Genomic DNA, 56,597 nt, shown 5'->3' with positions numbered 1-56,597 from the left:
GCTGCCCGCGCACGACGCCTCCCGCGACGTCGTCCGCCTCGTCAACCCGCTCTCCGACGAGGAGCCGGCGCTGCGCACCACGCTGCTGCCCGGCCTGCTGGGCGCGCTGCGCCGCAACGACAGCCGCGGCTCGCACGACCTGGCCCTCTTCGAGACCGGCCTGGTCTTCCGGGCCGGCGAGAAGCCGGGCGTCGCCGTGCGGCTGCCCGTCGACCGCCGCCCCTCGGACGAGGAGATCGCCACGCTCGACGCGGCGCTGCCCGCGCAGCCGCGGTACGCCGCGGTCGTGCTGGCCGGGGCGCGCGAGCAGGCCGGCTGGTGGGGCAAGGGCCGCCCGGCCGAGTGGGCGGACGCCGTCCAGGCCGCGCGCCTGCTGGCCGCCGAGGCCGGTACGGACCTCGTCGTGCGGCAGGGCCAGTACGGCCCGTGGCACCCGGGCCGCTGCGCCGAACTCGTCGTCACCATCGACGGGGTCGAGCAGGTCATCGGCCACGCCGGCGAGCTGCACCCGCGGGTCGTCAAGTCCCTCGGCCTGCCCGCCCGCACCAGCGCCATGGAGCTCGACCTCGACCGCCTCGCCGCGGCCGGCGGCACGCCCGTGGAGTCGCCGCGGATCTCCTCCTTCCCCGTCGCCACCCAGGACGTCGCCCTGATCGTCGACGCGTCTGTCCCGGCGGCCGACGTCGAGGCGGCGCTCCGCAAGGGCGCGGGCGAACTGCTCGAATCGCTGCGGCTGTTCGACGTCTTCACCGGCGAGCAGGTCGGCGAGGGCAAGAAGTCGCTGGCGTACGCGCTGCGCTTCCGCGCGGCCGACCGCACGCTGACCGCCGAGGAGTCCACGGCGGCCCGCGACGCCGCGGTCGCGCTGGCGGCCGAGCGGACCGGCGCGGTGCTGCGCGGCGCGTAAGCGGCCGCGGTTCCGCGCCGCCGCCCGGCGCGCGCGTCGAGGGGCGTCTCCACCACGGAGGCGCCCCTCACTCGTTCGGGTGTAAACGCCGGTGACCCGTGTCTTCTCGCGTGACAGCCCGGGACAATCGTTGCGCCAGATGCCCACAACGGGCAGACACAGGAGTCCCCAGGGATGATCACGCGCGGGGAGAGGCCCCAGCCGCGCCGGGCGTGCGTCCCCGCAGGGGGCGGCGCCGCGGCGGTCCGGGAGCTGCCCGGCTCCGGCCGGTGGGCGCACAGCCTCGCCGGCACCGCGGCCTTCCTGCTGCTGGCCGCCGGCTGCGCGCTCCGTGCCCGCCGGGACCTCCTCGCCCGCCTGCGCCGCTCCCAGGAGGTCGCCGAAGCCGCCCAGCGGGCGCTGCTGCGGCCCCTGCCCCCGCGGATCGACGGCCTCACCCTGGCCGGCGCCCAGCTCTCCGCGACCCGCGGCGCCGCGATCGGCGGCGACCTCTACGGGGCCGTACCCACCGCGCACGGCGTCCGCGTGGCCATCGGCGACGTACGGGGCCACGGGCTGCCCTCGGCGGCCGCGGCCGCCGCCGTGCTCGGGGCGTTCCGGGAGGCCGCGTACGACGAGCCCTCGCTGGCCGGGGTGCTGCACCGGATGGAACGCGCCCTGGGCCGGCACATCCGCGACCGCGCCGCCGCCGAGCCGCACACCGCCGGGGCCGGGGTGCAGGGGTCCGCCGCCGAGGAGTTCGTGACCGTGCTCCTCCTCCAGATTGCCGAGGACGGCACGCTGACCGCCCTCAACTGCGGGCACCCCTGGCCCTATCTGCTCCGTTCGCGGGAGGCCCCCCGGACATGCGGCGCACTGCCGCGCCCGGCGGCCGCCCGCCCCGCCGCCGACGCGGCCCCGCCGCCCCCGCTCCCGGTGCCCGCGCCCGCCAGGCCCTGGCCTGACGTACGGCCCCTCGACGGCGGCGACCCCCTGCCCCCGCTCGGGGTGGCGCCCGTACCGGACGGGCTGGAGGCAGGGGACTGCGGCCGACTGGGGCCCGGGGACGTGCTGTTCCTGCACACCGACGGCGCCGAGGACGCCCGCGACGCGGCCGGCCGGTTCTTCCCGCTGCCCCGCGTCCTCGCCGGCATCGCCGCCCGGCAGCCGGCGGCCACCCCCGCACGGCTGGTCGCCGGCGTGCACGCGGCCCTGCTGCGCCACAGCGGCGGACATCCCGCGGACGACGCCGCCCTGCTGGCGGTCCGCAGCGACCGCTGCGCCTGACACCCGACCCGGGCCGGGAACCGCACACCGGGCCCCGGTGGGAGGGCCCGGTGTGCGTTCCGCCGGCTCCCGACCGGGGCCCGGTGGGTGACCAGCCGGGCGTCGGCCGGAGCCGGGGTGCGCCGCCCGCCTGCCGTGGAGTGCCGGGCAGACAGCGGACGGGCGGCGCGGGTGGCGGGTCGTCGCACTGTACGAGGGGGAGCCGACGACCCGTGCGGCCTCTTGGCGAGGCGCTTCAGTGAACCGCTCCCGGGGGTCCCCGCGGCAGGGTACGGATCGCATTTATGCGCGTACTCGGTTCACACCCCGTGTGGATGCCGCACCCACTAGCCTGGTCCCGACGAGCCCTTGGAGGGGCCCATGCAGCCCAACGCCCTGCTCGACGCCCTCCTCGCCGAGGCGGGCATGTCCCATGCAGGACTCGCCGCGCACGTGAACCAGGCGGGCCGCTCCCGCGGACTCGCCCTGCGCTACGAACACACCGCCGTCAACCGGTGGTTGAAGGGCCAGCGCCCCCGCGGCCAGGTCCCCGACCTGATCTGCGAGGTGCTCGGGGGCCGGCTGCGGCGCACGGTCTCCCTCGACGACGTCGGCTTCGGCGGCCCCGGCCGGCCGGCCGGCCCGCACGCCTCCCCGCTCAGCGGCTTCGTCGACCGGGCCGCCGCCCTGTGGCGCTCCGACGAGCAGGGCCGCTTCCCGCTGCACGAGGCGCCCGCCCTCACCGGCACGCCCGCCGTCATCCCCGTCTGGGAGTGGGAGAACCCGCCCGAGGACGCCGACGTCTCCCGCGACGGCCCCCTGCGCGTCGGCCCCGAGCACATCGAGGTCCTCCGCGCCGCACGCTCCCACTACGAGCTGATGTACCGGCGGGCCGGCGGCATCGCCACCCGCGCCCGCATCGTGCGCTTCCTCGGCAGCGAGACCGCGCCCCTGCTGCGCGGCAGCTACCCCGACGACCTCGGGCGCCGCCTGCACCGGGCCGCCGGCTCCCTCGTCGCCGTCGCCGGGATCTGCGCGTACGACTCCGACGCCCACGGCCTGGCCCAGCGCTACTTCCACCAGGCGCTGCGGCTCGCCAAGGCCAGCGGCGACCGCGGACTCGGCGCCTACGTCATCGCCCTGCTCGTCAACCAGTCCCTCCACCTGCGCGACCACCGCCAGGCCGTCGCCTTCGCCGAGACCGCGCTGCGCACCGCCGGCCGGCACACCACCGCCGCCCTCGCCGCCGACCTGTACGCCATGCAGGCCAAGGCGTACGCCCGACTCGGCGACACCGCCGCGGCGCTGACGTGCATCCGGCACGCGGAGACGGCCGCCGAGCGGATCCGCCCCGGCGCCGAACCCGACGAGACCGGCTACGTCCAACCCGGCCTGGTCAACGTCCAGGTGGCGGAGGCCCTGCTCAGCCTCGGGGAGCTGGACGCCGCCCACGAGCAGGCCGCGGCCGCCGTCGGCACCCCGGCACACGAACGCGGCCGGGTCCACCGGCTCGCGATGCTCTGCGAGATCCAGCTGCGCCAGGGCGAGGCGGACCGCGCCGCCGCGGCGGCCGCCGAAATGGCCGAACGGGCCAGGGGGATGGAGTCGCAGCGGCTCCGCGACCGGCTGCGCGCGGTCCGCGAACAGCTGCTGTCCAGCGGGTGTTCGGGCGCGGAGGAGACGGCCCGGCTCATCGACGGGGCGCTCAGCGTCCCGCTGTGACGGGCCGTGACCCGCCCCGGCCGCCGCCGGGGCGGCCGGGCTGCTCCCGGTGCGCGCCGAGGGTCAGTTGTACGGGTAGAAGCCCGAGCCGGTCTTGCGGCCGAGGCGGCCGGCGTCGACCATCCGCTGGAGCAGCGGGGGAGCGGCGTACAGCGGCTCCTTGAACTCGGCGTACATCGAGTCGGCCCGTGACCCGCCCCGGCCGCCGCCGGGGCGGCCGGGCTGTTCCCGGTGCGCGCCGAGGGTCAGTTGTACGGGTAGAAGCCCGAGCCGGTCTTGCGGCCGAGGCGGCCGGCGTCGACCATCCGCTGGAGCAGCGGGGGAGCGGCGTACAGCGGCTCCTTGAACTCGGCGTACATCGAGTCGGCGATCGAGGCCACGGTGTCCAGGCCGATCAGGTCGGACAGCTTCAGCGGGCCCATCGGGTGGGCGCAGCCGAACTCCATGCCGTTGTCGATGTCCTCGCGGCTGGCGATGCCCGACTCGAACATCCGGATCGCGGAGAGCAGGTACGGGACGAGGAGGGCGTTGACGACGAAGCCCGACCGGTCCTGCGCGCGGATCGCGTGCTTGTCGAGCACGTTCTGCACCAGCGCCTCGGCGCGCTTGATGGTCTCCTCGCTCGTGGTGAGGGCGGGGATCAGCTCGACGAGCTTCTGCACGGGCGCCGGGTTGAAGAAGTGGATGCCGATGACCTGGTCGGGGCGGGAGGTCGCGACGGCCAGCTTGACCAGCGGGATCGACGAGGTGTTCGAGGCGAGGATGGCCCCCGGGCGGGTGACCTGGTCGAGGATCTGGAAGATCTCCGTCTTGACCTGCTCGTTCTCGACGACCGCCTCGATGACCAGGTCGCGGTCGGCGAACTCGCCGAGGTCGGTGGTGAAGGAGAGGCGGGCCAGGGTGGCGTCCCGCTCCTCCTCGCTGATCTTCCCGCGGGCGGCGGCCTTCGACAGGGAGTTCTGCAGCCGGGTCCGGCCGATCTCCAGGGCCTCACCGGTGGTCTCGGCGACCTTGACGTCCAGTCCGCTGCGGGCGCAGACCTCGGCGATACCAGCGCCCATCTGGCCGCAGCCCACTACGCCGACTCGGGTGATGTCGGAAGGGAGGTCAGTCACTTCGTGCCTTTCGCTGGTCATCGGAGGGCGGGTCCCCCGTTCGTGCAGTGGTGACTGCTTCCGGCGCCCGCCACGCCCCCCGACGTTACCCCCGACCCTGCCCTTGGCAGAGGGCCGGGGCGGGCATGCTGACCCCACGCAGGAGATGTCACGCAGAGGAGCGGAGCGATCGCATGACGTACATGGCACGACGGGGGCTGCTGGCCGGAGCCGCGGGCGCACTGGCATCGGCCGCGGCGGGTCCGGCGCAGGCGGCGTCGCGGGAGGACGGGCCCCGGGCGGCGGCCGGGCGGGGCCGGGCGGCGGACGCGGCGTCCGGCCCGGCCGGGGAGCGGGAGCGGGCGGGCCGGGGGCGGGGCGGCGCCGCCGAGTTCCGCGGGATGTGGATCGCCTCGGTGCAGAACGTCGACTGGCCCTCGCGGACCGGACTGTCGGCGGCGCGGCAGCGGGCCGAGCTGACCGCCCTCTACGACACCGCGGTCGAGCGCCGACTGAACGCGGTGGTGCTCCAGGTCCGGCCCACGGCCGACGCGATGTGGCCCGGGGCCCGGGAGCCCTGGTCGCAGTGGCTGACCGGCGTGCAGGGCGGCGACCCGGGCTGGGACCCGCTGGGCACGGCCGTCGCCGAAGCGCACGCCCGGGGGCTTGAGTTCCACGCCTGGTTCAACCCGTACCGGGTGGCCAACACCCACGCCGACCCAGCCCGCCTCGCGGCCTCGCACCCGGCGCGCCGCAACCCCGGCTGGACGGTGGCGTACGGCGGCAAGCTGTACTACAACCCGGGGCTGCCCGAGGTGAGGGCCTTCGTGCAGGAGGCCATGCTCGACGCGGTGTCCCGCTACGCGGTGGACGGGGTGCACTGGGACGACTACTTCTACCCCTACCCGGTCGCCGGCGAGGCCTTCGACGACGACGACGCGTACGCCCGCCACGGCGGCGGCTTCCCCTCCCGGGCCGACTGGCGGCGCCACAACACCGACGCCCTGGTCCGCGAGATGTCGGAGCGCGTCCGCACGGTCCGCCCCTCGGCCCGCTTCGGCATCAGCCCGTTCGCGGTGTGGCGCAACCGGGACAGGGACCCCCTCGGCTCGGACACGCAGACGCTGGGCACGTACGACGACCTGTACGCGGACACCCGCAAGTGGGTGCGGGAGGGCTGGGTCGACTACGTCGTCCCGCAGGCGTACTGGCACATCGGGCACCCGACCGCCGACTACGCGAAGATCGTCCCCTGGTGGGCGCAGACCGTCGCCGGCACCGGCGTCGACCTCTACGTCGGGGAGGGGCTCTACCGCTGCGACCCGCAGAGCACGACCGCGGCGTGGCGCGATCCGGAGGAGCTGACCCGGCACGTCGCGCTCGCCAAGCGGTACGGCGAGGTCCGCGGCCACTGCTACTTCTCCGCGAAGCAGGTGGTCACGGACCCCACGGGTGCGTTGGCGCGGGTCGTCGCGGACCACTACCCGACGGCGGTGCCGCCGCGCTGAGCCGCCCTGGTCAGTGTCCGGGTTCCGCTGGGTGCTTCACCACGCAGTCGGGGCCCGGGGACATGACGGCCTCGTGGCCGTCGGAGAAACGGACCCGGTAAGGCGGGTTGCCGTTCTCGCCCAGTACCTGAGTGATCTCGCCGACCTTGTCGTGCTGCCCCACGATCCTGCCGTGTTGCACGAGCTGGTCGCCCTCGGTCGCGCGCATGCTGACCTCCTCCGAGGCGGTCTGGATCCGGTGACAGCAGTTTACGGCGATTCATCCCGATTGAGCCCGCTGGGTCACGGCGATGCAGACCAGCACCGCGCAGGCCGCCGCGGGGGCCGCAGGGGAGAGCTGCTCGCCCAGCAGCGCCACCGACCACACGAGGGTCAGCAGCGGCTGGGCGAGCTGGAGCTGGCTCGCACGCGGGGCGCCGATCTCCGCCATCCCGCGGTACCACACGTACAGGCCGAGGAAGGTGGAGCCGGCCGCCGCCCACAGCAGGCCCGCCACACCGTGGACGCCGAGGTGCACGGGCTCGTACGCGAGGCCGGCCGCGGCTCCCGCCAGGTTGAGCGGCAGGCAGGCCACCAGGGCCCAGCCGATGACCTGCCAGCCGGGCAGGTAGCGGGCCAGCCGCCCGCCCTCGGTGTAGCCGGCCGCGCAGGCGAGCAGCGCGGCGAAGAGGTAGCCGTCGCCGGCGGACAGGGAGCCGCCGCTCTGCGCCAGGGTGAACGCGAGGACGACGGCGGCGCCGGCGACGGCCGCGGCCCAGAAGCGGCGCGAGGGCCGTACGCCGGTCCGCAGTGCCGACAGCGCCGCCGTGGTCAGCGGCAGCAGTCCGACGACGACCGCGGCGTGGGAGGTGGTCGCGGTGGTCAGCGCCAGCGTGGTGAGCAGCGGGTACCCGACGACGACGCCCCCGGCGACGACGGCGAGGCCCGGCCAGTGCCGCCGCGCGGGCAGCGGGGCGCGGGCGGCGAGCAGGAACGCGCCGGCGATCGCGGCGGCGAGCACGCTGCGGACGGCGACGAAGGACCAGGGGCCGAAGCTCTCCAGGCCCCAGGCGGTGGCGGGGAAGGTCAGCGAGAAGGCGACGACGCCGAGGCAGGCGAGCACGGTGCCGCTGCGGGCGCTGCGGGCGCTGCGGGCGTTGCGGCGGGCGGCGGAGGCGGCGGGGGCAGTAGGGGCGGCGGAGGCGGAGGCCGCAGGGGTCGCCGCCGTGCGGGAGCGGGCCGCGGAGGCGGGGGCGGCGACCGCTATCGGCGTGGACCGGGTAGCGCTATTCTGTGCTCTCATGTACGAGCGTAGCAGTGTGGCGGAGTTGGCGTCTTCCCTGCGTTCCGAGCTGGACCGCTACTCGGTCGGTGGAAAGCTGCCGTCGAGCCGCGCCCTGGTCGAGCGGTACCGCGTCAGCCCCGTCACCGTCTCCCGGGCCCTCGCCCTCCTCGCCGCGGAGGGCCTGGTCGTCACCCGCCCCGGCGCCGGCGCCTACCGCGCCCGCCCCCGTACGGCCGAACCCGCGCCCGGCGACACCTCCTGGCAGGAGGTCGCCCTGAGTGCCGAGGGCGCCGGCGACATCGTGCCGCGCTCCGTCGACGCCTCCGGCGTGCTCCACTCGCTGTCCGCCCCGCCCGCCGGGGTCATCGAGCTGAGCGGCGGCTACCTGCACCCCTCGCTCCAGCCCGAGCGGGCCATGGCGGCCGCCCTCGCCCGGGCCGGGCGGCGCCCCGGCGCCTGGGGCCGCCCGCCCGTCGAGGGGCTGCCCGAACTGCGGGACTGGTTCGCCCGGGAGATCGGCGGGTCCGCCACCGCCGCCGACGTCCTCGTCACCGCCGGCGGGCAGAGCGCCCTCACCACCGCCCTGCGGGCCCTCGCCCCGCCCGGCGCGCCCGTCCTCGTCGAGTCCCCGACCTACCCCGGCCTGCTGTCCATCGCCCGCGCCTCAGGGTGCCGGCCCGCGCCCGTCCCCGTCGACGCCGACGGCGTCCGGCCGGAGCTGCTGGCCGCCGCCTTCGAAGCGACCGGCGCGCGGGTCTTCGTATGCCAGCCGCTGTTCCAGAACCCCACCGGCGCCGTCCTCGCCGCCGAGCGGCGCGCCGAGGTGCTGCGGACCGCCCGCGCCGCCGGCGCGTTCGTCGTCGAGGACGACTACGCCCGCCACCTCGCCCACGAGGACGCCGGCCCGCTGCCCGCCCCGCTGGCCGCCGAGGACCGCGACGGCGTCGTCGTCCACGTGCGCTCGCTGACCAAGGCCACCTCGCCCAGCCTGCGCGTCGGCGCCCTCGCCGCCCGCGGCCCCGTCATGGACCGGCTGCGCGCCATCCAGGTCGTCGACAGCTTCTTCGTACCCCGCCCCCTCCAGGAGACCGCCCTCGAACTCGTCGGCGCCCCCTCCTGGCCCCGCCACCTGCGCACCGTCGCCGCCGAACTGCGCCACCGCCGCGACGTCCTCGCCGGCGCCCTGCGGCGCTCGCTGCCCGGCCTGCACCTGGCCCACCTGCCCGCCGGCGGCTACCAGCTGTGGGCCCGCCCCGACACCGGGGACGACGCCGCGTTCGCCGCGGCGGCCCTGCGCGCCGGCGTCGCCGTCGCGCCAGGACGCCCGTACTTCTGCGCGGAGCCCCCCGGCCCGTACGTCCGCCTCGGCTTCGCCGGGGTCTCCGGCGCGGCCGAACTCGGCGAAGCCGTCCGCCGGCTGCGCACCGCCCTCGGCGCCGGGGCGGCGGACCCGCTCCCGCACGACGCTTGACCCCCGGCGGCGGGCGCACCACCATCTCCGCATGAACGTTCGGGTCACGCTCGTCGCCGCAGCCCGCGGCTCCTCGCTGCTCGCCGAGCGCTTCGACGACGACCGCCCCCCGGACGGCGAGGGCTGGCGGGCCCTCGAATCCGCCGCCCACGAGCTCGTCCCGCTCGCCGCCGCCGAACTGCGGTACTGCTCGCCCGGCCCCCGCAGCCGCGCCACCGGCCAGGCCCTCGGCTACGCGCCGCTCGCCCAGGTCGCCCTGCGCGACTGGGACATGGGGCGGTGGCGGGGCCTGACCCTCGCCGAGGTCGCCGCCCGCGAACCGGGAGCGGTCGAACGCTGGCTCGCCGACCCGCACGCCGCCCCGCACGGCGGCGAATCCCTCCTCGCCTTCATCGCCCGCATCGGCGGCTGGCTCGACTCCCGGCCCGCCGAGGACGGCGCCGCCATCGTCGCCGTCGCCGAGCCGCCTGCCGTCCGCGCCGCCCTCGTCTACGCACTGCGGGCCGCCCCCCAGACGTACTGGAGCGTGGACGTCCGCCCGCTGTCCACCGTCACCCTCACCGGCAGCGCCGGCCACTGGCACCTCTCGCTCCAGGCCCGCGCCTGAGCGGCCGTACGAAAACCGAGTGGATCCCGGCCCCGGGCCGCCCCTACCCTGCGCACATGACCGGGATCAAGATCACCACCCTTGCGGAGCGCCCCGAACTCGCCGGGCGGCTGTGGGACATGCAGGACTCGTGGCCCGCCTTCGCCGAGCACGACCCGCTCGCCTGGCTGCTCTACCCGCGCATGGTGGCCGAATTCCCCGAATACATCCTGGTCGCCACCGACGGCGACGACATCGCGGCGCGCGGCTTCAGCGTCCCCTTCGCCCAGCACGCCCCCGGGCGTGACGGCGCCCTGCCCGCCCGGGGCTGGGACCAGCTCCTCATGTGGGCCTTCTCCGACCGGCGTCGCGGCACCGCCCCCGACACCGTCGGCGCCGTGGAGATCAGCGTCGACACCGCCCGGCAGGGCCGCGGCCTGTCGGGAGCCCTCCTGGCCGCGATGCGCGACAACGCGCGCGCCCGCGGCTTCGCCGAGGTCGTGGCACCGGTCCGGCCCAGCGCCAAGGCCGCCGAGCCCGACACCCCGATGGAGGAGTACGCGTACCGCACCCGCGACGACGGCCTCCCCTTCGACCCCTGGCTCCGCGTCCACGTCCGCGCGGGCGCCGCCATCGACTCCGTGGCCCCCCTCTCGCAGACCATCAGCGCGCCGACCGCCGACTGGCGGAAGTGGACCGGCCTCCCCTTCGACACCCCCGGCCCGGTCCGCGTCCCCGGAGCCCTGGCCCCCGTCCACTGCCACCCGCAGGAGGGCTACGCGGTCCTCGTCGAGGCCAACGTGTGGGTCCGCCACTCCCTGACCTGAGACACCGCCCAGCGGGCGGCCACCGGCCGCGCGCGCCCGCCGCGCCGGACCTCCGCGGTCCGGTGTCCGGGGCCTGCGCGCCGGGCGCACGCGGCTCCGTAACCCGGGCGCACGCGGCTCCGTACGCCGGGCGGCGCGGGACGGGTGCCGGGGCTGCGCGCCCGCGCCCGCGCGCGGGGGCGCCGCTTGCGCGCCCGGCGCCGCCGTCCCATAGTCCGAGGTATGGACGCGCGCGAGGCCGCGCTCCGGCGGGCCCACGACCATGCCGTCCGCTGGCTGGCGAGCCTGCCCGACCGCCGGGTGCCCGCCCGCGCCACGGTCGAGGACGTGGTGCGCGCGCTCGGCCCCGACCTGCCCGACGGCCCCACCGCGCCCGCCGACGTCCTCGACCTGCTCGCCGGCGCCTGCGAGCCCGGCCTGACCGCCTTCCCCGGCGGCCGCTTCTTCGGATTCGTCGTCGGCGGCACCGAACCGGCCGCGCTCGCCGCCGACTGGCTCGTCAGCGCCTGGGACCAGAACTGCGTGATGCGCACCGTCTCGCCCGCCCACACGGCCGTCGAGGACATCGCCGCCGCCTGGCTCCTCGACCTGCTGGGCCTGCCCGCCGACAGCGCCGTCGGCTTCACCACCGGCGCCACCATGGCGAACTTCACCTGCCTCGCCGCCGCCCGCGACGCCGTCCTCGCCCGGGCCGGCCGCAACCCCGCCCGCGACGGCCTGGCCGGCGGCCCCCCGGTGCACGTCCTCGCCGGGGAGGACCGCCACATGGCCGTCGACCTCGCCCTGCGCTACCTCGGCCTCGGCACGCCCGCCCTCGTCGAGGCCGACGGCCAGGGCCGCATCCGGCCCGAGGCACTGCACCGCGCCCTGGAGGCCGCCAGGCCGGGCCCGACCGTCGTCGTCCTCCAGGCCGGCGACATCCACACCGGCGCCTTCGACCCGTTCGAGGAGGCCGTCCGCGCCGCGCACCGGGCCGGCGCCTGGGTGCACGTCGACGGCGCGTTCGGGCTGTGGGCCGCGGCCTCCCCGGCCCTCGCCCGCCTGACCGCCGGCTGCGCCGGAGCGGACTCCTGGGCGACCGATGCGCACAAGACCCTGAACGTGCCCTACGACTGCGGCCTCGCCATCGTCCGCGACCCGCCCGCCCTGCGCGCCGCCATGGGCCTGCACGGCGCGTACCTCATCCAGGACGAGCAGGGCGACCCCGTCGACAAGGTCCCGGAACTCTCCCGGCGCGGCCGCGCGTTCACCGTGTGGGCCGCCCTGCGCTCCCTCGGCCGGACCGGCGTCGCCGACCTCGTCGACCGCCTGTGCCGGCACGCCCGCACGTTCGCCGAGGGCATCGCCGCGATCGACGGCGCGACCGTCCTGAACGACGTGGTGTTCACCCAGGTCTGCGCCTCCTTCGGCAGCGACGCCCGCACCGACCGCGTCCTCGCCCGCCTCCTGGACGAGGGCACGGCCTGGATCAGCGGCTCCACCTGGCGCGGCCGCCGCGTCATGCGCATCTCGGTGAGCAACTGGTCAACCACCGCCGAGGACGTCACCCACACCCTGGACGCCATCCACCGTGCCGCCGCGGCCTCCTGACGCCCGCCGGCCGATCCGGCGGGCCCGGGGCCGGCGGCTCCCCGGGGGCTCGCAGGCTCGCCGTGCCCCGCAGGGGGAGGGGAGGGCGGAGCCGATCCCGTTCCGGGCGATGTCCGGCCCGGAACGGTGAGTTCTCTGGTCCTGGCCGTGCTCTGCGCCCCTTTGATGTGACCGGGCGTCGGAGCCGGCCCGTACGGCCAAGTCCAGCGCCCGGTTCTCGCACTGTCCCGGGTGGACCAGCGGCGGCAGGAGGTCCCGCTTGTCCGTCGGGTCGGTGATCCTTTGAGCATGCGTGCTGCCCGTCTGATCCGTATGGCTCTCCTGATCCAGTCCAACCCCGGCCTGACCGCGGCGGCCCTCGCTCGTGAGCTGGAGATCTCCGAGCGGACCGTGATCCGCGACGCCCAGGCGTTGCAGGACGCCGGCGTCCCCGTCCGGTCGGAGCGGGGCCGGGTGGGCGGGTATTACCTTGCCGCCGGATACCGGACCCGGCTCACGACGCTCCATGCGAGCGAGGCGGAGACCCTCTTCCTGTCCGGTCTGCCCTCGGCGTTGCGGGACCTGGGGCTGTCGGACGCGGCGGAAACCGCCCGACTGAAGCTGACCGCGACCCTGCTCCCGTCGGTACGCCAGGCCGCCGAGTCCTCGGCGCGCCGCTTCCACCTCGACGCCCCCGCCTGGTTCCGCGAGCCCATCACCCCGGAACTGCTGCCGGAGCTGGCCCGCGCGGTGTGGGCGGACCGGGCCGTCCGACTGTCGTACGGGCGGCCCGGCCGGGACGGGGCGCCGCCCGCCGCCGTGGCCCGGGTGGTGGAGCCGTACGGGCTCGTACTGAAGGCCGGCACCTGGTACGTCGTGGCCCGCGTCCCGGGCGAGGACCAGGACGACGGCTGGCGCACCTACCGGGTCGACCGGATCACCGCGCTGGGCCCCGCGCCCGACGTACCGGCACCGTTCGTGCGCGACTCGTCCTTCGACCTGGCCGCGCACTGGGAGGCTCGCTCGGGTGCCTTCGCCCGCACCCTGCTGCGCACCACCGTCACGGTCCGGCTCACCTGCCCGGGGCTGGACCGGCTGCCCGCCGTGGTGGACGGGGCCGCCGTCGCGGACGCGCTCGCCTCGGCGAGCGCCCCGGACTCCGCCGGCCGGGTCACCGTCGACCTGCCGGCGGAGTCCGAGGACGTCGCCTTCGACCAGTTGGCCCGGCTCGGCGCGGACGCCGAGGTGCTGGCCCCGGCCCGGCTGCGCACCCGCTTCCGTGTGCACGCGGCGGCGCTGGCCGCGCTCTACCAGGCCGCCCCCGGGACGGCGTCGCCCGAGGAGGACGAGGATCAGCGGTAGTCGTCGGCGGAAGCGTCCTTGCCGCCGTGGGCCACGTCCTCGAAGTACGCCCAGGCGTCCGGGCGGCTGCCGTCCACGTCCGTCACCCCGTACGCCCTGGCGAGTTCCCCGCTGGAGGTGGACTTGCCGTTCCACCGCTTCGCGCGGTCCTGGTCGGCGGCCAGTGCCGCGACTCCACGGGCCAGGTAGCGCGGGGACTCCGCGATCGCGAACTCCGGCTCCCGGGCGATCGCGTCACGCCAGTTCTCCTCACTCACACCGAAGTGGGAGAGCATCTGCTCCGAGCGCAGGAAGCCGGGCGAGACTGCGACCGCCGTGCCCCCGTACGGGGCGAGTTCCTGCCCCAGCCCGAACGCGAGGCGGATCGGGGCGTTCTTCGCCAGGTCGTAGTAGATGTTCTCCCGGTAGCGGCGGTTGAAGTGCGCGGTGCCGTCGGTTACCTCCACATGCAGCGGCGCGTCGGAGCGGATCAGCAGCGGAAGCAGCAGCACCGCCGTGATCACGTGCGAGCGGGCGCCGAGCTCCAGGATCCGCAGGCCGTCGGCAAGCGGTGTCTCCCAGCTCTTCTTCCCGAACACCGAGGTGACCAGAAGGTGCTCGCCGCCCCACAGGTCGTTGACGAGGATGTCGAGCCGCCCGTACTCCCGGTCGATCCGGTTGACGAGGGCGCGTACCTGGGCTTCGTCGAGATGGTCGGTGGGCACCGCGATCCCGGTGCCGCCCGCTGCGGTGACGAGTTCGGCGGTCTCCTCGATGGTCTCGGTGGTCCGGCCGACCTCGCTGACCCGGGCCCGGGTGGTGCGGCCGGTGACATACACCGTCGCACCGGCCCGGCCCAGCTCCACAGCCTGAGCCCGTCCCGCCCCGCGGGTGGCACCCGCCACGAGTGCGACCCGCCCCGCCAGCGGGCCCGCCGGGCCGGCCTGCACGGTGTTCCGAGTGTTCCGGATGGTGCTGTTCTCGTTCGCCATGGCATCCATCGTTCATGCCAAAACTGACAGAACCCGTCACCTTTTACCCGGAGGTCCCGCCTCACCCCCACCGCAGCGCGAACACCGCAGGCGGATGCGGGCGCCGCCTACCTGGGGGCCGACTGGTGACGGAGCGGTGGGTGCCGCGTTTGAGCTTCTTCTACGTGAGTTCGGCGTACCACCGCTCGACCAGGTTCGGCCAGGACGCGCTGGTCGGCGTGACGTGCATGCAACCGCGTCCATCTGCGCAAACGCCGCATCAAGGCGGTCATCACGGAGAAGAAGGCCCAGGCGGCCAACCGGAAGAAGAAGGGCCGCCAGGGCGGCCGGCCGGTCAGCCAGGACGCCGAGCTCTACGAGGAGCGCAACACCGTCGAGCGGCTGATCAACAAGCCGAAGGCCTGACGAGGCATCGCCGCCCGGCACGACAACACACCTGCAAGCTGACTCGCCGGCCTCTGCCTCCGCGCCTCGATGATCTGGCTCAAGGACCTCACCGTCATGAGGCAGCCCCCTCAGGCGAAGACGCCGTGCCGCAGGATTCCCTGGATGAACTCCGGCGCCTGCCGCGCCCCCATGTGCCCCTCCAGGGTCAGCTCCCAGGCTGTCTCGGCGATGCTGCAGAACGTGGACGCGAGCCACGGAGCAGGCATGTCCGTCCGCATGAGGCCGGCTTTCTGTGCCCGTTCGACGAAGGAGACCGTTCGGCGGAAGACGACCGATGCGCGATCGCCGGCCTGGTCGGCACCGAGTACCTCCGGCTCGACGTAGACCAGGTTCCACAGCTGGGCGAAGGGCCTGTAGTCGCCGATCAGCTCATCGAGCGTGCGGGACGTCGGCGCCGCCTCGCCTTCCGATCGGGAGAGAGCTTGTTCGCAGTCGTCAAGGATCTTGTTCGCCACGGCTTGAAGGAGGTCCTGGCGGGTGGGGAAGAGCCTCACCAGGGTGGCGCGGCTGATCCCTGCTCGCGTGGCGACGGTCTGCATGGACGCTGCGCGGTCTTTCGACAAGAGCGCAATGGTCGACTCCAGGACCTCCGCCGCATCCGTACGCATATCCGGCTGAAACCTCCACGCCTCTATTGACACACTGGTGTTTCAAATTATGCTCTGCAGTGTCACCGTCATTGTACTGAACAGAGGGGGTGCCACCCATGCCTCCATGCTGTATCGCCAGAGGTCACGCAGGTCGCCCGCTCGGTTCAGTGCAACGCTCGCCCCCCGCTGCCGTGCCATGTCCAGGCCTGGCGATGTCCACGAGCGGACGCATGGCAGCCCTTGCTCAGAGGCGTAGGCCCTATTCCGCGTCCCGCCCTCGCGACCGCACCCGGACTACGCCTCCACCTCCTGATCCGCCATGCCCGCATCCAGAACGCAGATCGGCACAAACATGACCATTCATCGTCGACGGTTCCTCGCGAGTGTCGGTCTCGGCCTGCCCGCCGCGGGCCTGCTCGCCGCCTGCCAAGCCGACGGGCTCGAAGCCGCCGCCACTTCCTCCTCTTCGGCGCCAGGAGTGATCGTCATCGGCGCAGGCATCAGCGGCCTGGCTGCAGCCCGCCACCTCGTCGACGAAGGCGAGAACGTCCTCGTACTGGAGGCCCGCAACCGTATCGGTGGCCGTATTTGGACGAGCGGCAACTGGCACGGTGCACCGGTCGACCTCGGCGCGTCCTGGATCCACGGCATCGAACAGAACCCCCTCACCGACCTGGCCGCGAAAGCCAAGGCCAAGACAGTCGTGACCGACCTCGGGAGCGCCACCGAGTATCTCTCCGACGGTCATGAAGCCGAAGGGGCTCAGGCCCAAGCCCTGACCCGCTGGCGGGACCGGACCGCCGACGCGCTCGCCCGCTACCAGGACGAACAGGACCGCGACGCAGCCATGCGCAGCGTTGTCGAACGCGCACTGCGCTTCTCCGCGCTGCCCGACGGCGACAAAGCCATGGTCAACAACGCGCTCAACGACTACGAGCACGAATACTCGGGCAGCGTCTCGCAGATGTCCGCCCCCTACTTCGACAGCGACTCCACCCTCAAGGGCGACGATGTCCTCTTCCCCAAGGGATACGGGCAGATCACCGACTACTTGGCCCGCGGCCTCGCCGTCCGCCTCGGCCACCAGGTCGAGAACATCGACTGGAACTCCAGAGGTGTCACCGTCCGCACGAACAAGGGGACCTTCCACGCCGACCAGGTCGTCATCACCCTCCCCCTCGGCGTCCTGCAGAGCGGCACCGTCACCTTCGCCCCCGGCCTTCCCGCAGCCAAGCGCACCGCCATCGACAGCCTCGGCATGGGCGTCCTGAACAAGTGCTACCTGAAGTTCCCGAAACAGTTCTGGCCCGACACCGACTGGCTGAACTACGTGCCCCCCGTCGACAAGTACGGCCAGTGGGCCCAGTGGATCAACGTCACCCGCGCCAACGGCGAGCCGATCCTGCTCGGCTTCAACGCCGCGGACTTCGGCCGCACCATCGAGAGCTGGGACGACGCAAAGATCATCGCCAGCGCCATGCAGACCCTGAAGACCATCTTCGGATCGGGCATCCCCGAACCGGTCGGCCACCAAATCACCCGCTGGGCCTCCGACCCCTACGCCCGAGGCTCCTACTCCTACTACAAAGTCGGCTCCAACCCCGCGATGCGCGACCAGCTCGCCTCCCGTATCGCCGACCGCGTCTACTTCGCAGGCGAGGCGACCAGCCGCAACTCCTCGGCCACCGTTCACGGCGCCTACCTCTCGGGCATCAGGGCCGCCAAGGATGCCCTCAGCTGACAAGACGCCAGGCCGCCGTCCCCGCGGCGGGCCCCGGCGGGGACGGCAGCCAGACCCCCACCATCCGTTCGGCAACAAGACGCGAGGCATCGGGCCTCTCGTGTACCAGCCGTTCCACCACGCCCCCCAGGCCCCTACCCTGCACGATCCAGCCCGGCTTCCCTCCAAGACAACGACCCTTCACCGCAGAGCCTGCTTTGACGCACGGAGCCACCATGAACACCCAGCTGCCCACCGCCCCGCCCCAGGCCTTCCAGCCCCTGGCCCAAGGCGACCCCCGCCAGATCGGCAGCTACCGGCTCTCGGCCCGCCTTGGCGCCGGCGGCATGGGCTTCGTCTATCTGGCACACACCCCAGGCGGACGCCCCGTCGCGCTCAAGGTGATCCGTCCCGAACTGGCCACCGATCCCGGATTCCGCCACCGCTTCGCCCAAGAAGTCGCCAGCGCCCGACGGATCCACGGCCTCTACACAGCACAGGTCATCGACGCCGGCCCCCACGACTCCACACCGTGGCTCGCCACCACCTTCGTATCCGGTCCCTCCCTCCACCAGGTCACCCGCCAACACGGCCCTCTGCCCGAACGCACCGTTCTGCTGCTCCTGGTCGGCATCGCCGAAGCACTCCAAGCCATCCACACCGCCGGCGTGGTCCACCGCGACCTCAAACCCGCCAACGTCCTCATCGCGCCCGACGGCCCCAAAGTCATCGACTTCGGCATAGCCCGAGCAGCCGACGCGATCGCGCTGACTGGTACCGGCCTGCGCATCGGATCACCCGGTTTCATGGCCCCCGAGCAGATCCTCGGCCGACCCGCCACACCCGCCACCGACGTATTCGCCCTCGGCGCCCTCATCGCCCACACGGCCACCGGCAGGGTCCCCTTCGGCGACGGACCCGAACACGCCGCCCTCTATCGAGCTGTTCACGAGCAGCCCGACCTCACCGGCGTATCCAGTGCCCTGCACCACCTGGTCAGCCAGTGCTTGGCCAAAGATCCCGCCGAACGCCCCAGCACCGACTGGCTCATCGAAACAGCACGCAACCAGGCCGCCGCTGACGGCAGACGTCTGAGCTTCACCGACGGCTGGCTTCCCGCACACATCAGCGTCGACATCAGCCGCCACACCGCCCCCACAGACCGGCCTGCGATTGAACTCGGCCTGGCGGGCGCCCTTGCCGGCGCCCCCACTCCACTTCCCGCACCGCCCCAGCCGCCCGCCCCCATCAGGCGCAAACCCCCTGCCCGCCAGGCCAACACCCGTCGCACGGCTTTCCTCGTGGCACTGGCTCTTCTCGGAGGCGGCCTTCTCCTCCATGCCTTCCCCGGAATGTCCGACAGCGCCGAAGACGGGCCCGATGCCACCCTCCCCGCCACCGTGCAGCCCTCCACCGCGAGTGCTCCGATCACACCCTCCACGGGCAGCCCTCACCCCAAATCGAACGACTACACCGCCCAGTACACCGACCGAGAGCTGACCTCGCCGGACTCCGACTACGAAATCGACCTGAGCAGCGGACGGGTCACGCGTGAAACCCCCGACTGGTACCTGGGACGCGAAGCAGGCGAGTTCTACGTCCCCAACGACAGCATCACCTACATCTCGCCCACTGGGGTCCTCACCCTCGCCGACTGCCTCACCGGCCTCGACACCCAGCCCGCATCATCCCTCCCTTTCACCACCCTGCGGACCGACAGCATCTTCTGCATCCGCGCCTACGGCTACCGCGACATCGCCATCGTCCGAATCCTCAACAATGCCTCCGACGACGGACCCATCAAGGTCGCGATCACCCGCTACCGGCGCACCGCATAGACGCAATCGGGGACGGCCGCAACCGGTCCTGCTGACCGGCGATGATGGGCGCGTGTGGGCCGGGCAGGCCGGCTGGAGGCTTCTCCGGGGTGGGGCAGTGATCGAGGTGGGACGGCAGGGCGCGTTCAGTGTGAACAGTGTCGGCGTGGAGCGCCGGCCCTTCCCCTTGAGCTTCAGTGTCCGCGAGGCCGAGGGGCTGTGGCGGGTTTCCGCCGGTGCGGCCCAGGCAGGCGAGTTGGTCGACCTGCTCGTGGCCGTGGCGAACGATGCGGTCGCAGTGGTGTCGCTGGAGCCAACTCCTATCTGGATGAGGACCGGCCCAGGACGTGGCCTCGCCACGGCTCCGGGTGATCATCGCCGGGTCGCAAGGGGACGTCCGGGCGGCGAGGCACACGCCGGGCCGGGCCGAGAGAACGCACCGCCTGCGCCGCGGACGCGTCGAACGCGTGACGGGCGGGATCCACCTCCTCCCAGCCCAGGGAGCGAGAAATCAACTCAACGATCACCGCGCGAGCCTGCCACGCCCACCCGGCGCCCGCTCAAGCGGATTTCCGAACGCCCCAAGTCGATCACCCCCTTTGCATAAAACTGCATAGTTACGTATAGTCATGCCATCGAGGAGGAGGTTCCGATGGTGGTACGTGCAGCAGTGGCCGGGGCGAGCGGGTATGCGGGCGGTGAGGTCCTGCGGCTGCTTCTCGCGCACCCCGAGGTCGAGATCGGGGCCCTCACCGGGAACTCCAACGCCGGGCAGGCCTTCGGCGGCCTGCAGCCGCACCTCAGCCCGCTCGCCGGGCGGACGCTGGAGGCGACCACGCCCGAGGTGCTCGCCGGCCACGACGTCGTCTTCCTCGCGCTGCCCCACGGACAGTCGGCCGCCGTCGCCGCCGAGCTGGGGCCCGATGTCCTCGTCGTCGACATGGGCGCCGACCACCGGCTGAAGGACTCCGCCGACTGGGACGCCTTCTACGGCGCCCCCCACGCCGGCACCTGGCCCTACGGGCTCCCCGAGCTGCCCGGCGGCCGCGCCGCGCTGGAGGGGTCCAAGCGCGTCGCGGTCCCCGGGTGCTTCCCCACCGCCGTCTCCCTCGCGCTGTTCCCCGCCTACGCCGCCCAGCTCGCCGAGCCCGAAGCCGTGATCGTCGCCGCCACCGGCACCTCCGGCGCCGGCAAGGCCCTCAAGACGCACCTCCTCGGCTCCGAGGTCATGGGCTCCGCCAGCCCCTACGGCGTCGGCGGCGGCCACCGCCACACCCCCGAGATGGTGCAGAACCTCAGCCCCGTCGCCGGGCAGCGCGTCTCCGTCTCCTTCACGCCCGTCCTCGCCCCCATGTCCCGCGGCATCCTCGCCACCTGCTCCGCCAAGGCCCTCCCCGGCACCACCGCCGAGACGCTGCGCGCCGCGTACGGGAAGGCGTACGCCGACGAGCCGTTCGTGCAGCTGCTCCCCGAGGGCCAGTGGCCGGCGACCGCCTCCGTCCTCGGCTCCAACACCGTCCAGGTGCAGGTCGCCCTCGACACCGCCGCCGGGCGGATCGTCGCGGTCAGCGCCGTCGACAACCTCACCAAGGGCACCGCCGGCGCCGCTGTCCAGAGCATGAACATCGCCCTCGGCCTCCCCGAGACGCTGGGCCTGCCCCTCACCGGGATCGCCCCCTGAGCCCCCGGCCCCCGGCCCCCTGACCCCCGTACGCCCCGAAGACCGCGCCGGCCCGCCGCGCGCGGACGACGAACCGAAGGAGAGGACGCAGTGAGCGTCACGGCAGCACAGGGATTCACCGCGGCGGGCATCGCCGCGGGAATCAAGGACAACGGAAACCCGGACCTGGCCCTCGTGGTCAACAACGGGCCCCGACTGGCCGCGGCCGGCGTCTTCACCTCCAACCGCGTCAAGGCCGCCCCCGTGCAGTGGTCCGAGCAGGTCCTGCGGGGCGGTGCCGTCAGCGCCGTCGTCCTGAACTCCGGCGGGGCCAACGCCTGCACCGGCCCCAAGGGCTTCCAGGACACCCATGCCACCGCCGAGAAGGCCGCCGAGGCCCTCGGCGGCGAGCACAACGCCGGCGAGGTCGCCGTCGCCTCCACCGGCCTCATCGGCGTCCTGCTCCCCATGGACAAGCTCCTGCCCGGCATCGACACCGCCGTCGCCGCCCTCTCCGCCGACGGCGGCGAGGCCGCCGCCGTCGCCATCAAGACCACCGACACCGTCCACAAGACCGCATCCGTCACCCAGGACGGCTGGACGGTCGGCGGCATGGCCAAGGGCGCCGGCATGCTCGCCCCCGGCCTCGCCACCATGCTCGTCGTCCTCACCACCGACGCCGACCTCGACAGCGCCACCCTCGACCGGGCGCTGCGCGCCGCCACCCGCACCACCTTCGACCGCGTCGACTCCGACGGCTGCATGTCCACCAACGACACCGTGCTGCTGCTCGCCTCCGGAGCCTCCGGCGAGACCCCCGCCTACGAGTCCTTCGCCGAAGCCGTCCGCACCGTCTGCGACGACCTCGCCCGCCAGCTCATCGGCGACGCCGAAGGCGCCTCCAAGGACATCCGCATCGAGGTCGTCGGCGCGGCCGACGAGGACGACGCCGTCGAGGTCGGCCGGTCCATCGCCCGCAACAACCTCCTCAAGTGCGCCATCCACGGCGAGGACCCCAACTGGGGCCGGGTGCTCTCCGCCATCGGCACCACCTCCGCCGCCTTCGACCCGGACCGGCTGAACGTCGCCATCAACGGCGTGTGGGTCTGCAAGAACGGCTCCGTCGGCGAGGACCGCGACCTCGTCTCCATGAAGGACCGCGAAGTCCGCATCACCGCCGACCTCGCCACCGGCGGCGCCTCGGCCGTCATCTGGACCAACGACCTCACCGCCGAGTACGTCCACGAGAACAGCGCGTACTCGTCATGACCCACAACGACAAGGCCGGCCGGCCCGGCACCACCGCCCGCAAGCACACCGCCCTGCCCAAGGCGCAGATCCTCATCGAGGCCCTGCCCTGGCTGACCCGCCACAACGGCAAGGTCGTCGTCATCAAGTTCGGCGGCAACGCCATGGTCGACGACGACCTCAAGGCGGCCTTCGCCCAGGACGTCGTCTTCCTGCGGCACGCCGGCCTGAAGCCCGTCGTCGTGCACGGCGGCGGCCCCCAGATCAACGCCCAGCTCGACAAGCACGGCCTCGTCAGCGAGTTCAAGGCCGGCCTGCGGGTCACCACCCCCGAGGCCATGGACGTCGTCCGCATGGTCCTCGCCGGGCAGGTCCAGCGGGAACTCGTCGGCCTGCTCAACCAGCACGGCCCGCTCGCCGTCGGCCTGACCGGCGAGGACGCCCACACCATCACCGCCACCAAGCACACCCCGCGGATCGACGGCGAAGCCGTCGACATCGGGCGCGTCGGCGAGATCACCGCCATCGACACCGGCGCCATCGAAGCGCTCCTGGCCGACGGCCGCATCCCCGTCATCTCCTCCATCGCACGCAGCGCCGACGACGGGCACGTCTACAACGTCAACGCCGACACCGCGGCCGCCGCTCTCGCCGCCGCCCTCGGCGCGGAGACGCTGATGGTCCTCACCGACGTCGAAGGCCTGTACGCGGACTGGCCGAACAGCGACGAGGTCATCAGCCGGCTCACCGTCGGCGAGCTGGAGAAGCTCCTGCCCGAACTGTCCAGCGGCATGGTCCCCAAGATGGAGGGCTGCCTGCACGCCGTCCGCGGCGGCGTCGGCACCGCACGCGTCATCGACGGGCGGGTCCCGCACTCGATCCTGCTGGAGATCTTCACCGACGAGGGCATCGGCACCATGGTCGTGCCCGACGAACGGGCAGCGCACGCCCAGGGAGGGGAGCAGCAGTGACCGGCAGCAGCAACCAGGAGTACGCCGCCCGCTGGCAGGCCTCGCTCACCGACAACTACGGCCCCCCCGCCGTCGCCCTCGTCCGCGGCTCAGGCGCCCAGGTCTGGGACGCCGACGGCAGGCAGTACACCGACTTCGTCGGCGGCATCGCCGTCAACGCCCTCGGTCACGCCCACCCCGCCGTCGTCGGCGCGGTCACCCGCCAGATCTCCACCCTCGGGCACGTCTCGAACCTCTACGCCTCCGAGCCCGTCCTCGCGCTCGGCGAACGGCTCCTCCAGCTCTTCGGCCGCCCCGGCCGGATTTTCTTCTGCAACTCCGGCGCCGAGGCCATCGAAGCCGCCTTCAAGATCGGCCGGCTGACCGGGCGGACCCGCATGGTCGCCACCGCCGGCGGCTTCCACGGCCGTACCATGGGCGCCCTCGCCCTCACCGGCCAGCCCAAGAAGCAGGACCCCTTCCGGCCGCTGCCCGGCGACGTCACGCACGTCCCGTACGGCGACACCGAAGCCCTCCGCGCCGCCGTCACCGAGGAGACCGCCCTCGTCGTCATCGAACCCGTCCAGGGCGAGAACGGCGTCGTCGTCCCGCCCGCCGGCTACCTCAAGGCCGCCCGCGAGATCACCCGCGCCACCGGCACCCTCCTCGTCCTCGACGAGGTCCAGACCGGCACAGGCCGCTGCGGCCACTGGTTCGCCCACCAGGCCCAGGAAGGCGTCGACCCCGACCTCGTCACACTCGCGAAGGGCCTCGGCGGCGGCCTCCCCATCGGCGCCGTCGCCGCCTTCGGGCCCGCCGCCGACCTCCTCCGACCCGGCCAGCACGGCACCACCTTCGGCGGGAACCCCGTCGCCTGCGCCGCCGGACTCGCCGTCCTCGACACCATCGCCGCCGACGGCCTCCTCGACCGTGTCAAGGCCCGCGGCGAGCAGCTCCGCTCCGGAATCGAAGCCGCCGGCCACCCGCTGGTCTCCCACGTCCGTGGCGAGGGCCTCCTCCTGGGTATCGTGCTGACCGGGCCGTACGCACCGCAGGTGCAGCAGGCGGCCCAGGACGCCGGCTTCCTGGTCAACGCGCCCGCCCCCGACGTCGTACGGCTCATGCCGCCGTACGTGCTCACCGAGGACGAGGCGGACGCGTTCGTCCGGGCCCTGCCCGGCATCCTCGACGCAGCCAACGGGGACGGACGAACCGGGGAATGAGACGACGATGAGCCAGGCGCAGGACAACGACCAGTGGGGCTCCCCCCGGCCGGAGCCCGCGGGGGGCCCGTCCGTCCCGCAGACCCGGACCGCCCGCCACCGCCGGATCGTGGACATCCTCAACCGTCAGCCGGTCCGGTCGCAGAGCCAACTGGCCAAGCTGCTCGCCGACGACGGGCTGAGCGTCACCCAGGCGACGCTCTCCCGCGACCTCGACGAACTCGGCGCCGTGAAGATCCGCAACACCGGTGGCGAGCTGATCTACGCGGTCCCCAGCGAGGGCGGCTTCCGCACCCCGCAGGCCCCGCTCGGCGAGTCGGCCAAGGAGGAGCGCATGCGCCGCCTCTCCGGCGAACTGCTGATCTCGGCGGAGGCCTCCGCGAACCTCGTCGTCCTGCGCACCCCGCCCGGAGCGGCCCAGTTCCTCGCCTCGGCGATCGACCAGGCCGAACTGCACGCCGTCCTCGGCACCATCGCCGGCGACGACACCCTCATGCTGATCAGCCGCGACCCGGCCGGAGGGCAGGCGCTGGCCGACCACATGCTGAAGCTGGCGCAGAAGGAGGGGTGAGGGGCCCGCCGGCCCGCCCTCGGGGCGGGCCGGTCAGTAGCGGGTGACCGCCAGCGCCCCGGACTCCGTACCGATCGCGATGTGGGGGGCGCGGTCCGGGTCCGCCCAGCGCAGGATCGCCCGCATCGCACCCTCCGGCACCGACACGCAACCCGCAGTCGCCCCCTTGCCGTTCACGTGCAGGAAGATGCCCGCACCGCGCCCGCGCACCGGCTCCTCGTAGTTGAAGCCGATCACCATCGCATGCGCGTACTGCTGCCCGTACGCGACCAGGTGCTCCGCCTCGCCCGGCGCACAGTCCGCGGGCAGCGGCTCCACCCAGCGGTTGTAACTGCCCGACGCGTTGTCCTGGCACCACCACGAGGCATCCGTGACCGGCCGGTACGCGAACTCCGTGCCCGCCGGAGCCCGGCGGATCCCGAACGCGTACGGCAGCCCGTACAGGCCCGTCGGCGTGGTGTTCGTGCCCTGCGTGCGGGTCGCGCCCTCCGTCAGCCCGTTGGCACCGAACCGCGCCTCGGCACTGCCCCGCTCGTACCAGCGCCCACCCCACCGGTCCCACCACGTCACCCGCCCCGTGGTGGAGCCGGGCGCGGGCGCCACCGCGGTGATCAGCTGACTGCCGCCCCCCGTGTCGGCGAGCCGCGCGGGCAGCGGTGGAGGCAGGGGCCACGGATGTGCGGGGGAGCCGTGCGCGAGCAGGCCGGAGACGACCAGCGAGCCGGTGACGAGAGCGATACGCAGCAGCACGGGACAGACCGTACGCGGGGGAGGGGGCGCGGGCGGCGCAGGCGGGGCATGCGGCGGGTGAGGTCACCCGGATGCGGGGCCGCCTCCACGCACCCACCCCCGCCCAACCCCTACCCCCGCAGCCACCCCCGCCGCCCGGTGCGGTCTGTCGGCGCCGAGACGCCCGACGCCGCGCGAGCCGCGCGGCGTAGGGCCGGGTCCCAGTCCGAGGTCAGGGACGCCGCCGCCTGCCTCGCGGCCGGGCCGCCCTGGGCCTGGAGCAGCCGGAATGCCGCGCGGCGGGTGTGGAGCGGCTGTTTCGGTGTGCAGCGGGACAGCAGGCGGGCGGTGTCCAGGGCCTCCGCCACCGGGCGGAGGCTGCGGGTGGCTTCGCGGGCCACCGCGGGGGAGGGGTCGTCCAGGAAGGCGAGCAGCGTGGTGCGGTCGGGGTCGGAGCCCAGGCGGCGGAGCCCGGCCACCGCGGCGGCGCGTACCGCGCCGGTCGGGTGGTCGAGGAGGCTCCGCAGGACGGGGGCGTCCTCGGTGCGGCCGACTTCGGCGAGGCCGGCCACCGCGTGCGGGGAACAGCCGGACGGGTCGGCGACCAGGCGGCGGTAGTGGTCGTGCGGGTCGCCGCCGTTCTGGGAGACGAGCCGGCGCGCGCAGGCCCGTACGAGCGGGGAGCGGTCGGCGAGGTGGGACACGCCCTCCGCGGTGCGGCCGGCCCGGCGCAGGGCGGTGACGCCGGCGGCGCGGACGGCCGGGAGCGGGCTGCCGGCGAGGAGGTCCACGGCCGCGTCCCGTACGGCTGCGTCATCCGGACCGCCCGCGCCGTCCTGCTCGCCCGCGCCGTCCCGCCGGCCTTCGCCGTCCGGCCATGCAGCGGCCAAGGCGCAAAGGGCCGCGTCCGTCCACACTGCGGCGTTCGCCGGGTCGCGTTCGGTTGCCGCGAGGCCGGCGAGGTCCCGTACGGTCAGCCGGTCGCGCAGGAGCGGGGTGTCGAGGGTGAGGCGCGTGGCGTGGCGGCGTGTCGGCAGGTCGGCGCTGTCGCGCAGGCGGGCGAGCGCTGTCGGTGGGCGGTCGGCGGGCGGCGCGGGCTCGGGACTCGGGCTGCGCCGGGCGGGGGCGGCAGGCAGCGGGGGGTCCGTGCGGAGGGCGGCTTCGAAGAGGGCGAGCGCCCAGGCGCCCTGGTCGCGCCCGGAGAGCCGCAGGACGAGCGGGGTCAGGGCGACCAGGGTGGCGGCGGGGGCGTCGGCGAGGGTGCGGGCGAGGAGGCGGCGGGCCGGTTCGCGTACGGCGGCGGCCCAGTCGGCGCAGCGGATCACCACGAGTTCGGGCGGGGGCTGCGGCGTGCCGAGGGCGGCTTCGCGGACCCTGCCGTCGGGGTGACACAGGAGCACCTCGACGGGGGGTTCCGGAAGGCGGCGGCCCAGGGACGCGAAGAGGCGTGCGCGGAGGGTGGCTGCGGCGGAGTCGGGGAGGGGGCCGTTGCGGCGGATCTCCTCGTCGAAGGCGATCCAGGCGTCGGGGCCGGCCGACCGCAGCAGGCCGCCGGCGGGCGGGGGCGTGCCCCGCAGCAGTGCGTGGGCGGCTGCGCGCCCCTTCCCGGCCTCCCGGCTGCGTGCGTCCACGTGTGTTCCGTCCCCTCCGCTGCTTCCCTCCCGGCGTCGGGCCGGGCCTGTCCCACTCATGACCGGCCGGTTTCGCGCCGGACCCGTCTCCCCCGAGGAGCCCCCAGCCCGTAGCCCCGTGCCGGAACGCCGACCCTACGCCCCGCCTCACCGCCCCCACACGCGGATGTCCCCCGAAACCGCAGCTCAGCGCCCCGACATCCGCCCTGATTGACGAAACATACGGAGTAGTGCATAGTTATGCCTGTCGTTGAATGCACCGTAAGGAGAAACCCGTGACCGAGCGCGTCGTACTCGCCTACTCGGGCGGCCTGGACACCTCCGTCGCCATCGGTTGGATCGCCGAGGAGACGGGCGCCGAGGTCATCGCCGTCGCCGTGGACGTCGGCCAGGGCGGCGAGGACCTGGACGTCATCCGCAAGCGCGCGCTCGCCTGCGGTGCCGTCGAGGCCGAGGTCGCGGACGCCAAGGACGAGTTCGCCGACGAGTACTGCCTCCCGGCCATCAAGGCGAACGCCCTCTACATGGACCGCTACCCGCTGGTCTCGGCGCTCTCCCGCCCCACCATCGTCAAGCACCTGGTCGCCGCCGCGAAGAAGCACGGCGCCGGCATCGTCGCCCACGGCTGCACCGGCAAGGGCAACGACCAGGTCCGCTTCGAGGCGGGCATCCAGGCCCTCGGCCCCGACCTCAAGTGCATCGCCCCGGTCCGCGACTACGCGATGACCCGGGACAAGGCCATCGCCTTCTGCGAGGCGAAGGACCTGCCGATCGCCACCACCAAGAAGTCCCCGTACTCCATCGACCAGAACGTCTTCGGCCGCGCCGTCGAGACCGGCTTCCTCGAGGACATCTGGAACGCCCCGATCGAGGACATCTACGAGTACACCTCGAACCCGGCCGTCCCGCGGGAGCCCGACGAGGTCGTCATCTCCTTCAAGGAGGGTGTCCCGGTCGCCATCGACGGCAAGCCCGTCACCGTGCTCCAGGCCATCCAGCAGCTCAACGAACGGGCCGGCGCGCAGGGCATCGGCCGGATCGACATGGTCGAGGACCGCCTCGTCGGCATCAAGTCCCGCGAGGTGTACGAGGCGCCGGGCGCGATCGCGCTGATCACCGCCCACCAGGAGCTGGAGAACGTCACCGTCGAGCGCGAACTGGCCCGCTACAAGCGGCAGGTCGAGCAGCGCTGGGGCGAGCTCGTCTACGACGGCCTGTGGTTCTCCCCGCTCAAGCGGGCCCTGGACGGCTTCATCAACGAGGCCAACCAGCACGTCACGGGCGACATTCGGATGACCCTGCACGGCGGCCGGGCCGTCGTCACCGGCCGGAAGTCCGACGAGTCCCTCTACGACTTCAACCTCGCCACCTACGACACCGGCGACACCTTCGACCAGTCCAAGGCCCAGGGCTTCATCGACATCTTCGCCCTCTCCGCGAAGATCGCCGCCAAGCGCGACCTCGCCTGAGGCCCCGCCCGCGGCCCGCAGCACAGTACGCAGCACCCGGACGGCCTCCCCGTACCTCCGCGGCGGGGAGGCCGCCGCACACCAGTCATGCAGCAGTCTTGAGGAGCAGCAGCAGTGAGCAGCAACAACGGTGGCGACGTCCGGCTCTGGGGCGGCCGGTTCGCCGACGGCCCCGCCGAGGCCCTCGCCAAGCTGTCCGCGTCCGTCCACTTCGACTGGCGCCTCGCCCCGTACGACATCGCCGGCTCCCGCGCCCACGCCCGGGTCCTCGCCAAGGCCGGCCTGCTCACCGCGGACGAGCTCGACCGCATGCTGGAGGGACTGGACCGGCTGGAGGCGGACGTCGCCGACGGCTCCTTCACCGGCACCATCGCCGACGAGGACGTGCACACCGCCCTGGAGCGGGGCCTGCTGGAGCGGCTCGGCCCCGAACTCGGCGGCAAGCTGCGCGCCGGCCGGTCCCGCAACGACCAGGTCGCCACCCTCTTCCGGATGTACCTGCGCGACCACGCCCGGATCATCGGCGGGCTGATCGCCGACCTCCAGGACGCGCTGATCGGCCTCGCCGAGGCACACCCGGACGTGGCCATGCCGGGCCGGACCCACCTCCAGCACGCGCAGCCGGTGCTCTTCGCCCACCACGTCCTGGCGCACGTACAGGCGCTGTCCCGGGACGCCGAGCGGCTGCGCCAGTGGGACACGCGGACCGCGGTCTCCCCGTACGGCTCGGGCGCCCTGGCCGGGTCCTCCCTCGGCCTGGACCCGGAGGCGGTCGCCGCCGACCTCGGCTTCGAGCGGGGCTCCGTCGGCAACTCGATCGACGGGACGGCCTCCCGCGACTTCGTCGCCGAGTTCGCGTTCATCACGGCGATGATCGGCGTGAACCTGTCGCGGATCGCGGAGGAGGTCATCATCTGGAACACGAAGGAGTTCTCCTTCGTGACCCTGCACGACGCCTTCTCCACCGGCTCGTCGATCATGCCGCAGAAGAAGAACCCGGACATCGCCGAGCTGGCGCGCGGCAAGTCCGGCCGGCTCATCGGCAACCTGACGGGCCTGCTCGCCACCCTCAAGGCGCTGCCGCTCGCGTACAACCGGGACCTCCAGGAGGACAAGGAGCCCGTCTTCGACTCCTGCGACACGCTGGAGGTGCTGCTGCCCGCCTTCACCGGGATGATGGCCACCCTCACCGTGAACCGGGAGCGCATGGAGGAGCTGGCCCCGGCCGGGTTCTCCCTCGCCACGGACATCGCCGAGTGGCTGGTGAAGCAGGGCGTGCCGTTCCGGGTGGCGCACGAGGTGGCCGGCGAGTGCGTCAAGGAGTGCGAGGCGCTCGGCATCGAGCTCGACGGGCTCACCGACGAGCAGTTCGCGAAGATCTCCGAGCACCTCACCCCGGAGGTGCGGACGGTCCTGAACGTGCCCGGCGCGCTGGCCTCCCGCAACGGCCGCGGCGGCACCGCCCCGTCGGCGGTGGCGCTCCAGCTGACCGAGCTGAAGGCGGACCTGGTCATCCAGCACGCCTGGGCGCAGCACAAGCAGTAGCCGCGGCGGCCCGTCCGCCCGCTGTCGCTCGTCCCACCGCGGCGGCCCACGCGCCGCCGCCCCCGAACCCCGCGGCCCTGCGGCCCGGCACCCCCGTACGCCCCCGGGCGCGGGGCATGCCGGTCCGCACGCCGCGGCACGCCCGGAGGGGCGGCCGGAGCCCGGTGCTCCGGCCGCCCCTCCGTCGCGTTCGCGCGGCCGTGGCTCAGCCCAGCGGGTGGTCCGGCTCGTAGTTGGTCAGGACGCAGCCGTCGACCTGGGCCTTCTCCAGCCGGTACCCGGCCGGGGCGGTGAACCCGGGCGTGCAGTTCAGGTAGAGGAACTGCAGCTGGTACAGGCCGACCCGCGACGAGGGGCTGTTGGTCTCGACCGCGACGTCCTGGCCGACGAGCAGCAGGCTGGTGGTCGCCTTGAGCCGGCCGTCGTCCTTCAGGTCGGCCTGCTGGGCGGCCTTGGCCTTGGCCTGGAGCCTCTTCATGTCGCCGACGGTGTTCAGCCAGCTCAGGTTGTGGGCGCGGCGCTCGCCGGCCGGCTGCCCGCACAGGGCGCGGCCCGTCACGCCCCAGTCCAGCGCGTTGCCCGTGACCACCGGCTGGTAGTCGATCGAGGAGACGGCCACGGTCTCGGGGTCGGTGGAGTAGTTCTTCCCGCAGTCGAGGCTGTTGCCGACGAGCTTGCGCAGCTCGGCGAGGCTGCCGGCGCGGGGGAGGCCGAGGCTGCCGTTCTTCGGCTGGCCGGGCTTGGCCTCCCCGCCGTTGTCCGGGTTCTGCGGGATCTCGGTATTCGGGCTGCCCGAGCCGTCCTCGGCGGCGACGAAGTCGGTGAGGGAGCAGCCCTCGACGAGGGACTTCTCCCGCTTGTACCCCTCGGGCACCCGGCCGCCGGGGTGGCAGACGAGGACGCGCAGGTCGGAGCGGACGAGCTTCACGGACGTCTGCGTGCGGGTCGGGAAGACGACGAAGTCCTTGCCGGCCAGGACCTGGTCGAACAGCCCGTAGTCGCCGTCGCCCGCGGCGATCCTGTCCATGACGTACTTCTTGTAGCCCTCCTGGAAGGCCTTCATGTCCTTCGGGACGGCGATGGCGATCGCGCCCGTCTCGGAGGTGTCGCTGCACACGCCGACCTCGGCCACCGACCACCGGCCCACCTTGGGGAAGTCGCGGGCGGGCAGGCGCGGGTCGCCGGGCTCGGCGCTGAGGTCCTCGCAGGATGCGTACTTCCGCAGCTGCTGCTGCGCCGCGGCGAGGGCGCCCTCCGCGGCGGCGGTGGCGGAGGCGCCGGCACCGGCCGGCGGCGCATTCCGGTCGCCGCCCTCCTTGCAGCCGGCGAGGGCGGTCAGACAGGTGAGGGCGGCGGTCGTGGCGAGGATCCGCTGGATGCGCATGGGTCGCTTTCGTCGGACGTCGGACGTCGGTTGGCGGGGAGCGGCGGGGGTGGCATGGGCATGCTAGGCCTGCAGTCCGTCCGTGATCAAAAACCCCGCTGGTTGGGGTCGGTTCTGGAGGACGGGGTGGAGCAGCGGACTAAAATGAGACATCGACGTCTCATTTGGTGTATCGTTGTCTCATGGCCATGGATCGTGACCAGGTGCTCCGCGCTGCCGCAGCCCTGCTCTCCCGCAAGTCGACCGCCACGATGGACGAGGTCGCCCGCGCCGCAGGTGTCGGCCGGGCGACCCTCCACCGGCACTTCGCCGGGCGCGACGCCCTCGTACGGGCCCTGGAGGACCTCGGCATCCGCGAGTTCGAGCAGGCCCTCGACCGGGCCCGGCTCGGCGAGGACACCGCAGTCGAGGCGCTGCGCCGGCTCGTCGCCGAGAGCGAGGCGAACGCGCAGCTGCTGGCCTTCCTCGTCACCGAGAACCAGCTCTTCGAGGGCGACCAGGTCAACGAGGGCTGGGCCCGGCTCGACGCCCGCGTCAGCGCCCTCTTCCGGCGCGGCCAGGCCGAGGGCGACATCCGCATCGACCTGAGCCCCGCCTGGCTGACCGAGGCGCTGTACGGCCTCATCGGCACCTGCGCCTGGGCCGTCATGGACGGCCGGGTCGCCGCCAAGGACTACCACCACATGATCACCGAGCTGTTGCTCGGCGGAGCACAACGAAAGCGATAGGACATGACCCGCACCGAGCAGCTGAAGCCCCTGAAGGGGGCGGAGGGCACCAGTGGCGGCGGCAGCCGCGGGCGCTGGCTCGCGCTCGCCGTCCTGGTGCTCGCCGTCCTCCTCGTCGCCGTCGACGCCACCGTCCTCGGCCTCGCCACCCCGTCCCTCTCCGAAGACCTGAAGCCGTCCGGCACGCAGCTGCTGTGGATCGGCGACATCTACTCCTTCGTCATCGCCGGCCTGCTCGTCTCCATGGGCTCCCTCGGCGACCGCATCGGGCGCAAGAAGCTGCTCCTGACCGGCGCCACCGCGTTCGGCGCCGTGTCCGTGCTCACCGCCTGCGCCACCAGCCCCGAGATGATGATCCTCGCCCGGGCCCTCCTCGGCGTCGCCGGTGCGACCCTCATGCCGTCCACCCTGGCGCTGATCCGCAACATCTTCACCGACCCGCGCGAGCGCAGCCTCGCCATCGGCATCTGGGGGGCGACCGCCTCCGCGGGCGCCGCCGTCGGGCCCGTCGTCGGCGGGGCGCTGCTCCAGCACTTCTACTGGGGCTCGGTCTTCCTCATCAACCTGCCCGTCATGGCCGTCCTCGTCGTGGTCGGCGCGAAGCTGCTGCCCGAGTCGAAGAACCCGGTCGCCGGCCCCTGGGACCTCCTCAGCGTCGCCCTGTCCCTCGTCGGCGTCATCGGCGTCGTCTACGCCGTCAAGGAAGCCGCCACGCACGGCCCGACCCCCGAGGTCGCCGTGGCCGCACTCGCCGGTGCGGCCGCCCTGTACGCCTTCGTCCGCCGCCAGTTCACCCTGGACGCGCCGCTCCTCGACGTGCGGCTCTTCAAGGACCGCGGCTTCTCCGGCGCGGTCGTCGCCGACCTGCTGACCGTCTTCGGCCTCTCCGGGCTGCTGTTCTTCCTCTCCCAGTTCCTCCAGCTGGTCCAGGGCCGCGAGCCGCTGGAGGCCGGCCTGGCCGAGCTGCCCGCGGCCGTCGGTGCCGTCGCGACCGGCCTCGTGGCCGGCGCCTGGGCCCGCCGCTTCTCGGTGCGGGCCGTGGTGGCGGGCGGGCTCGGCGCCATCGGCCTGGCGCTGGCCGCGCTCACCGCGGTGGAGCGGTCCAGCGGCTACCCGCTGCTCGGGGCGTCCCTGCTGGCCGTCGGCATCGGCGCCGGCTTCTCCTTCACCGTCACCGCCGACGTGATCCTCTCCAGCGTCCCCAAGGAGCAGGCCGGCGCGGCCTCGGCCGTCTCCGAGACCGCGTACGAACTCGGCGCGGCCCTCGGCATCGCCCTCCTCGGCTCCGTCGTCACCGGCGTCTACCAGGGCTTCACCGCCCCCGCGCAGGTCCCGCCAGCCGTCGCGGAAGCGGCGCACGACTCGCTCGGCGGTGCCGTCGAAGCCGCGTCCTCGCTGGACCCGCAGACCGCGCACGCCCTGGTCACCGCCGCGCAGGACACCTTCGTGGAGGGCCTGCGGCTGGCCTCCGGGGTCAGCGCGCTCGTCCTGCTGGCCACCGCCGTCGCCGCATGGTTCCTGCTCAAGGGGCAGAAGCTCCAGGACGGCGCCCCGGCGCACCCCTGACCGCGGCCAAGAGGCGCGCCGCAGAACGAGGTTGACAGTCCGTCCGCCTGCGGGACACCATCCCGCCGGTGGAGATCATCGAGCTGACCCCCGCGGAGCGCCGCGTCTGGGACGCCTTCCCCCGCGGCGAAGGCGTCGACTTCCGGGAGCACCCCGACGAGGACCCGGCCGCCGGGTCCTCCTGGGGGCCCGAGCGCACCCTGCGCGCCGAGGCGCTGGCCGCGCTCCTCCTCGCCGGCCCCACCGCGGACGGGCAGGTCGCCGGACTGAACGTCCGCGGCGCCCGCATCACCGGCAAGCTCGTCCTCAAGTACGCCGACATCGACCACGCGATCCGGCTGCGCGCCTGCCTCTTCGAGCGCAAGCCCGTCCTGTACGGCGCCCGGCTGCGGGCGCTGTCGCTCACCGACTCGGTGCTGCCCGGCCTGACGGCCTCCACGCTCACCGTCGACCTCGCCCTCCGCCTCGCCTGCTGCCGGATCACCGGGCCCGTCCGGCTCGCCGGGGCCCGGATAGGCGGCGGCTTCTTCCTCCACAAGGCCGTCGTCGGCGACCCGGACACCGCCGGCCGGGAGGGGGAGGAGCCGCCGCTGCAGTTCAACCACGCCCACATCGGCACCGACGTCATCGCGGCGGGCCTGACCGTCCACGGCCAGACGCGGATCAACGGCGCCACCGTCGGCGGCCAGATCAACCTCGACGACGCCCGCCTCCTCGCCCCCGGCGGCACCGCCCTGCACGCAGAGACCCTCACCGTCGGCACCGACCTGCGCGCCATGCGCCTGCAGGCCCGCGGCCGCGTCAACCTCACCGGATCCCGGATACCGGGCCAGCTGAACCTCGCCTACGCCGCCTTCGCCAACCCGGGCGGCGTCGCCCTGCGCGCCTCCAGCTGCACGGCCGGGGAACTGTGGCTGCGGGAGTGCCCCACCCTCCAGGGCTCGGTGAACCTGCGGCGCTCCACCTTCGACCTGTTACACGTCCCGCCGACCGCCTGGCCCGACCGCATCCGCATCGACGGCCTGACCTACCGCACCCTCGCCCCGCACCTGCCCGCCGAGGAGCGGCTGCCCGCCCTCGAACGCGAGGAGTCCGGCTACCTCCCGTACGCCTACGAGCAGCTCGCCGCGGCCTACCTGACCACCGGCGACGAGGCCGCCGCCCGGACCGTGCAGCTCGCCAAGCTCCGCCGGCACCGGGGGACCCTGCCCCGGCACGCCCGGCTGTGGGGCCTCCTCCAGGACGCCACCGTCGGCTACGGGTTCCGGCCGCTGCGCGCGGCGCTCTGGCTGCTGGCCCTGCTGCTGACCGGCGCGGTCGCGTACGGGATGCGGCCCCCGCCGCCGCTGAAGCCGGACGAGGCCCCCGAGTTCAACCCGGTGTTCTACACCCTCGACCTGATGCTGCCGATCATCGGGTTCGGCCAGGAGCAGGCCTTCGCGCCGCGCGGCTGGGCGCAGTGGCTGTCGTACCTGCTGATCGTGACCGGCTGGGTCCTCGCCACGACGACCGCGGCGGGCATCAGCCGGTCACTGCGCCGGCAGTAGGGGCAGGGGCGTCGCCCCGGTCAGGCGGCCTTCGCCTTGGTGGCGTACATGTCCACGTACTCCTGGCCCGACAGCCGCATGACCTCGGCCATCACGGAGTCGGTGACGGCGCGCAGCACGTAGCGGTCGCGGTCCATGCCGTCGTAGCGGGAGAACTCCATCGGCTCGCCGAAGCGGATGGTGACCCGGCCGGGCCGCGGCATGCCCTTGCCGCCGGGCTGGAGCTTGTCGGTGCCGATCACCGCGAACGGGACGACGGGGGCGCCGGTCATCAGGGTGAGCCGGGCGATGCCGGTGCGGCCGCGGTAGAGGCGGCCGTCGGGGGAGCGGGTGCCCTCCGGGTAGATCCCGAAGATCTTGCCCTCCTCCAGGATGCGGCGGCCGGTCATCAGCGCGGCGACGCCGCCGTTGGCGCCGTCCCGGTCGACGGGGATCATGCCGGCGCCGGTGAAGAACCAGGCCATGGCGCGGCCCTTGAGGCCCTTGCCCGTCACGTACTCGTCCTTGCCGATGAAGTGGACGGTCCGGTCGCAGACCAGCGGCAGGATCATCGAGTCGATGAACGTGAGGTGGTTGCCCGCCAGGATCACCGGCCCCGAGCCGGGGATGTTCTCGACGCCCTCCACACGGGTGCGGAACATCATGCGCATGACCGGTCCGACGGTGGCCTTGATGAGCGCGGTACGGAACAACGTGAGCCCTCCGGCATCCAAAAGCGACTGTGCACGGCGCAGGGGCCGTGCAGGTGAGGACGATACTCGCGGGTCAGGTCTGATCGCACATCGGGTTCACCGGTTTGAAACGCATTGTTGACGCGTGTTTGCGCCATGTTCGGCCGGCGACCTCCTGCGGGCCATCCGCAGGCGCCTACCATCGGCTCGCCGATCCGGGCCGCCGCGGGCGCCGGCGCACCGGACCCGCCGCGGCCCCCGACCAGCAGGGAGTGCCATTCATGACGCAGGGTGGGGCAGCACGGCGCACGGTCCTCGGGGCCGTCCTCGCGGCGGGCGCCGCCGGTACGGCCGGACTCTCCGCGGGCTCCGCGGCGGCCGCGGAGCCCGGGCAGGAGCAGCGCGGCGGCTACCGCGGGCTGCCCGTGCCGCTGGTGATCGGACACCGGGGCGCCTCCGGGCACCGGCCCGAGCACACGCTCGGCTCGTACGAGCTCGCCCTCGACCTCGGCGCCGACGTCGTCGAGCAGGACCTGGTGCCCACCCGCGACGGGCACCTGGTGTGCCGGCACGAGAACGAGATAGGCGGCACCACCGACGTCGCCGACCACCCGGAGTTCGCCTCCCGCCGCACCACCAAGACCGTCGACGGGACCGCCGTGACCGGCTGGTTCACCGAGGACTTCACCCTCGCCGAGCTGAAGACCCTGCGCGCCAAGGAGCGCATCCCCGCCGTGCGGCAGCGCAACACCCTCTACGACGGGCGCTGGGACGTCCCCACCTTCGAGGAGGTGCTGCGCTGGGCGGACAGGGAGGGCAGGCGGCGCGGGCGCCGGATCTGGCTGCACGTCGAGACCAAGCACCCCAGCCACTTCCGCTCGCTCGGCCTCGGCCTGGAGGAGCCCCTCGCCCGGCTGCTGCGCCGCCACGGCCGCGACGGGCGGGACGCCCCGGTGTTCCTGCAGTCCTTCGAGCCGTCCAGCATCCAGCGGCTCGCCCGGCTGGTCGACGCACCGCGCGTCGTGCTGCTCTCCGACGCCCGCAGCCGCCCCTGGGACTTCGTCCTGGCCGGCGACCCGCGCACCGTCGCGGACCTGGTCACGCCCGAGGGCCTGAAGTGGATCGCCTCCTTCGCGCAGGGCATCGGCCCCACCCTCGACCTGGTCATCCCGCGCACGGCGGACGGCCGGCTGGGCACCCCCACCACCCTGGTCCGCGACGCCCACGCCCGGCGGCTGGTCCTGCACCCCTACACCGCCCGCAACGAGAACGCCTTCCTCCCGGCCGAGTTCCGCAGGGGCACCGACCCGGCCGCCTACGGGGACGCCTTCGGCGCGCTCCGGGCCTACTTCGCGCAGGGCATCGACGGCATCTTCACCGACCAGCCCGACACGGGGCTCCTCGCCGCCGAGGACTTCCGGCCCGGCCGCCGCCCCTGAGGGCCCCCGGCCGCCGCCCGGCCGTACGTCAACCAGGAAGCGGAGCAGCGCCTTCGGGTGGGTCGTGCCGGGAGGGGAAACCGCCGGGCACCGCCCGCGCGTCCCGCCCGGCATGGACCTGCTGAAGGACTCCGAGGTACTCGACCGACTGGGCCCGCTGCTCTCCGCCGAGGCGGCCGCGGAGGCCGCCGGCGCCGGCATGGATGCCGCCGACCTGGAACAGGCCGTGTGGGTCAGGCTCCTGGAGGCCGGCCCCGCCCCCGCCGAGCCCGCCCGCTGGCTGCGCCGGGCCGTACGGGCCGAGGCCCGCCGCGCCCGGCGCCGGGTTCGCCGGGAGATCCCGTACGGCAGCCGCCCGGGGAACGCGGGCGCCGCGCCCGAGGAGGCCGCGCTGCACGGGGAGGCGCACCGGGCACTCCGTTCGGCGGTCGCCCGATTGCCCGGGCGCTGCCCCGAGCTGATGCGGGCACTTCTGTCGCCCAGAGACCTGACTTACCGTGAAATCGCAGGAGAGTTGGGTATCTCACAAGGAAGTTTGGGGCCCGTCCGTTCCCGTTGCCTGGGATGTCTGCGCAGAATGCTCGCGTCAGAGGTTGGGGCTCCTGGCCTTCGGGGAAGGGAGCGGTAGAACCAACGGGCCACCAGGTGAGCAGGAGGCGTGCGCAGATGGGCATGAGCGTGACCATTTCGGCGGCGGTTGCCGAGGACACGGAGCAGATCCTCAAGCTCCAGTACCTGGCGTTCCAGCGCGAGGCCGAGCTGTACGGCAACTACCGCATCCAGCCGCTCACCCAGACCCTGGACTCCCTGAAGGCGGAGCTCGCGTCCGACACCGTGCTCGTCGCGAGGCTCGGCGAGGAAGTGGTGGGCACCGTGCGCGGCCGCATCGACGAGGACGGCGCCGGCAGCATCGCCAAGCTGTGCGTGCACCCCCGCCTCCAGGGCCACGGCCTCGGCGCCCGCCTGCTGCGCGCCGTCGAGGAGGCGCTCGGCGGCCGGGAGTCCGCCCCGACCCGCTTCCGCCTGCACACCGGCCACAAGAGCGAGTCGAACCTGCGGCTGTACCGCAACGCGGGCTACGTGCAGGTCGGCGGGCGCACCGCGTCCGACGGCGTGCGCCTGGTGGTCCTGGAGAAGGAGAGGGCGGCGGGCACCGCCGACTTCGCGGTCAGCGCCTGACGCGCAGCCAGAGGATCCCGGTGATCGGCAGGATCACCGGGATGAACAGGTAGCCCATTCCGAACTGCGACCACACGGTGGCGTCCGGGAAGGCCTCCGGGCGCAGCAGCGTCCAGGTGCCGACGACGAGGACGCCCGCCAGCTCGGCGGCGCAGCACAGCCGCGCCGCCCTGCGGGCCCGCTCGCCGCCGCGCACCAGCGAGTACGTGATGAAGCAGTACACGAGCGCGGCCGCGCCGGTCAGCGTGTACGGCAGCGGCGCCCGGTCGAATTCGGTCGAGATCTGGTAGACGGAGCGCGAGACCGCGCCGACCGTGATCACGCCGTACAGCCAGACGAGCAGCAGCCCGGGGCCGGAGACGAGCCGCCGCCCGCCGGGGGCCGCGGGGGCGTCCGGGGCGGCGTCGGCGCCTCCTGCCGCTGCCGGGGTGCGGTCCGTGTCAGGCACCGGGGGTCCCCCAGATGTCGTAGAGCCGTACTTCGAGGACGGCGAGGACCACCGCGCCGGCGGCCACGGTCACCGAACCCCACTTGGTGCGCTCGCTCAGCGAGAGCAGCCCGGCGGCCGGGACCGCGGCGAACGCGCCGAACAGGTACGCCAGGAAGAGCACCGAGCCCTCGTCGGGCCGCTCGCCGCGGGCCAGCACCACGATGCCGACCACCAGCTGGGCCAGGGCCAGCAGGGTCACCACACCCATGCCGATGAAGTGCCAGTCCTTGGTCGGCTGGTTCCGCAGGGCGGCGAAACCGCACCAGGCGGCGAGGGCGAGGGCGGCCGCGCCGATGGCGACCGTCAGGGCGTCGAGCATGCAGCGAGCGTATTACGGGCCGGGGGAGCGGCTGCGCCCGCCCCTGCGCCCGCCGCCGGCGCGCCCGCCGGACGCGGGGAGGGGAGGGTCCGGAGACGACCGGTCGCGTCCGGTGAGCGAGTCATGATCGTCCGCTATTCGGACATAATTGATCGGTCAAGGGATATGTCTGGTTTACTGGGGCCCATGACCACGACGAGCAGCCGCACCCTTGCGACCGAGGCGACGATGACGCCCGGTGCTCGTTGTATGTGTCGAATGTGCGCCTTCTGAGGGCCCCTCTCCACCCGTCCCGCGCCCCGAAGCGGGACCGGCCGAGCCCGTCCGCGCCGCCCCTGCCCCGCAGAACGGCCCGGACCGCTCCTGCCCCGCGCCTACGTGGGAACCGCCTGAGAGTTCCGGTTCGACCCGTATCGCGCCCCAGATGTATGCCCCGTGCCCGGCACCCAGCCACCGCTGCGCCGCGCACTCGACAGCGACGGAAATCCTGTGATCACCACATCGGGCCTCACGAAGGTCTACCAGTCCCGCGGCCGCGAGGTCACCGCCCTGGACGGCGTCGACCTCCGCGTCCGCGAAGGCGAGGTCTTCGGCGTCATCGGCCAGAGCGGCGCCGGCAAGTCCTCCCTCATCCGCTGCGTCAACCTGCTGGAGCGCCCCACCTCCGGCACCGTGACCGTCGACGGCGTCGACCTCACCGCCCTCGCCGGCCGCGGCCGCCGCGCCGGCAGGGAGCTCCGCGAGGCCCGCAGCCGCATCGGCATGGTCTTCCAGCACTTCAACCTGCTGTCCTCCCGCACCGTCCAGGCCAACGTCGAACTCCCCCTGGAGATCCTCGGCACCCCCTCCCGCGAGCGCTCCCGCAAGGCCCTCGAACTCCTCGACCTCGTCGGCCTCGCCGACAAGGCCAAGGCCTACCCGGGCCAGCTCTCCGGCGGCCAGAAGCAGCGCGTCGGCATCGCCCGCGCCCTCGCCGGCGACCCCAAGGTGCTCCTCTCCGACGAGGCCACCAGCGCCCTGGACCCCGAGACCACCCGCTCCATCCTCCAGCTGCTGCGCGACCTCAACCAGCGCCTCGGCCTGACCGTCCTGCTCATCACGCACGAGATGGACGTCGTCAAGACCGTCTGCGACTCCGCCGCCCTGATGAAGCGCGGCCGGATCACCGAGTCCGGCACCGTCGCCGAGCTCCTCGCCACCCCCGGCTCCGAGCTCGCCGAGGAGCTGTTCCCGCTCACCGGCACCGCCGGCGGCCCCGACCGCACGGTCGTCGACGTCACCTTCCACGGCGACGCCGCCACCCAGCCGGTCATCTCCCAGCTGTCGCGGACCTACAACATCGACATCTCGATCCTCGGCGCCGCCATGGACACCGTCGGCGGACGCCAGGTCGGCCGCATGCGCATCGAACTCCCCGGCCGCTACGAGGACAACGTCGTGCCCGTCGGCTTCCTGCGCGAACAGGGCCTCCAGGTCGAGCCCGTCGACACCGCCGGCCCCGGCCTCGACACCGAGATCGCCGAACTCGTCAAGGAAGGTGCCAAGTGACCTGGTCCGAGATGCAGCCCCTGCTCACCCAGGGCACGTACGACACCCTCTACATGGTGCTGTGGTCCACCCTCGTCACCGTGCTGGGCGGCCTGCCCGCCGGCATCCTCCTCGTCCTCACCGACAAGGGCGGCCTCCTGCAGAACCGGCCGCTCAACAAGGTCCTCGGCGTGGTCGTGAACATCGGCCGCTCGCTGCCGTTCATCATCCTGCTGATCGCCCTGATCCCGGTCACCACCGCCGTCGTCGGCACTTTCATCGGCCCCACCGCCATGATCGTCCCGCTGGCCGTCGGCGCCATCCCCTTCTTCGCCCGCCTCGTCGAGACCGCCGTCCGCGAGGTGGACCACGGCCTCGTCGAAGCCGTCGAGTCCATGGGCGGGGGAGTCCCGACCATCGTCGGCAAGGTGCTCCTGCCCCAGGCCCTGCCCTCGCTCGTCGCCGCCGTCACCACCACCCTGATCACCCTCGTCGGCTACTCCGCCATGGCGGGCGCCGTCGGCGGCGAAGGCCTCGGCTCCAAGGCCGTCACCTACGGCTTCCAGCGCTTCGAGACCGGCTTCATGCTCGCCACCGTCGCCGTCCTCATCGCCCTCGTCACCGTGATCCAGCTCATCGGCGACGGCGCCGTACGCCTCCTCGCCCGCCGCGGCCGCACCGCCTGACCCGGCCCCGCCCGCCCGGCGGCCCCCCAGCCACCATCCGCAAGAGAGCCCGCACTCGTCGTGCTTGGGCCACCACCCGCAAGAACCGCGCGCAACCCGCGCACTTGCACCGCAATGAAAGGCACTCTTCGTGCGCAAGAACACCAAGTCCACCGTCCTCGCCGCCGCGACCGCAGCCCTCGCCCTCGGCCTCACCGCCTGCGGCAGCGCCTCCGACCCCTCCGCCCCGGCGGCGTCCGGCGCCGCGGCGGACGAGAGCAAGCCGCTCGTCGTCGCCGCCTCCCCGAGCCCGCACGCCGACATCCTGAACTTCGTCAAGGACAAGCTGGCCGCCAAGGAGGGCCTCAAGCTGGAGGTCAAGGAGTTCACCGACTACGTCCTGCCCAACACCGCCACCGAGCAGGGCCAGGTCGGAGCCAACTACTTCCAGCACAAGCCGTACCTCGACGACTTCAACAAGAAGAACGGCACGCACATCGTGCCCGTCGCCAACGTGCACCTGGAGCCCCTCGGCCTCTACTCCAAGAAGGTCAAGGCCGTCACCGACCTCAAGCCCGGCCACACCGTCGCCGTGCCCAACGACACCACCAACGAGGGCCGCGCCCTCCAGCTGCTCGCCGCGAACAACCTGATCACCCTCAAGGAAGGCGTCGGCACCAGCGCCAAGCTGTCCGACATCACCGACAAGAAGGGCCTGGAGTTCAAGGAGCTGGAGGCCGCCACCGTCCCGCGCGCCCTGGGCGACGTGGACGCCGCCGTCATCAACGGCAACTACGCCCTGGAGGCGAAGCTCTCCCCCGCCAAGGACGCCCTCGTCCTGGAGAAGTCCGAGGGCAACCCGTACGCCAACTTCCTCGCGGTCAAGGCCGGCAACGAGAAGGACCCGCGCGTCGAGAAGCTCGCCAAGCTCCTCAACTCCGACGAGGTCCGCACGTTCATCGAGGAGAAGTACCAGGGCTCCGTCACCCCGGCCTTCGGCACCCCCGCCTCCTGACCCCGCGCCCGCGCCCCGCACCGGGCGCGGCCGCCCCGGCACACGGCCCCGCACACCCCACCGGGCGTGCGGGGCCGCGGCCTGCCCGCTCCCGGGCAGGGGCGGCCATGCACACAGGCCGTTCGATGCTGCATGCTGTGGCTGGACGGCCCGCACGACGGCGCCCCCGCCCACCCGGTCCCGCACCACGGTCGCCCCACCTCTCAGGCATGGAGCTGCGCATGACTACCACCTTCCCGGACGTCACCATCAGCACGGACCGGCTGGTGCTGCGCCCCTTCGACGTGGAGGACGTCACCGCGCTCGCCGAGATGATGAACGACGAGCACGTCACCGCCTGGACCCCCGCACCGCACCCCTACACCCACGCCGATGCCCACCGCTGGGCCACCCGCCACGCCCACGCCGAACGCACCGGCGGCCGCGGCATCGTCTTCGCCGTCGCCGAGTTCCTCACCCAGCGCCTCGTCGGCACCGTCCACCTGAAGAACACCGACTGGCGCACCCGCACCACCGAGGCCTCCTACATCACCGCCCCCTGGGCCCGCGGCGAGGGATACGCCGGCGAGTCCGTCCTCGCCGTCGCCCAGTGGCTCTTCCGCGACCAGGCCTTCGAACGCCTCGAAATGCGCACCGCCGCCGACAACACCGCCGCCCAGCAGGTCGCCCAGAAGATCGGCTGCATCAGCGAGGGCGTCCTGCGCAACGCCTGGATAGCCCGCATCCAGAACGCCGACGGCAGCTGGAGCCACGCCCGCACCGACCTCATCGTCTGGAGCCTCCTCCCCGAGGACCTCGAAGACGCGGACGCATACGACGCAACCGACGGCTACGGCCGCGCCCTCGCCCGCCCCGCCGAGGCCGGCGGCCTGCGCGTCGGCGCCGACTGGAACTGACACCCCGCACCGCCGGGCCGCCCCCACGGAGCGCCCGGCCCCCCGGAACACCACCCACCCCCCATCACCCAGGAGACAGACGACGATGGCCGACCGGGTCACGGTGATCGGCTGGGACGGCTCCCCCCTGACCGCGGCCGCCCGCTCCGCGCTCTCCGCCGCCACCCTCGTCGCCGGCGCAGCCCACCACCTCGCCCTCCCCGAGGTGCCGCCCGCCGCCGAACGCATCCGCCTCGGCAGCCTCGGCCTCGCCGCCCGCCGCATCGCCGGACACCGCGGCAGCGCCGTCGTGTTCGCCGACGGCGACCCCGGCTTCTTCGGCGTCGTCCGCACCCTGCGCGCCCCCGAGCACGGACTGGAGGTCGAGGTCGTCCCGGCCGTCTCCTCCGTCGCCGCCGCCTTCGCCCGCGCCGGAATGCCCTGGGACGACGCCCAGGTCGTCGTCGCCCACCCCCGCACCCTGCGCCGCGCCGTCAACGTCTGCCGCGCCCACGGCAAGGTCGCCGTCCTCACCTCGCCCGGCGCCGGACCCGCCGAACTCGCCCTGCTCCTGGGCCCCGTGCACCGCACCTTCGTCATCTGCGAGGAACTCGGCACCTCCCGCGAACAGGTCACCGTCGTCACCTCCGACAAGGCCGCCGACCACGCCTGGCGCAACCCCAACGTCGTCATCGTCATCGGCGGCCAGACCGTCTCCGCCGAGCCCGCCTGGCTCCTCGGACAGAACCCCGCCCGCACCGCCGAACGAGGCTGGGCCCGCCCCCACGACGGCACCGGCGAAGGGGAGTCGGCCACCCTGCGCGCCGCCCAGCTCGCCCGGCTCGGCCCGCGCACCGGCGACCTCGTCTGGGACATCGGCGCCGGCTCCGGCGCCTTCGCCGTGGAGGCCGCCGCCTTCGGGGCCGCCGTCATCGCCGTCGACGCCGACCCGCAGGCCTGCGAGCGCACCGCCGCCGCGGCCCGTGCCCGCGGGGTCCAGCTCCAGGTCCTCGCCGGCCGCGCCCCGCACGTCCTGGAGGACCTCCCCGAACCCGACGTCGTCCGCGTCGGCGGCGGCGGCGCCGGCGTCGTCGCCGCGGTCGCCGAACGCCGCCCCGAACGGATCGTCAGCCACGCCTCCACCCGCGACGAGGCCGAGGCGATCGGCCGCGCCCTCGCCGAGGGCGGATACGCCGTCGAATGCGCCCTCCTGCAGTCCGTCGGGCTCGACCCCCTCACCTGGAGCGAACAGGACCGTACCGTCGTGTTCCTCCTGGCAGCCCGGCGCCCGGTGAACCACCGGGCCTGAGCCCGGGGTAGGCTGGCCGATCGTCGTACTGCCCTGGTACGCCCAGGGACGGCGGCACAACAAGACGCGCGACGTGGCGCAGTCCACAGCAGACCGCGGCGGTTTCGGCCGCCGAGGCGGCGAACGGGCGCGACAATGCTTACTGGTTGTCGCAGGGTGCGTACGCGGAACAACGCGTCGCACGGCAACCCCGCTCGTTGGTCTTGTGGGCGCCGGGCGATCGAAGAGGCAACACGATGGGCGAGGGGTACGCATGACCGACACCGGCCAGGTACCGGGCGAGGGACTCCCGGACAACGCGGGCATGGTGGACCAGCAGGGCATTCCGGCTCAGGTTCCGCAGCCGGGCGCCTACGCCTTCCAGGACCTCGTGGACAACCCCGCCGAGGCCGAGGACGAGGAGCTGCTGCTGATGCCCAGCGGCCACGGCCACGGCTCGTGGAGCGACCCCCAGGTGGTCCCGCCGGCGCCCGCCTACCCCGTCGAGACCTCCTACGGCGACGCCCCGTACGCCGACTACGCAGACCCCCACGCCGCCTACGCCGAGCCCGCCCACCCCGCGCCGGCCGCCTTCCCCGGCCCCGCCGACGCCTCGTACGGCGCCGGCGTGCACGAGGCCGGGGGCCGCGACTCCGGCTCCCTGGACCTCGGCGGCCTCGCCGCCCCGCAGCACGCCGCGCCCGTCGCCCCGCCCCGCCGGCCGCTGCACATGGGCCCGCCCGTGCCCGAGGCCACCGGCCTGGTCCGCTCCCTCGCCGACCGCGGCCCCGCCGCCCCCGTGCCGCCCGCCCCGACCGCACCGCTGGGCGGCCCCGTCCCGCCGATGCCGGTGCGCCAGGCCGGGCCGCCCACCACGGGCCCCGAGTACCTGGACGTGCCGCGGCAGGACCCCGCCGCCCAGGCGGCCCCGCAGCTCGGCGAGGTCCCCCCGCAGGCCGGCGCACCCTGGGGCGCCGAGCCGGTGCCCGCGGCGCAGCCCGCCCCCGAGCAGGCGTTCCCCGCTGCGGAGCCGCAGCAGCCGCAGCCCGCCCCCGAGCAGCCGCAGCCGCACCCCGAGCAGGCGCAGCCCGTTCCGGCGCCGGAGGCGGTGGAGGCCGCCCCGGAGGCCGCCGCCGCGCCCGTGCCCGGACCAGAGGCCGCTCCCGCCCCCGAGGCTCCGGCCGCGGGGGAGACCGCTCCGGCGGCGGAGACCGCCCCCGAGGCGCAGGCCGCGGCCCCCGAGGCCGTACCCGCGTCTGAGGCCGTACCCGCGCCTGAGGCCGTACCCGCCCCCGAGGGCGTTCCGGGCGCCCCCGAGGCCCCGCAGGCGGAGGCCCTGCTGCCCGAGGCCGCGTTGCCGGAGGCCGCGCAGCCCGTGGTCCCGGCACAGCCGGAGGCCGCCGAGGCGGCTGCGGCCGAGGCGCCCGCCGCCGATGGGCCCGCCCCCGTCGAGGTGCCCGCCGCGGCCGCGCCGGAGGCCGGGGCTCCCGCCGAGCCGGTCGCCGCCCCCCAGGCCGTCCCCGCGGCCCCGGAGGCTGCCGAGGCCGCTCCGGCCGAGCAGGCCGTCCCCGCCGAGGCCGCCGTCCCGGCAGCGCCGGAGGGCGCCGCGGAGGGCGCCCCTGCCGCCGAGCAGCCGCCGGCCGAGCAGGTGCCCGGCGCGCCCCAGGCCGCCGAGCAGCCCGCCGAAGCCGTCGCCCACCCTGTCGAGGCCGTGCCGGAGCAGCCCACCGCCGAGCCCGTGGCCGCTCCCGCCCCCGCCGCCGAGCCCGTGCCGGCCGCCGCCGAGCCCGTGCCGGCCGCCGCCGAGACCGAGGCCCCGGCCGAGGCGCCCGCGGACCCGGCCGCCGCCGAAGCCGCCGCCCCGGCGACCGCCGAGGGCGCCGAGCCGCAGGAGCCCTCCGCCCCCGTCGGCGAGCCCGCACCCGGCTACGCCGACGCCGAGCGCGAGGCCGTCCTGCGCGTGATGCGCGAGCGCCGCGACATCCGCAACGGCTTCCGCACCGACCCCATCCCGCACGAGGTGCTGCTGCGCGTCCTGGAGGCCGCGCACCACGCGCCCAGCGTCGGCCACTCCCAGCCCTGGGACTTCGTCGTCATCCGCTCGGCCGAAACCCGCCGCACGATGCACGAACTCGCCCAGCGCCAGCGCGAGGCCTACGCCAAGTCGCTGCCCAAGGGCCGGGCCAAGCAGTTCAAGGAACTGAAGATCGAGGCCATCCTCGACACCCCCGTCAACATCGTCGTCACCGCCGACCCCACCCGCGGCGGCCGCCACACCCTCGGCCGGCACACCCAGCCGCAGATGGCCCCGTACTCCTCCGCACTCGCCGTCGAGAACCTGTGGCTCGCCGCGCGCGCCGAGGGCCTCGGCGTCGGCTGGGTCAGCTTCTTCGACGAGCGCGAGATGGTCCGCGAGCTCGGCCTGCCCGAGCACCTCGAAGTCGTCGCCTACCTGTGCGTCGGATACGTCGACGAGTTCCCCGAGGAGCCCGAGCTGGCGCAGGCCGGCTGGTCGCAGCGCCGGCCGCTCGCCTGGGTCGTCCACGAGGAGACGTACGGCCGCCGCGCCCTGCCCGGCGAGGCGCCGCACGACCTGCTCTCCGAGACCGTCGCCAGCATCCGCCCGCTCGACGCGAAGGCGCTCGGCGAGGCCTGGGAGCGGCAGAAGCGGATGACGAAGCCCGCCGGCGCCCTCGGCATGCTGGAGATCATCTCCGCGCAGCTCGCCGGGCTGTCCCGGGTCTGCCCGCCCCCGATCCCCGAGCCCGCCGCGGTCGCGATCTTCGCCGGGGACCACGGGGTGCACGCCCAGGGCGTCACCCCCTGGCCGCAGGAGGTCACCACGCAGATGGTGGCGAACTTCCTCGGCGGCGGCGCCGTCTGCAACGCCTTCGCCAACCAGGTCGGCGCCGAGGTCTGCGTCATCGACGTGGGCGTCGCCGGCGACCTCCCCGCCACCCCCGGCCTGCTGCCCCGCAAGGTCCGCCCCGGCACCGCCGACCTGACCGCCGGCCCCGCCATGACCCGCGAGGAGGCCGTCGCGGCCATCGAGGTAGGCATCGAGACCGCCCGCGACCTCGTCGCCGCCGGCAACAAGGCCCTGCTCACCGGCGAGATGGGCATCGCCAACACCACGGTCTCCGCGGCCCTCATCTCCGTGTTCACCGGAGCCGACCCCTCGGAGGTCACCGGCCGCGGCACCGGCATCAACGACGAGACCCACGCCCGCAAGGTCGACGTCGTCCGCCGCGCCCTGGAACTGCACCAGCCCGACCCGGCGGACCCCATCGGCGTCCTCGCGGCCATCGGCGGGCTGGAGCACGCGGCGATCGTCGGCCTCCTCCTCGGCGGCGCCTCCCTGCGGACCCCCGTCATCCTCGACGGCGTCAGCGCCGGCGCGGCCGCACTGGTGGCCCGCGCCATCGCCCCCGAGGCGCTCTCCGCGTGCATCGCCGGGCACCGCAGCGCCGAACCCGGGCATGTCGCCGCGCTCAACAAGCTCGGCCTGCGCCCGCTGGTCGACCTGGACCTGCGGCTCGGCGAGGGCACCGGAGCCCTCCTCGCGCTCCCGCTGGTGCAGAGCGCTGCCCGCGCGATGCACGAGGTCGCCACCTTCGACTCCGCGGGAGTCACCGAGAAGTAGGGCCGTCCCGCTGCGCGGGGCCAGTCCCCTTCTCTCCCCGCCCCTTCCCGAAACCGGTGCTCCGCCCCGGACCCGTACGTGCGCACCGCGTCCGTGCCCTCAAACGCCGGGCGGACCGGAATCGGCCCCGCCGGCGTTCGAGGCGCGGGGTCCGGGGGCGGAGCCCCGGTTCGGGAAGGAGGGGCAAAGGCCCCGCGCAGCGGCCGGCGCGGCGGGTCGTATCGTGGACCCGCACACCCGAAACCGCACGTCACACCGGACAGGCCGCTCCAGCGCAGCAGCGGCAGCAGACCACCGCCGTCCCAGGAGCCGCACCGCCATGGCACATCCGGCACACCCCGCGTACCCCGTAGGCCTCCGCCTCGCCGGCCGCCGCGTCGTCGTCATCGGCGGCGGACAGGTCGCCCAGCGCCGCCTCCCCGCCCTCGTCGCCGCGGGTGCCGACGTCCTGCTCGTCTCACCGTCCGCCACGCCGTCCGTCGACGCCATGGCGGAGACCGGCGAGATCCGCTGGGAGCGCCGCCGCTACCGCGAGGGCGACCTCGCCGGCGCCTGGTACGCCCTGATCGCCACCCAGCACCGCGAGGTCAACGAGCAGGCCTCCGCCGAGGCCGAGCGCGAGCGGGTCTGGTGCGTCCGCGCCGACGACGCCTCCGCCGCCACCGCCTGGACCCCGGCCACCGGCCGCGTCGAGGGCGTCACCGTGGCCGTCCTCACCGGCAACGACCCGCGCCGCTCCGCGGCCGTCCGCGACGCCGTGGTCGAGGGCCTCCGCGACGGCACCCTCGCCGCACCCGGCCACCGCGGCCGCGCCACGGGCGGGCCCCGCGTCGCCCTCGTCGGCGGCGGCCCCGGCGACCCCGACCTGATCACCGTCCGCGGCCGGCGGCTCCTCGCCGAGGCCGACGTCGTCATCGCCGACCGGCTCGGCCCCCGCGACCTCCTCGACGAACTCCCGCCCCACGTGGAGGTCATCGACGCAGCGAAGATCCCGTACGGCCGCTACATGGCCCAGGAGGCCATCAACAACGCCCTCATCGAGCACGCCAAGGCCGGCAAGGCCGTCGTCCGGCTCAAGGGCGGAGACCCGTACGTGTTCGGCCGCGGCATGGAGGAGCTCCAGGCCCTCGCCGAGGCCGGCATCGCCTGCACCGTCGTGCCCGGCATCTCCAGCTCCGTCTCGGTGCCCGCCGCCGCCGGCATCCCGGTCACCCACCGCGGCGTCGCCCACGAGTTCACCGTGGTCAGCGGGCACGTCGGCCCCGACGACCCGCGCTCCCTGGTGGACTGGGCCGCGCTCGCCCGCCTCACCGGCACCCTTGTCGTCCTCATGGGCGTCGACAAGATCGGCCTGATCGCCGAGGCCCTCGTCCGCCACGGCCGCGACGCCGACACGCCGGTCGCCGTCGTGCAGGAGGGCACCACCGCGAACCAGCGCCGCGTCGACGCCACCCTCGCCACCGTCGGCGAGCGGGTCCGCGCCGAGGACGTCCGCCCGCCCGCCGTCATCGTCATCGGCGAGGTCGTCCGCGTCGCGGCGGCCCCCGGCGCCTGAGCCGCGGCGCCCGCACGGACATTGGCACCCCACCCCGGACAAGGCAGTATCACCCTGTGGCTGATCTCATCACCGTCGACGACCCCGACGACCCGCGCCTGCGCGACTACACCGGCCTGACCGACGTCGAGCTGCGCCGCCGCCGCGAACCCGAGGAGGGACTCTTCATCGCCGAGGGCGAGAAGGTCATCCGGCGGGCGAAGGACGCCGGGTTCGAGATGCGCTCGATGCTGCTGTCCGCGAAGTGGGTCGACGTCATGCGCGACGTCATCGACGAACTCCCCGCCCCCGTGTACGCGGTCACCCCCGAGGTCGCCGAACGCGTCACCGGCTACCACGTGCACCGCGGGGCGCTCGCCTCCATGCAGCGCAAGCCGCTGCCCGACCCCGCCGAACTGCTCGCGGCGGGCGGCTCCCGGCGCCGCATCGCCGTCTTCGAGGGCTTCGTCGACCACGCCAACCTCGGCGCCGCCTTCCGCAGCGCCGCCGCCCTCGGCATCAGCGCGATACTCCTCTCCCCCGACTGCGCCGACCCGCTCTACCGGCGCGCCATCAAGGTGTCCATGGGGTCGGTGTTCTCCGTGCCGTACGCGCGCCTCGCGGACTGGCCGGCCGACCTGGAGCAGGTCCGCCAGGCCGGCTACCGGATCCTCGCCATGACGCCGAGCCCGCAGGCCGCCTCCCTGGACCAGGTCCCGCCGGAGCGCTTCGAACGCTGCGCGATCATGCTGGGCTCCGAGGGGCACGGCCTGTCCACGCACGCCCTGCGCGCCGCCGACGAGTGGGTACGCATCCCCATGGCCGAGGGCATCGACTCCCTCAACGTCGCCGCGGCCTCCGCGGTCGCCTTCTACGCCACCCGCCCGACCCGGCAGGCGTGACGCGCGGCGCCGGGGCTCAGAGCTTCTGCGCGGCCGCGATCCCGAGCGCCACGACCAGCGTCACCACGACGAACACGATCAGCCGCTGCCGCATCAGCCGCGGGTCCGGCCGCGACGGCCGCCGCCCCGCCCCCGTCGTCCGCGGCACCGGACGGCCGCCCGTCCGCCCGGCGGTCGGCCGCGACGACGGGCCGCCGCCCCGGTTCCGCGGCGACGACGGCCGCGACGGCGGCCCGCCCGGCGCACCCTTCACGGCACCCCTGCCCGCCCCCTGCGGGGCGGGGGTGCGGCCGGTGCCCCGCTCCGCCCGCTCCTCGGGGAACGGCTGGGTCAGCCGCCCGGTGGGCCGGTCGGCGCGCACGCGCTGCGCCGGCGGGCGCCCGTCCGACAGGCCCTGCGCCTCCCGGGCCGCGATCTCCTTCAGCCGCATCGACAGCTGGAGCGTGCTCGGCCGGTCCTCCGGGTCCTTCGCCAGGCAGGCCCGCACCAGCGGTGCCAGCGCGTCCGGCACGCCCACCAGGTGCGGCTCCTCGTGCACGACCCGGTACAGCATCACCTCGGAACTGCCGTGCCCGAAGGGCGAGTCGGCGGTCGCCGCGTAGGCGAGGGTCGCGCCCAGCGCGAACACGTCGGTGGCGGGCGTGACGGCCGCCCCGCGGACCTGCTCGGGGGCGAGGAAGCCGGGGGAGCCCACGGCCGTGCCCACGTGGGTCAGCGTGCTGGCCCCGGTGGCCCAGGCGATCCCGAAGTCGATGATCCGCGGCCCCTTGGGCGACAGCAGGATGTTCGACGGCTTGAGGTCCCGGTGGACGACCCCCGCCTCGTGGACCGCCACCAGCCCCTCGGACAGGGCGGCTCCGATCGCGGCGATCTGCGCCGCCGTCAGCGGGCCCTCCTCGGCGACCTTGTCGTGCAGGGACGGGCCGGGCACGTACTGGGTCGCGAACCACGGGCGCTCCGCCTCCAGGTCCGCCGCCACCAGGCGCGCCGTGCACCCGCCGCGGATCCGCCGGGCGGCGGACACCTCGCGCGCGAAACGGGAGCGGAACTCCTGGTCCTCGGCAAGGTCCGGGCGGATCACCTTGAGCGCGACGCGCTGCCCGCGCCGGTCGGAGCCCAGGTAGACCACGCCCATGCCGCCGGCGCCGAGCCGCCGGTGCAGCCTGAACGAGCCGACGACACGCGGGTCCTCGCGCCGGAGCCGCATCATCGCCATGTCCACCCCGCTGACCCGTCGTCCTGTTGACGTGGCACAGCTTACGGACCATCCGCCACGAGCGCTCAGAGGCCGCGCCCTCGCCGGGGCAATCGCTCGTCAGTGCGCGGGGACCCCCGCGGGGGTGCGGAACCCCGCCGCACCCGCCCCCGTACGGCACCCCCGGCCGTCCCCAACCCCCGTACAGCGAAGGGAGATTGAAAGGCCGTCGGCTGAACCGGCGCCGAGGGCCGGGCGGAGGGCGGGCGCGTGCGCCGGGCGCACCGCCGGGGCGGTCGCACTGCACCCGGTCCGGGGACCCGCATGTGCGGGGAGTGACGGAAGTGAGCGAACTCACCACGCTGTGGTCATCCCCTCCGGGAAGACCCCCACGAAAGCGGGGCGGCCTCCAACCAGGGGAGTACACGCGGCCCGCCCCGTCATCCTCCCGGAGGCCTGCCAATGGGTACGCGGGCAGGACGCCCCGCGCCCCCGCCGTCCCTAGTGTGGTGGTCATGCGGCGGGCGCACTCTCGTCCCCCGAGGTCTCGTGCCCGCCGCATCCAGACGACAGGGAGAGGGGCCATGGCGGACACGGCACGGCACGGGCGCAAGGCATTCGCGTTCCACGCCCACGAGTCCGGCACGCGCCACCCGCTGGTGGCCGCGGCCATGGTCCTCCCCCTGGCCGCCCTCCTGCTCTTCCTCTTCGGGGGGTTCGAGCAGGTGGCGGCGCAGGCGTCGTCCGTGGGCGCGATGCTGGGGCGCTGAGCGGCGCCCCGCCCGGGAGAGCGGCCCGGGCAGGGGGCATCGGCCCGCCGAACCCCGTGGGGACGGGGGAGCGGCGGACGGCAGGTGAAGGGTGCTGCCCGTACGACTGGGGAGTCGGACGGGCAGCACGCTCTTTTGCCCTCCCGCCGTGCCGCGGTTGCCGCCGCGGTGTTCCGTAACCTGCTGTGCGAGGGCCGGTGGCCCAGGGACCCACAGGCGGGGGAGCAGCGATGAACCAGGAGCACGCCGCCCGGCGCCTCGGGAAGGGCGCGGTGCCCGCCCCGGCCGCGCCGCTGCCCGCCGCACTGGCCGCTTACGCCACCGGCGAGCCGGAGCCCGCGTACCAGCTCCTCGCCGAGCGCGAGGACGGCACCGTCGTGCGCTGCGGGCAGGTCGTCGCCAAGGCGCACGCCGCCGACAGCGATCCCGAGGAGCTGGCCGTCCGGATGCGGATCGCCGCCGACCGGGCCCTCGCGGGGGTCCTCCTCCCGCCGCTGCGGCCCGGGGCGGGCCTGCTGCGGGGCCGGCCGGTGTCGCTGTGGCCGTACGGGGACCCGGTGGACGCCGAGCGCCCCGAGGACGCCCCGTGGGAGGCGGCCGCCGGGCTGCTGGCGGCGCTGCACCGGGTTCCGCTGGCGGCCCTGCCGGGGCCGCTGCCCGCCATGCGGGGACCGGCGAAGCTGGCGCGGGCCCTGCGCCGGCTGGCCCGCGCGGGCGGCCCCGACCGCGGACCCCGCCCGGCCGTGGAATCCCCGCCCGCCCCGGGCGGCTCCGGCCTCGGGCCGCAGGCCGTCTGGGACGCGGCGCGGACGCTGCCGGCCTGGGCGCGCGGGGAGGCCCCCGCACCGGGCGGCGGCGTCCTGTGCCACGGTGACCTGCACCTGGGGCAGTTGGTGCGGGGGAGCGCGGCGGGCGGCGGCTGGCGGCTGATCGACGTCGACGACCTGGGGGTCGGGGCGCCCGCCTGGGACCTCGCCCGGCCCGCCGCCTGGTACGCCGCCGGGGTCCTCGGCAGTGGCGCCTGGGCCCGGTTCCTGGAGGCGTACCGGGCGGCGGGCGGCCCGGCCGCGGGGCGCGCCGGCTGCGACCCGTGGCCGGCCCTGGACGTGGCGGCCCGGGCCCTGACCGTGCAGACGGCCGCGCTCGCGCTCGCCAAGGCCGCGGAGAACCGGCGCAGGCTCGACGACGTGGAGCGGCTGATGGTCGAATCCTGTGCCCGGATCGCCGCTCACCCGCCCGGCTCGGAGGAGCCCCGTCCGGCGTAGGGTGAGGGCCCTGCACCGGGCGGACGCACGGTGCCGACGCAGACGGCGAGGAGTTGGTCCGGCCATGCAGTGCCCGAAGTGCCACGCGATGATGCACACCTACAACCGCAACGGCGTCCAGATCGAGCAGTGCAGCGGCTGCCGCGGCATCTTCCTCGACTACGGGGAGCTGGAGGCGCTGACCCGGCTGGAGTCCCAGTACACCGCCGGCCAGTACGGGCAGGCCCCGCCGCCGGCCGCGCCCCCGGCGCCGTACCCGGCCCCGCACGCCGCGCCGCACGCCGCTCCGGCCTGGGGCGCCCCGCACCACGGGCACCACGGCCACCACCGCAAGGGCTTCGGGCGCATGCTGTTCTCGTCCTGAGCCCCCGGGGCCGCACACGCGGAAGCCCCGGCCGTCGAGACGGCCGGGGCTTCCGGTCGGTGCGCGATACTGGGATTGAACCAGTGACCTCTTCCGTGTCAGGGAAGCGCTCTCCCGCTGAGCTAATCGCGCGGGCCACGGCCGTGAAGCCGCAGGTCAAACGGTGTTGCAGATACTGCGTGCGCGATACTGGGATTGAACCAGTGACCTCTTCCGTGTCAGGGAAGCGCTCTCCCGCTGAGCTAATCGCGCGGGGGATCCGAAGATCCGGTGGACGATACTGGGATTGAACCAGTGACCTCTTCCGTGTCAGGGAAGCGCTCTCCCGCTGAGCTAATCGTCCTTGGAGGTGGAGACGGGATTTGAACCCGTGTAGACGGCTTTGCAGGCCGTTGCCTCGCCTCTCGGCCACTCCACCTCGGAGTTGCAGGGTATCTCGGGAAGATCCCCCACTCAGAGCGGACGACGAGACTCGAACTCGCGACATCCACCTTGGCAAGGTGGTGCTCTACCAACTGAGCTACGTCCGCACCGTCACCGTGTTCGCTCCGGGGTTCTCCCCCTTCGCTCCCTGGCGACGTGTTGAACTCTAGCGGATTCCCGGGCCAGCTCAAAAACGCGTTTCCGCAGCGTGCTGCCGCGCGATCACCACCGGTCACCCGCCGGTCACCACCCCGGCGCCTTTCGGCCACCGGCCCTAGACTCACAGCCGTGCACGACCTGCCTCCCCTGGCCCGCTTCGGCGGCCTCCTCGCGACCGACCTCCGCGACGTCACCAGCGACCCCGCGGCCCTGGACTCCTCGGGCTTCTGGGCGGTCGCCGCCGACTTCGAGGGGCGCCTGGTCTGCGCGCGCTTCGGGGACATACGCCCCGACCCGGTCCCGGAGCCCGTCCCCGGCGCCTGGCGCGGCCCCGCCGCCGACCGGTGGTCCTCCTCCCTCGACCGCGTCGCCTACACGGCGGGCGTCCGCCGCATCCGGGAGCACATCGCCGCCGGCGAGGTCTACCAGGCCAACCTGTGCCGCGTGATGTCCGCGCCGCTGCCCGACCCCGACCGCGCCGACGTCGACGCCCTGACCGCGCTGCTGGCCCGCGGCAACCCGGCGCCCTACGCAGGAACGATCCGCCTCCCGGCGCACGGCGTGGAGATCGCCACCGCCTCCCCGGAGCTCTACCTGCGCCGATCCGGCCGCCACGTCGAGTCCGGCCCGATCAAGGGCACCGGCCGCACCGCCGCCGACCTCCTGCCCAAGGACCACGCCGAGAACGTGATGATCGTGGACCTGGTCCGCAACGACCTCGGCCGCGTCTGCGCCACCGGCTCGGTCGCCGTCCCCGAGCTGTGCGCCGTCGAGGAGCACCCCGGCCTCGTCCACCTCGTCTCCACCGTCAGCGGGGAACTCGCCGAAGGCGCCGGCTGGCCCGAGCTGCTCGCCGCGACCTTCCCGCCCGGCTCCGTCACCGGTGCCCCCAAGTCCTCCGCCCTGCGGATCATCGAAGCCCTGGAGACCGCGCCGCGAGGCCCCTACTGCGGCGGCATCGGCTGGGTCGACGCCGACCGCGGCCTCGCCGAACTCGCCGTCGGAATCCGCACCTTCTGGATCGACCGCCAGGCCCCAGGCGGCGCCCGCCTGCTCTTCGGCACCGGCGCCGGCATCACCTGGGGATCCGACCCGGAACGCGAATGGGCCGAGACCGAGCTGAAGGCCGCCCGCCTGCTGGCGGTAGCGTCGGGCACCCGGGCGGTGACAGGTACCCCCGGGTGAGCGGAGGGATCGTACGGTGAGGATCTGGCTCGACGGCGCACTGCGGGACGCCGACCACGCGCACGTGTCCGTGTTCGACCACGGCCTGACGGTCGGCGACGGCGTGTTCGAGACCGTGAAGGCGGAGCGCGGGAAGGCCTTCGCGCTCACCCGCCACCTGGAGCGGCTCGCCCGCTCCGCCCGCGGCCTCGGACTGCCCGAGCCCGACCTGGACGAGGTGCGCCGCGCCTGCACGGCCGTCCTCGACGCCAACCCCGTCCCGCTGGGCCGCCTGCGCATCACCTACACCGGCGGCGTCTCGCCGCTCGGCTCCGACCGCGGCGACAGCGGCCCCACGC

49 protein-coding genes, 5 tRNA genes and 2 pseudogenes (2 of these 56 cut by a window edge) are annotated in these 56,597 nt (G+C 74.2%); 38 read left to right on the top strand and 18 right to left on the bottom strand.

Features of this window, described 5'->3' with window-relative positions; translation table 11 throughout:
- The 3 genes from pheT to ACZ462_RS13215 form a co-directional block, all read left to right on the top strand.
- Positions 1-907, top strand: partial view of a phenylalanine--tRNA ligase subunit beta gene (gene pheT, locus ACZ462_RS13225; RefSeq protein ID WP_467803688.1) — the 3' portion only. The gene continues 1,622 nt to the left of window position 1, outside the view; 907 of the gene's 2,529 nt are visible here — the last part of the coding sequence; its start codon lies off the left edge, out of view; it ends in the stop codon at positions 905-907.
- A 174-nt stretch (positions 908-1,081) separates the two neighbouring features.
- Entirely contained in the window at positions 1,082-2,173 is a 1,092-nt protein-coding gene (locus ACZ462_RS13220; RefSeq protein WP_467803690.1) for a PP2C family protein-serine/threonine phosphatase, read from the top strand.
- 360 nt (positions 2,174-2,533) lie between these two features.
- Positions 2,534-3,874: a transcriptional regulator gene (locus tag ACZ462_RS13215; protein ID WP_467803691.1), complete on the top strand. Its 1,341-nt coding sequence runs from the start codon at positions 2,534-2,536 to the stop codon at positions 3,872-3,874.
- Positions 3,875-3,937: 63 nt separating this feature from the next.
- Here the strand turns inward: ACZ462_RS13215 and ACZ462_RS13210 are convergent.
- Together ACZ462_RS13210 and ACZ462_RS13205 are read right to left on the bottom strand one after the other, a co-directional pair.
- Positions 3,938-4,066: pseudogene (locus ACZ462_RS13210) on the bottom strand (3-hydroxyacyl-CoA dehydrogenase family protein); the annotation flags it as partial.
- Positions 4,067-4,119: 53 nt separating this feature from the next.
- Positions 4,120-5,010 (bottom strand): 3-hydroxybutyryl-CoA dehydrogenase, encoded by an 891-nt coding sequence (locus tag ACZ462_RS13205; protein WP_467803692.1) that lies wholly within the window; start codon positions 5,008-5,010, stop codon positions 4,120-4,122.
- Between the two features lie 152 nt (positions 5,011-5,162).
- Here ACZ462_RS13205 and ACZ462_RS13200 point away from each other — a divergent pair, with 152 nt between their 5' ends.
- Entirely contained in the window at positions 5,163-6,476 is a 1,314-nt protein-coding gene (locus ACZ462_RS13200) for a glycoside hydrolase family 10-like protein (RefSeq protein ID WP_467803693.1), read from the top strand.
- Between the two features lie 10 nt (positions 6,477-6,486).
- Here the strand turns inward: ACZ462_RS13200 and ACZ462_RS13195 are convergent, their stop codons facing one another.
- Positions 6,487-6,684, bottom strand: a complete 198-nt coding sequence (locus ACZ462_RS13195; RefSeq protein WP_467803695.1) for a DUF1918 domain-containing protein — start codon at positions 6,682-6,684, stop codon at positions 6,487-6,489.
- A gap of 51 nt (positions 6,685-6,735) precedes the next feature.
- Entirely contained in the window at positions 6,736-7,758 is a 1,023-nt protein-coding gene (locus ACZ462_RS13190; protein ID WP_467803697.1) for a DMT family transporter, read from the bottom strand.
- On the opposite strand from ACZ462_RS13190, the gene ACZ462_RS13185 reads away from it, so the two are divergent.
- The 5 genes from ACZ462_RS13185 to ACZ462_RS13165 all read left to right on the top strand — a co-directional run bounded on the left by ACZ462_RS13185 (position 7,757) and on the right by ACZ462_RS13165 (position 13,555).
- Positions 7,757-9,211: an aminotransferase-like domain-containing protein gene (locus tag ACZ462_RS13185; RefSeq protein ID WP_467803698.1), complete on the top strand. Its 1,455-nt coding sequence runs from the start codon at positions 7,757-7,759 to the stop codon at positions 9,209-9,211. The genes ACZ462_RS13190 and ACZ462_RS13185 overlap by 2 nt on opposite strands.
- Before the next feature lie 31 nt (positions 9,212-9,242).
- On the top strand, positions 9,243-9,818 hold the full coding sequence (locus ACZ462_RS13180) for a histidine phosphatase family protein (RefSeq protein ID WP_467803699.1): 576 nt from the start codon (positions 9,243-9,245) through the stop codon (positions 9,816-9,818).
- A gap of 56 nt (positions 9,819-9,874) precedes the next feature.
- A complete protein-coding gene (locus tag ACZ462_RS13175) occupies positions 9,875-10,624 on the top strand; it encodes an N-acetyltransferase (RefSeq protein ID WP_467803700.1) in 750 nt (249 codons plus the stop codon).
- 222 nt (positions 10,625-10,846) lie between these two features.
- Positions 10,847-12,214, top strand: a complete 1,368-nt coding sequence (locus ACZ462_RS13170; protein ID WP_467803701.1) for a pyridoxal phosphate-dependent decarboxylase family protein — start codon at positions 10,847-10,849, stop codon at positions 12,212-12,214.
- A gap of 288 nt (positions 12,215-12,502) precedes the next feature.
- Complete coding sequence (locus ACZ462_RS13165; RefSeq protein WP_467803702.1) at positions 12,503-13,555, top strand: helix-turn-helix transcriptional regulator; 1,053 nt, start codon at positions 12,503-12,505, stop codon at positions 13,553-13,555.
- Here ACZ462_RS13165 and ACZ462_RS13160 read toward each other — a convergent pair.
- Positions 13,546-14,526, bottom strand: coding sequence for an SDR family oxidoreductase (locus ACZ462_RS13160; RefSeq protein ID WP_467803704.1), 981 nt, complete (start codon positions 14,524-14,526; stop codon positions 13,546-13,548). The genes ACZ462_RS13165 and ACZ462_RS13160 overlap by 10 nt on opposite strands.
- 231 nt (positions 14,527-14,757) lie before the next feature.
- Between ACZ462_RS13160 and ACZ462_RS13155 the strand changes: the two are divergent.
- Positions 14,758-14,970 (top strand): annotated as a pseudogene (locus tag ACZ462_RS13155) (IS5/IS1182 family transposase); the annotation flags it as partial.
- Between the two features lie 71 nt (positions 14,971-15,041).
- On the opposite strand, the gene ACZ462_RS13150 reads toward ACZ462_RS13155, so the two are convergent.
- Positions 15,042-15,581, bottom strand: coding sequence for a TetR/AcrR family transcriptional regulator (locus ACZ462_RS13150; RefSeq protein WP_467803705.1), 540 nt, complete (start codon positions 15,579-15,581; stop codon positions 15,042-15,044).
- A gap of 334 nt (positions 15,582-15,915) precedes the next feature.
- Here ACZ462_RS13150 and ACZ462_RS13145 point away from each other — a divergent pair, with 334 nt between their 5' ends.
- The 7 genes from ACZ462_RS13145 (at position 15,916) to ACZ462_RS13115 (ending at position 24,752) form a co-directional block, all read left to right on the top strand.
- On the top strand, positions 15,916-17,304 hold the full coding sequence (locus ACZ462_RS13145) for a flavin monoamine oxidase family protein (protein WP_467803707.1): 1,389 nt from the start codon (positions 15,916-15,918) through the stop codon (positions 17,302-17,304).
- A gap of 215 nt (positions 17,305-17,519) precedes the next feature.
- Positions 17,520-19,121 carry a serine/threonine-protein kinase gene (locus ACZ462_RS13140; protein WP_467803708.1) on the top strand — a complete coding sequence of 534 codons (1,602 nt, stop codon included), beginning with the start codon at positions 17,520-17,522 and terminating at the stop codon, positions 19,119-19,121.
- A 631-nt stretch (positions 19,122-19,752) separates the two neighbouring features.
- Complete coding sequence (argC, locus tag ACZ462_RS13135; RefSeq protein ID WP_467803710.1) at positions 19,753-20,781, top strand: N-acetyl-gamma-glutamyl-phosphate reductase; 1,029 nt, start codon at positions 19,753-19,755, stop codon at positions 20,779-20,781.
- Between the two features lie 90 nt (positions 20,782-20,871).
- On the top strand, positions 20,872-22,029 hold the full coding sequence (argJ, locus tag ACZ462_RS13130; RefSeq protein ID WP_467803711.1) for a bifunctional glutamate N-acetyltransferase/amino-acid acetyltransferase ArgJ: 1,158 nt from the start codon (positions 20,872-20,874) through the stop codon (positions 22,027-22,029).
- Positions 22,026-22,979 carry an acetylglutamate kinase gene (gene argB, locus ACZ462_RS13125; protein WP_467803712.1) on the top strand — a complete coding sequence of 318 codons (954 nt, stop codon included), beginning with the start codon at positions 22,026-22,028 and terminating at the stop codon, positions 22,977-22,979. Before argJ ends, argB begins: the two co-directional genes overlap by 4 nt.
- Positions 22,976-24,181, top strand: coding sequence for an acetylornithine transaminase (locus ACZ462_RS13120; RefSeq protein WP_467803714.1), 1,206 nt, complete (start codon positions 22,976-22,978; stop codon positions 24,179-24,181). The genes argB and ACZ462_RS13120 overlap by 4 nt, the downstream gene beginning before the upstream one ends.
- Positions 24,182-24,188: 7 nt before the next feature.
- The gene (locus ACZ462_RS13115) at positions 24,189-24,752 is read left to right on the top strand and encodes an arginine repressor (protein WP_467803716.1); all 564 of its coding nucleotides are present in this window, start codon (positions 24,189-24,191) and stop codon (positions 24,750-24,752) included.
- Between the two features lie 33 nt (positions 24,753-24,785).
- Here the strand turns inward: ACZ462_RS13115 and ACZ462_RS13110 are convergent, their stop codons facing one another.
- Positions 24,786-25,496: a L,D-transpeptidase family protein gene (locus tag ACZ462_RS13110; RefSeq protein WP_467803936.1), complete on the bottom strand. Its 711-nt coding sequence runs from the start codon at positions 25,494-25,496 to the stop codon at positions 24,786-24,788.
- A gap of 116 nt (positions 25,497-25,612) precedes the next feature.
- Positions 25,613-27,112, bottom strand: a complete 1,500-nt coding sequence (locus tag ACZ462_RS13105; protein WP_467803717.1) for a HEAT repeat domain-containing protein — start codon at positions 27,110-27,112, stop codon at positions 25,613-25,615.
- Between the two features lie 275 nt (positions 27,113-27,387).
- Between ACZ462_RS13105 and ACZ462_RS13100 the strand changes: the two genes are divergently transcribed.
- Both ACZ462_RS13100 and argH read left to right on the top strand, forming a co-directional pair.
- Positions 27,388-28,581: an argininosuccinate synthase gene (locus ACZ462_RS13100; RefSeq protein WP_467803719.1), complete on the top strand. Its 1,194-nt coding sequence runs from the start codon at positions 27,388-27,390 to the stop codon at positions 28,579-28,581.
- A gap of 114 nt (positions 28,582-28,695) precedes the next feature.
- On the top strand, positions 28,696-30,126 hold the full coding sequence (gene argH / locus ACZ462_RS13095; protein ID WP_467803721.1) for an argininosuccinate lyase: 1,431 nt from the start codon (positions 28,696-28,698) through the stop codon (positions 30,124-30,126).
- A gap of 205 nt (positions 30,127-30,331) precedes the next feature.
- On the opposite strand, the gene ACZ462_RS13090 is transcribed toward argH, so the two are convergent.
- Entirely contained in the window at positions 30,332-31,510 is a 1,179-nt protein-coding gene (locus ACZ462_RS13090; protein WP_467803723.1) for a hypothetical protein, read from the bottom strand.
- Between the two features lie 182 nt (positions 31,511-31,692).
- Here ACZ462_RS13090 and ACZ462_RS13085 point away from each other — a divergent pair, with 182 nt between their 5' ends.
- The 3 genes from ACZ462_RS13085 (at position 31,693) to ACZ462_RS13075 (ending at position 35,351) form a co-directional block, all read left to right on the top strand.
- Positions 31,693-32,238: a TetR/AcrR family transcriptional regulator gene (locus ACZ462_RS13085; protein WP_467803724.1), complete on the top strand. Its 546-nt coding sequence runs from the start codon at positions 31,693-31,695 to the stop codon at positions 32,236-32,238.
- A gap of 3 nt (positions 32,239-32,241) precedes the next feature.
- Positions 32,242-33,804 carry an MFS transporter gene (locus tag ACZ462_RS13080; protein ID WP_467803725.1) on the top strand — a complete coding sequence of 521 codons (1,563 nt, stop codon included), beginning with the start codon at positions 32,242-32,244 and terminating at the stop codon, positions 33,802-33,804.
- 68 nt (positions 33,805-33,872) lie between these two features.
- Complete coding sequence (locus tag ACZ462_RS13075) at positions 33,873-35,351, top strand: membrane-associated oxidoreductase (RefSeq protein WP_467803726.1); 1,479 nt, start codon at positions 33,873-33,875, stop codon at positions 35,349-35,351.
- A 20-nt stretch (positions 35,352-35,371) separates the two neighbouring features.
- On the opposite strand, the gene ACZ462_RS13070 is transcribed toward ACZ462_RS13075, so the two are convergent.
- Entirely contained in the window at positions 35,372-36,001 is a 630-nt protein-coding gene (locus tag ACZ462_RS13070; protein WP_467803937.1) for a lysophospholipid acyltransferase family protein, read from the bottom strand.
- Positions 36,002-36,303: 302 nt separating this feature from the next.
- Between ACZ462_RS13070 and ACZ462_RS13065 the strand changes: the two genes are divergently transcribed.
- The 3 genes from ACZ462_RS13065 (at position 36,304) to ACZ462_RS13055 (ending at position 38,640) form a co-directional block, all read left to right on the top strand.
- Positions 36,304-37,461, top strand: a complete 1,158-nt coding sequence (locus ACZ462_RS13065; RefSeq protein ID WP_467803727.1) for a glycerophosphodiester phosphodiesterase — start codon at positions 36,304-36,306, stop codon at positions 37,459-37,461.
- Between the two features lie 112 nt (positions 37,462-37,573).
- Positions 37,574-38,089 (top strand): RNA polymerase sigma factor, encoded by a 516-nt coding sequence (locus ACZ462_RS13060; RefSeq protein WP_467803728.1) that lies wholly within the window; start codon positions 37,574-37,576, stop codon positions 38,087-38,089.
- A gap of 38 nt (positions 38,090-38,127) precedes the next feature.
- Entirely contained in the window at positions 38,128-38,640 is a 513-nt protein-coding gene (locus ACZ462_RS13055; RefSeq protein ID WP_467803729.1) for a GNAT family N-acetyltransferase, read from the top strand.
- On the opposite strand, the gene ACZ462_RS13050 is transcribed toward ACZ462_RS13055, so the two are convergent.
- Positions 38,630-39,088, bottom strand: a complete 459-nt coding sequence (locus ACZ462_RS13050; protein ID WP_467803730.1) for a hypothetical protein — start codon at positions 39,086-39,088, stop codon at positions 38,630-38,632. The two genes, ACZ462_RS13055 and ACZ462_RS13050, sit on opposite strands and share 11 nt — an antisense overlap.
- Positions 39,081-39,449 (bottom strand): hypothetical protein, encoded by a 369-nt coding sequence (locus ACZ462_RS13045; RefSeq protein WP_467803731.1) that lies wholly within the window; start codon positions 39,447-39,449, stop codon positions 39,081-39,083. The genes ACZ462_RS13050 and ACZ462_RS13045 overlap by 8 nt, the downstream gene beginning before the upstream one ends.
- Before the next feature lie 489 nt (positions 39,450-39,938).
- On the opposite strand from ACZ462_RS13045, the gene ACZ462_RS13040 reads away from it, so the two are divergent.
- The 8 genes from ACZ462_RS13040 (at position 39,939) to ACZ462_RS13005 (ending at position 50,898) form a co-directional block, all read left to right on the top strand.
- On the top strand, positions 39,939-40,997 hold the full coding sequence (locus ACZ462_RS13040) for a methionine ABC transporter ATP-binding protein (RefSeq protein WP_467803732.1): 1,059 nt from the start codon (positions 39,939-39,941) through the stop codon (positions 40,995-40,997).
- Positions 40,994-41,662 carry a methionine ABC transporter permease gene (locus tag ACZ462_RS13035; protein WP_467803733.1) on the top strand — a complete coding sequence of 223 codons (669 nt, stop codon included), beginning with the start codon at positions 40,994-40,996 and terminating at the stop codon, positions 41,660-41,662. Before ACZ462_RS13040 ends, ACZ462_RS13035 begins: the two co-directional genes overlap by 4 nt.
- A gap of 130 nt (positions 41,663-41,792) precedes the next feature.
- The gene (locus tag ACZ462_RS13030) at positions 41,793-42,656 is read left to right on the top strand and encodes a MetQ/NlpA family ABC transporter substrate-binding protein (protein WP_467803735.1); all 864 of its coding nucleotides are present in this window, start codon (positions 41,793-41,795) and stop codon (positions 42,654-42,656) included.
- 221 nt (positions 42,657-42,877) lie between these two features.
- On the top strand, positions 42,878-43,552 hold the full coding sequence (locus ACZ462_RS13025) for a GNAT family N-acetyltransferase (RefSeq protein ID WP_467803736.1): 675 nt from the start codon (positions 42,878-42,880) through the stop codon (positions 43,550-43,552).
- 85 nt (positions 43,553-43,637) lie between these two features.
- Positions 43,638-44,840, top strand: coding sequence for a precorrin-6y C5,15-methyltransferase (decarboxylating) subunit CbiE (gene cbiE, locus ACZ462_RS13020; protein ID WP_467803737.1), 1,203 nt, complete (start codon positions 43,638-43,640; stop codon positions 44,838-44,840).
- A 253-nt stretch (positions 44,841-45,093) separates the two neighbouring features.
- A complete protein-coding gene (gene cobT, locus ACZ462_RS13015) occupies positions 45,094-48,462 on the top strand; it encodes a nicotinate-nucleotide--dimethylbenzimidazole phosphoribosyltransferase (protein ID WP_467803739.1) in 3,369 nt (1,122 codons plus the stop codon).
- 319 nt (positions 48,463-48,781) lie between these two features.
- Positions 48,782-50,017, top strand: a complete 1,236-nt coding sequence (cobA, locus tag ACZ462_RS13010) for a uroporphyrinogen-III C-methyltransferase (protein ID WP_467803740.1) — start codon at positions 48,782-48,784, stop codon at positions 50,015-50,017.
- Positions 50,018-50,073: 56 nt separating this feature from the next.
- Complete coding sequence (locus ACZ462_RS13005) at positions 50,074-50,898, top strand: TrmH family RNA methyltransferase (RefSeq protein WP_467803741.1); 825 nt, start codon at positions 50,074-50,076, stop codon at positions 50,896-50,898.
- A 16-nt stretch (positions 50,899-50,914) separates the two neighbouring features.
- Here ACZ462_RS13005 and ACZ462_RS13000 read toward each other — a convergent pair whose 3' ends face one another.
- Entirely contained in the window at positions 50,915-52,114 is a 1,200-nt protein-coding gene (locus ACZ462_RS13000) for a serine/threonine-protein kinase (RefSeq protein WP_467803743.1), read from the bottom strand.
- 563 nt (positions 52,115-52,677) lie between these two features.
- On the opposite strand from ACZ462_RS13000, the gene ACZ462_RS12995 reads away from it, so the two are divergent.
- From ACZ462_RS12995 to ACZ462_RS12985, 3 genes are all read left to right on the top strand, one after another.
- Complete coding sequence (locus ACZ462_RS12995) at positions 52,678-52,863, top strand: hypothetical protein (RefSeq protein WP_467803745.1); 186 nt, start codon at positions 52,678-52,680, stop codon at positions 52,861-52,863.
- Between the two features lie 230 nt (positions 52,864-53,093).
- Positions 53,094-54,128, top strand: a complete 1,035-nt coding sequence (locus tag ACZ462_RS12990; RefSeq protein ID WP_467803746.1) for a phosphotransferase family protein — start codon at positions 53,094-53,096, stop codon at positions 54,126-54,128.
- Between the two features lie 64 nt (positions 54,129-54,192).
- Complete coding sequence (locus ACZ462_RS12985) at positions 54,193-54,492, top strand: TFIIB-type zinc ribbon-containing protein (protein ID WP_467803748.1); 300 nt, start codon at positions 54,193-54,195, stop codon at positions 54,490-54,492.
- A 60-nt stretch (positions 54,493-54,552) separates the two neighbouring features.
- Here ACZ462_RS12985 and ACZ462_RS12980 read toward each other — a convergent pair.
- The 5 genes from ACZ462_RS12980 to ACZ462_RS12960 form a co-directional block, all read right to left on the bottom strand.
- Positions 54,553-54,624, bottom strand: a tRNA-Val gene (locus ACZ462_RS12980).
- A gap of 48 nt (positions 54,625-54,672) precedes the next feature.
- Positions 54,673-54,744, bottom strand: a tRNA-Val gene (locus ACZ462_RS12975).
- Between the two features lie 19 nt (positions 54,745-54,763).
- A tRNA-Val gene (locus tag ACZ462_RS12970) sits at positions 54,764-54,835 on the bottom strand.
- 1 nt (position 54,836) lies between these two features.
- Positions 54,837-54,910 (bottom strand) — tRNA-Cys (locus tag ACZ462_RS12965).
- 39 nt (positions 54,911-54,949) lie between these two features.
- Positions 54,950-55,022: transfer RNA gene (locus ACZ462_RS12960), tRNA-Gly, on the bottom strand.
- Positions 55,023-55,203: 181 nt separating this feature from the next.
- Between ACZ462_RS12960 and ACZ462_RS12955 the strand changes: the two genes are divergently transcribed.
- Positions 55,204-56,259: a chorismate-binding protein gene (locus ACZ462_RS12955; RefSeq protein WP_467803749.1), complete on the top strand. Its 1,056-nt coding sequence runs from the start codon at positions 55,204-55,206 to the stop codon at positions 56,257-56,259.
- A gap of 16 nt (positions 56,260-56,275) precedes the next feature.
- Positions 56,276-56,597, top strand: partial view of an aminotransferase class IV gene (locus ACZ462_RS12950; protein ID WP_467803750.1) — the start only. 500 nt of this gene lie beyond the right edge of the window; only the first 322 of its 822 coding nucleotides appear in the window; its start codon is at positions 56,276-56,278; the stop codon falls past the right edge of the window.

The sequence above is a fragment of the Streptomyces sp. NPDC031121 genome, from assembly GCF_055570615.1.
The sequence above is the reverse complement of the archived record's forward strand: the minus strand, read 5'-3'. Positions and strand labels throughout refer to the sequence as shown.

Bases quoted from the DNA above. Each gene is read 5' to 3' on its own strand.
- ACZ462_RS13220 (WP_467803690.1), top strand. From the start codon at position 1,082: ATGATCACGCGCGGGGAGAGGCCCCAGCCGCGCCGGGCGTGCGTCCCC.
- ACZ462_RS13215 (WP_467803691.1), top strand. From the start codon at position 2,534: ATGCAGCCCAACGCCCTGCTCGACGCCCTCCTCGCCGAGGCGGGCATG.
- ACZ462_RS13205 (WP_467803692.1), bottom strand. From the start codon at position 5,010: ATGACCAGCGAAAGGCACGAAGTGACTGACCTCCCTTCCGACATCACC.
- ACZ462_RS13200 (WP_467803693.1), top strand. From the start codon at position 5,163: ATGACGTACATGGCACGACGGGGGCTGCTGGCCGGAGCCGCGGGCGCA.
- ACZ462_RS13195 (WP_467803695.1), bottom strand. From the start codon at position 6,684: ATGCGCGCGACCGAGGGCGACCAGCTCGTGCAACACGGCAGGATCGTG.
- ACZ462_RS13185 (WP_467803698.1), top strand. From the start codon at position 7,757: ATGTACGAGCGTAGCAGTGTGGCGGAGTTGGCGTCTTCCCTGCGTTCC.
- ACZ462_RS13190 (WP_467803697.1), bottom strand. From the start codon at position 7,758: ATGAGAGCACAGAATAGCGCTACCCGGTCCACGCCGATAGCGGTCGCC.
- ACZ462_RS13180 (WP_467803699.1), top strand. From the start codon at position 9,243: ATGAACGTTCGGGTCACGCTCGTCGCCGCAGCCCGCGGCTCCTCGCTG.
- ACZ462_RS13175 (WP_467803700.1), top strand. From the start codon at position 9,875: ATGACCGGGATCAAGATCACCACCCTTGCGGAGCGCCCCGAACTCGCC.
- ACZ462_RS13170 (WP_467803701.1), top strand. From the start codon at position 10,847: ATGGACGCGCGCGAGGCCGCGCTCCGGCGGGCCCACGACCATGCCGTC.
- ACZ462_RS13165 (WP_467803702.1), top strand. From the start codon at position 12,503: ATGCGTGCTGCCCGTCTGATCCGTATGGCTCTCCTGATCCAGTCCAAC.
- ACZ462_RS13160 (WP_467803704.1), bottom strand. From the start codon at position 14,526: ATGGCGAACGAGAACAGCACCATCCGGAACACTCGGAACACCGTGCAG.
- ACZ462_RS13150 (WP_467803705.1), bottom strand. From the start codon at position 15,581: ATGCGTACGGATGCGGCGGAGGTCCTGGAGTCGACCATTGCGCTCTTG.
- ACZ462_RS13145 (WP_467803707.1), top strand. From the start codon at position 15,916: ATGACCATTCATCGTCGACGGTTCCTCGCGAGTGTCGGTCTCGGCCTG.
- ACZ462_RS13140 (WP_467803708.1), top strand. From the start codon at position 17,520: ATGAACACCCAGCTGCCCACCGCCCCGCCCCAGGCCTTCCAGCCCCTG.
- argC (WP_467803710.1), top strand. From the start codon at position 19,753: ATGGTGGTACGTGCAGCAGTGGCCGGGGCGAGCGGGTATGCGGGCGGT.
- argB (WP_467803712.1), top strand. From the start codon at position 22,026: ATGACCCACAACGACAAGGCCGGCCGGCCCGGCACCACCGCCCGCAAG.
- ACZ462_RS13115 (WP_467803716.1), top strand. From the start codon at position 24,189: ATGAGCCAGGCGCAGGACAACGACCAGTGGGGCTCCCCCCGGCCGGAG.
- ACZ462_RS13090 (WP_467803723.1), bottom strand. From the start codon at position 31,510: ATGCGCATCCAGCGGATCCTCGCCACGACCGCCGCCCTCACCTGTCTG.
- ACZ462_RS13085 (WP_467803724.1), top strand. From the start codon at position 31,693: ATGGCCATGGATCGTGACCAGGTGCTCCGCGCTGCCGCAGCCCTGCTC.
- ACZ462_RS13080 (WP_467803725.1), top strand. From the start codon at position 32,242: ATGACCCGCACCGAGCAGCTGAAGCCCCTGAAGGGGGCGGAGGGCACC.
- ACZ462_RS13070 (WP_467803937.1), bottom strand. From the start codon at position 36,001: ATGCGCATGATGTTCCGCACCCGTGTGGAGGGCGTCGAGAACATCCCC.
- ACZ462_RS13065 (WP_467803727.1), top strand. From the start codon at position 36,304: ATGACGCAGGGTGGGGCAGCACGGCGCACGGTCCTCGGGGCCGTCCTC.
- ACZ462_RS13060 (WP_467803728.1), top strand. From the start codon at position 37,574: ATGGACCTGCTGAAGGACTCCGAGGTACTCGACCGACTGGGCCCGCTG.
- ACZ462_RS13055 (WP_467803729.1), top strand. From the start codon at position 38,128: ATGGGCATGAGCGTGACCATTTCGGCGGCGGTTGCCGAGGACACGGAG.
- ACZ462_RS13045 (WP_467803731.1), bottom strand. From the start codon at position 39,449: ATGCTCGACGCCCTGACGGTCGCCATCGGCGCGGCCGCCCTCGCCCTC.
- ACZ462_RS13025 (WP_467803736.1), top strand. From the start codon at position 42,878: ATGACTACCACCTTCCCGGACGTCACCATCAGCACGGACCGGCTGGTG.
- cbiE (WP_467803737.1), top strand. From the start codon at position 43,638: ATGGCCGACCGGGTCACGGTGATCGGCTGGGACGGCTCCCCCCTGACC.
- cobT (WP_467803739.1), top strand. From the start codon at position 45,094: ATGACCGACACCGGCCAGGTACCGGGCGAGGGACTCCCGGACAACGCG.
- cobA (WP_467803740.1), top strand. From the start codon at position 48,782: ATGGCACATCCGGCACACCCCGCGTACCCCGTAGGCCTCCGCCTCGCC.
- ACZ462_RS13000 (WP_467803743.1), bottom strand. From the start codon at position 52,114: ATGGCGATGATGCGGCTCCGGCGCGAGGACCCGCGTGTCGTCGGCTCG.
- ACZ462_RS12995 (WP_467803745.1), top strand. From the start codon at position 52,678: ATGGCGGACACGGCACGGCACGGGCGCAAGGCATTCGCGTTCCACGCC.
- ACZ462_RS12990 (WP_467803746.1), top strand. From the start codon at position 53,094: ATGAACCAGGAGCACGCCGCCCGGCGCCTCGGGAAGGGCGCGGTGCCC.
- ACZ462_RS12985 (WP_467803748.1), top strand. From the start codon at position 54,193: ATGCAGTGCCCGAAGTGCCACGCGATGATGCACACCTACAACCGCAAC.